The sequence below is a fragment of the Solidesulfovibrio carbinoliphilus subsp. oakridgensis genome (genome assembly GCF_000177215.2).
Lineage (GTDB): Bacteria > Desulfobacterota > Desulfovibrionia > Desulfovibrionales > Desulfovibrionaceae > Solidesulfovibrio > Solidesulfovibrio carbinoliphilus.
This window is the reverse complement of record NZ_CM001368.1, coordinates 3277979-3333449: the sequence shown is the minus strand read 5'-3', so window position 1 is coordinate 3333449 and position 55471 is coordinate 3277979. Positions and strand designations below refer to the sequence as shown.

At 66.7% G+C, this 55471-nt stretch carries 55 protein-coding genes and 1 pseudogene (2 of these 56 cut by a window edge); 23 read left to right on the top strand and 33 right to left on the bottom strand.

The features are described from left to right. Positions 1-910, top strand: the 3' portion of a protein-coding gene (locus DFW101_RS14545; protein WP_009182289.1) for a hypothetical protein. The gene continues 326 nt to the left of window position 1, outside the view; the window shows 910 of its 1236 coding nt (coding positions 327-1236); the start codon falls outside the window, past its left edge; its stop codon occupies positions 908-910. 296 nt (positions 911-1206) lie between these two features. On the opposite strand, the gene DFW101_RS14540 is transcribed toward DFW101_RS14545, so the two are convergent. Beyond that, a complete protein-coding gene (locus DFW101_RS14540) occupies positions 1207-1701 on the bottom strand; it encodes a hypothetical protein (protein ID WP_009182288.1) in 495 nt (164 codons plus the stop codon). 233 nt (positions 1702-1934) lie between these two features. Here DFW101_RS14540 and DFW101_RS14535 point away from each other — a divergent pair, with 233 nt between their 5' ends. The 11 genes from DFW101_RS14535 (at position 1935) to DFW101_RS14485 (ending at position 13416) form a co-directional block, all read left to right on the top strand. Beyond that, positions 1935-3077: an ABC transporter substrate-binding protein gene (locus DFW101_RS14535; RefSeq protein ID WP_009182287.1), complete on the top strand. Its 1143-nt coding sequence runs from the start codon at positions 1935-1937 to the stop codon at positions 3075-3077. Positions 3078-3306: 229 nt separating this feature from the next. Beyond that, positions 3307-4458 (top strand): ABC transporter substrate-binding protein, encoded by a 1152-nt coding sequence (locus tag DFW101_RS14530; RefSeq protein WP_009182286.1) that lies wholly within the window; start codon positions 3307-3309, stop codon positions 4456-4458. Continuing rightward, complete coding sequence (locus DFW101_RS14525) at positions 4458-5333, top strand: branched-chain amino acid ABC transporter permease (protein ID WP_009182285.1); 876 nt, start codon at positions 4458-4460, stop codon at positions 5331-5333. The genes DFW101_RS14530 and DFW101_RS14525 overlap by 1 nt, the downstream gene beginning before the upstream one ends. Further along, complete coding sequence (locus tag DFW101_RS14520) at positions 5330-6301, top strand: branched-chain amino acid ABC transporter permease (RefSeq protein WP_009182284.1); 972 nt, start codon at positions 5330-5332, stop codon at positions 6299-6301. The genes DFW101_RS14525 and DFW101_RS14520 overlap by 4 nt, the downstream gene beginning before the upstream one ends. Then, positions 6291-7067 (top strand): ABC transporter ATP-binding protein, encoded by a 777-nt coding sequence (locus DFW101_RS14515; protein ID WP_009182283.1) that lies wholly within the window; start codon positions 6291-6293, stop codon positions 7065-7067. The genes DFW101_RS14520 and DFW101_RS14515 overlap by 11 nt, the downstream gene beginning before the upstream one ends. Before the next feature lie 17 nt (positions 7068-7084). After that, positions 7085-7804 carry an ABC transporter ATP-binding protein gene (locus tag DFW101_RS14510; RefSeq protein WP_009182282.1) on the top strand — a complete coding sequence of 240 codons (720 nt, stop codon included), beginning with the start codon at positions 7085-7087 and terminating at the stop codon, positions 7802-7804. A 118-nt stretch (positions 7805-7922) separates the two neighbouring features. After that, positions 7923-9230, top strand: a complete 1308-nt coding sequence (locus DFW101_RS14505) for a phenylacetate--CoA ligase family protein (RefSeq protein ID WP_009182281.1) — start codon at positions 7923-7925, stop codon at positions 9228-9230. Positions 9231-9378: 148 nt separating this feature from the next. Next, positions 9379-9822, top strand: a complete 444-nt coding sequence (gene fliJ, locus DFW101_RS14500; protein ID WP_009182280.1) for a flagellar export protein FliJ — start codon at positions 9379-9381, stop codon at positions 9820-9822. Next, positions 9743-10492 (top strand): MotE family protein, encoded by a 750-nt coding sequence (locus tag DFW101_RS14495; protein ID WP_232286063.1) that lies wholly within the window; start codon positions 9743-9745, stop codon positions 10490-10492. Before fliJ ends, DFW101_RS14495 begins: the two co-directional genes overlap by 80 nt. Positions 10493-10559: 67 nt before the next feature. Further along, positions 10560-11372 carry a tRNA pseudouridine(38-40) synthase TruA gene (truA, locus tag DFW101_RS14490; protein ID WP_009182278.1) on the top strand — a complete coding sequence of 271 codons (813 nt, stop codon included), beginning with the start codon at positions 10560-10562 and terminating at the stop codon, positions 11370-11372. Beyond that, positions 11317-13416, top strand: coding sequence for a hypothetical protein (locus DFW101_RS14485; RefSeq protein WP_009182277.1), 2100 nt, complete (start codon positions 11317-11319; stop codon positions 13414-13416). Before truA ends, DFW101_RS14485 begins: the two co-directional genes overlap by 56 nt. Positions 13417-13526: 110 nt before the next feature. Here the strand turns inward: DFW101_RS14485 and DFW101_RS14480 are convergent, their stop codons facing one another. Beyond that, the gene (locus DFW101_RS14480) at positions 13527-14240 is read right to left on the bottom strand and encodes a methyltransferase domain-containing protein (RefSeq protein WP_009182276.1); all 714 of its coding nucleotides are present in this window, start codon (positions 14238-14240) and stop codon (positions 13527-13529) included. A gap of 189 nt (positions 14241-14429) precedes the next feature. On the opposite strand from DFW101_RS14480, the gene DFW101_RS14475 reads away from it, so the two are divergent. Beyond that, a complete protein-coding gene (locus DFW101_RS14475; RefSeq protein WP_043643418.1) occupies positions 14430-15887 on the top strand; it encodes an MBOAT family O-acyltransferase in 1458 nt (485 codons plus the stop codon). 8 nt (positions 15888-15895) lie between these two features. Next, positions 15896-17071, top strand: coding sequence for an alginate O-acetyltransferase AlgX-related protein (locus DFW101_RS14470; RefSeq protein ID WP_009182274.1), 1176 nt, complete (start codon positions 15896-15898; stop codon positions 17069-17071). Positions 17072-17416: 345 nt separating this feature from the next. Here DFW101_RS14470 and DFW101_RS14465 read toward each other — a convergent pair whose 3' ends face one another. The 5 genes from DFW101_RS14465 to DFW101_RS14445 all read right to left on the bottom strand — a co-directional run bounded on the left by DFW101_RS14465 (position 17417) and on the right by DFW101_RS14445 (position 21624). Beyond that, positions 17417-18652: an ISL3 family transposase gene (locus tag DFW101_RS14465; RefSeq protein ID WP_009181338.1), complete on the bottom strand. Its 1236-nt coding sequence runs from the start codon at positions 18650-18652 to the stop codon at positions 17417-17419. 99 nt (positions 18653-18751) lie between these two features. After that, entirely contained in the window at positions 18752-19426 is a 675-nt protein-coding gene (locus tag DFW101_RS14460; protein WP_009182273.1) for a molybdate ABC transporter permease subunit, read from the bottom strand. A gap of 16 nt (positions 19427-19442) precedes the next feature. Beyond that, a complete protein-coding gene (modA, locus tag DFW101_RS14455; protein ID WP_009182272.1) occupies positions 19443-20174 on the bottom strand; it encodes a molybdate ABC transporter substrate-binding protein in 732 nt (243 codons plus the stop codon). Next, the gene (locus DFW101_RS14450; protein WP_009182271.1) at positions 20171-20911 is read right to left on the bottom strand and encodes an ABC transporter ATP-binding protein; all 741 of its coding nucleotides are present in this window, start codon (positions 20909-20911) and stop codon (positions 20171-20173) included. Before DFW101_RS14450 ends, modA begins: the two co-directional genes overlap by 4 nt. Continuing rightward, the gene (locus DFW101_RS14445; protein ID WP_009182270.1) at positions 20908-21624 is read right to left on the bottom strand and encodes an alpha/beta fold hydrolase; all 717 of its coding nucleotides are present in this window, start codon (positions 21622-21624) and stop codon (positions 20908-20910) included. Before DFW101_RS14445 ends, DFW101_RS14450 begins: the two co-directional genes overlap by 4 nt. Positions 21625-22257: 633 nt before the next feature. Between DFW101_RS14445 and DFW101_RS14440 the strand changes: the two genes are divergently transcribed. Both DFW101_RS14440 and DFW101_RS14435 read left to right on the top strand, forming a co-directional pair. After that, on the top strand, positions 22258-23697 hold the full coding sequence (locus tag DFW101_RS14440) for an outer membrane homotrimeric porin (RefSeq protein ID WP_009182269.1): 1440 nt from the start codon (positions 22258-22260) through the stop codon (positions 23695-23697). Between the two features lie 242 nt (positions 23698-23939). Then, positions 23940-24806, top strand: a complete 867-nt coding sequence (locus DFW101_RS14435; protein WP_009182268.1) for an AraC family transcriptional regulator — start codon at positions 23940-23942, stop codon at positions 24804-24806. Positions 24807-25040: 234 nt separating this feature from the next. On the opposite strand, the gene larB is transcribed toward DFW101_RS14435, so the two are convergent. The 19 genes from larB to DFW101_RS14340 all read right to left on the bottom strand — a co-directional run bounded on the left by larB (position 25041) and on the right by DFW101_RS14340 (position 41153). Further along, on the bottom strand, positions 25041-25793 hold the full coding sequence (gene larB, locus DFW101_RS14430; protein WP_009182267.1) for a nickel pincer cofactor biosynthesis protein LarB: 753 nt from the start codon (positions 25791-25793) through the stop codon (positions 25041-25043). A 3-nt stretch (positions 25794-25796) separates the two neighbouring features. After that, positions 25797-26615 (bottom strand): ATP-dependent sacrificial sulfur transferase LarE, encoded by an 819-nt coding sequence (larE, locus tag DFW101_RS14425; protein ID WP_009182266.1) that lies wholly within the window; start codon positions 26613-26615, stop codon positions 25797-25799. Between the two features lie 8 nt (positions 26616-26623). Beyond that, on the bottom strand, positions 26624-28051 hold the full coding sequence (gene larC / locus DFW101_RS14420) for a nickel pincer cofactor biosynthesis protein LarC (protein ID WP_009182265.1): 1428 nt from the start codon (positions 28049-28051) through the stop codon (positions 26624-26626). A 137-nt stretch (positions 28052-28188) separates the two neighbouring features. Further along, entirely contained in the window at positions 28189-28965 is a 777-nt protein-coding gene (locus DFW101_RS14415) for an SDR family oxidoreductase (RefSeq protein ID WP_009182264.1), read from the bottom strand. A 60-nt stretch (positions 28966-29025) separates the two neighbouring features. Further along, positions 29026-30249: an aldo/keto reductase gene (locus tag DFW101_RS14410; RefSeq protein WP_009182263.1), complete on the bottom strand. Its 1224-nt coding sequence runs from the start codon at positions 30247-30249 to the stop codon at positions 29026-29028. Between the two features lie 459 nt (positions 30250-30708). After that, complete coding sequence (locus DFW101_RS14405) at positions 30709-31098, bottom strand: hypothetical protein (protein ID WP_009182262.1); 390 nt, start codon at positions 31096-31098, stop codon at positions 30709-30711. A 114-nt stretch (positions 31099-31212) separates the two neighbouring features. After that, complete coding sequence (locus tag DFW101_RS14400; protein ID WP_009182261.1) at positions 31213-32040, bottom strand: MBL fold metallo-hydrolase; 828 nt, start codon at positions 32038-32040, stop codon at positions 31213-31215. An 11-nt stretch (positions 32041-32051) separates the two neighbouring features. After that, positions 32052-32417 (bottom strand): CGGC domain-containing protein, encoded by a 366-nt coding sequence (locus DFW101_RS14395; RefSeq protein WP_009182260.1) that lies wholly within the window; start codon positions 32415-32417, stop codon positions 32052-32054. Between the two features lie 18 nt (positions 32418-32435). After that, positions 32436-32798, bottom strand: a complete 363-nt coding sequence (locus DFW101_RS14390) for a PleD family two-component system response regulator (RefSeq protein ID WP_009110556.1) — start codon at positions 32796-32798, stop codon at positions 32436-32438. 205 nt (positions 32799-33003) lie between these two features. Then, entirely contained in the window at positions 33004-33384 is a 381-nt protein-coding gene (locus DFW101_RS14385; RefSeq protein ID WP_009110557.1) for a NifB/NifX family molybdenum-iron cluster-binding protein, read from the bottom strand. Positions 33385-33397: 13 nt separating this feature from the next. After that, on the bottom strand, positions 33398-34288 hold the full coding sequence (locus DFW101_RS14380) for an ATP-binding protein (protein WP_009182259.1): 891 nt from the start codon (positions 34286-34288) through the stop codon (positions 33398-33400). Then, positions 34281-35180 carry a nucleotide-binding protein gene (locus DFW101_RS14375; RefSeq protein ID WP_009182258.1) on the bottom strand — a complete coding sequence of 300 codons (900 nt, stop codon included), beginning with the start codon at positions 35178-35180 and terminating at the stop codon, positions 34281-34283. The genes DFW101_RS14380 and DFW101_RS14375 overlap by 8 nt, the downstream gene beginning before the upstream one ends. Positions 35181-35182: 2 nt before the next feature. Further along, positions 35183-35515, bottom strand: coding sequence for a NifB/NifX family molybdenum-iron cluster-binding protein (locus tag DFW101_RS14370; protein WP_009182257.1), 333 nt, complete (start codon positions 35513-35515; stop codon positions 35183-35185). A gap of 67 nt (positions 35516-35582) precedes the next feature. Further along, a complete protein-coding gene (locus DFW101_RS14365; RefSeq protein WP_009182256.1) occupies positions 35583-36074 on the bottom strand; it encodes an iron-sulfur cluster assembly scaffold protein in 492 nt (163 codons plus the stop codon). Positions 36075-36079: 5 nt separating this feature from the next. Next, on the bottom strand, positions 36080-36931 hold the full coding sequence (locus DFW101_RS14360) for an Mrp/NBP35 family ATP-binding protein (RefSeq protein ID WP_009182255.1): 852 nt from the start codon (positions 36929-36931) through the stop codon (positions 36080-36082). Then, complete coding sequence (locus DFW101_RS14355; protein WP_009182254.1) at positions 36928-37362, bottom strand: hypothetical protein; 435 nt, start codon at positions 37360-37362, stop codon at positions 36928-36930. The genes DFW101_RS14360 and DFW101_RS14355 overlap by 4 nt, the downstream gene beginning before the upstream one ends. A 249-nt stretch (positions 37363-37611) precedes the next feature. Then, the gene (locus DFW101_RS14350) at positions 37612-38937 is read right to left on the bottom strand and encodes a sigma-54 interaction domain-containing protein (protein WP_043643416.1); all 1326 of its coding nucleotides are present in this window, start codon (positions 38935-38937) and stop codon (positions 37612-37614) included. A gap of 8 nt (positions 38938-38945) precedes the next feature. Further along, positions 38946-40469: a hypothetical protein gene (locus DFW101_RS14345; protein WP_009182252.1), complete on the bottom strand. Its 1524-nt coding sequence runs from the start codon at positions 40467-40469 to the stop codon at positions 38946-38948. An 84-nt stretch (positions 40470-40553) separates the two neighbouring features. After that, positions 40554-41153: a calcium-binding protein gene (locus tag DFW101_RS14340; RefSeq protein WP_043643413.1), complete on the bottom strand. Its 600-nt coding sequence runs from the start codon at positions 41151-41153 to the stop codon at positions 40554-40556. A 789-nt stretch (positions 41154-41942) separates the two neighbouring features. On the opposite strand from DFW101_RS14340, the gene DFW101_RS14335 reads away from it, so the two are divergent. The 4 genes and pseudogenes from DFW101_RS14335 to DFW101_RS20005 all read left to right on the top strand — a co-directional run bounded on the left by DFW101_RS14335 (position 41943) and on the right by DFW101_RS20005 (position 47487). Then, on the top strand, positions 41943-42389 hold the full coding sequence (locus tag DFW101_RS14335; protein WP_009182250.1) for a hypothetical protein: 447 nt from the start codon (positions 41943-41945) through the stop codon (positions 42387-42389). 84 nt (positions 42390-42473) lie between these two features. Beyond that, the gene (locus tag DFW101_RS20010) at positions 42474-42833 is read left to right on the top strand and encodes a hypothetical protein (protein ID WP_009182249.1); all 360 of its coding nucleotides are present in this window, start codon (positions 42474-42476) and stop codon (positions 42831-42833) included. Positions 42834-42932: 99 nt separating this feature from the next. Beyond that, a pseudogene (locus DFW101_RS14325) lies at positions 42933-46148 on the top strand (chemotaxis protein CheB); the annotation flags it as partial. A gap of 181 nt (positions 46149-46329) precedes the next feature. Further along, on the top strand, positions 46330-47487 hold the full coding sequence (locus DFW101_RS20005; RefSeq protein ID WP_157137654.1) for a response regulator: 1158 nt from the start codon (positions 46330-46332) through the stop codon (positions 47485-47487). 250 nt (positions 47488-47737) lie between these two features. Here the strand turns inward: DFW101_RS20005 and DFW101_RS14320 are convergent, their stop codons facing one another. The 6 genes from DFW101_RS14320 to DFW101_RS14295 form a co-directional block, all read right to left on the bottom strand. Further along, positions 47738-48019, bottom strand: coding sequence for an HdeA/HdeB family chaperone (locus DFW101_RS14320; RefSeq protein ID WP_268743554.1), 282 nt, complete (start codon positions 48017-48019; stop codon positions 47738-47740). Between the two features lie 132 nt (positions 48020-48151). Beyond that, complete coding sequence (locus DFW101_RS14315; protein WP_009182245.1) at positions 48152-48622, bottom strand: hypothetical protein; 471 nt, start codon at positions 48620-48622, stop codon at positions 48152-48154. Between the two features lie 125 nt (positions 48623-48747). Continuing rightward, positions 48748-49125 (bottom strand): hypothetical protein, encoded by a 378-nt coding sequence (locus tag DFW101_RS14310; protein ID WP_009182244.1) that lies wholly within the window; start codon positions 49123-49125, stop codon positions 48748-48750. 93 nt (positions 49126-49218) lie between these two features. Then, positions 49219-49821 carry a hypothetical protein gene (locus tag DFW101_RS14305; RefSeq protein WP_009182243.1) on the bottom strand — a complete coding sequence of 201 codons (603 nt, stop codon included), beginning with the start codon at positions 49819-49821 and terminating at the stop codon, positions 49219-49221. A gap of 134 nt (positions 49822-49955) precedes the next feature. After that, the gene (locus DFW101_RS14300; protein ID WP_009182242.1) at positions 49956-50600 is read right to left on the bottom strand and encodes a response regulator transcription factor; all 645 of its coding nucleotides are present in this window, start codon (positions 50598-50600) and stop codon (positions 49956-49958) included. After that, entirely contained in the window at positions 50597-52507 is a 1911-nt protein-coding gene (locus DFW101_RS14295; protein WP_043642950.1) for a sensor histidine kinase, read from the bottom strand. The genes DFW101_RS14300 and DFW101_RS14295 overlap by 4 nt, the downstream gene beginning before the upstream one ends. A 668-nt stretch (positions 52508-53175) precedes the next feature. Between DFW101_RS14295 and DFW101_RS14290 the strand changes: the two genes are divergently transcribed. The 3 genes from DFW101_RS14290 (at position 53176) to DFW101_RS14275 (ending at position 55302) form a co-directional block, all read left to right on the top strand. Beyond that, on the top strand, positions 53176-53667 hold the full coding sequence (locus tag DFW101_RS14290) for a hypothetical protein (RefSeq protein ID WP_009182240.1): 492 nt from the start codon (positions 53176-53178) through the stop codon (positions 53665-53667). 139 nt (positions 53668-53806) lie between these two features. After that, positions 53807-54211, top strand: a complete 405-nt coding sequence (locus DFW101_RS14285; RefSeq protein ID WP_009182239.1) for a hypothetical protein — start codon at positions 53807-53809, stop codon at positions 54209-54211. Between the two features lie 452 nt (positions 54212-54663). Beyond that, a complete protein-coding gene (locus tag DFW101_RS14275; protein ID WP_083838492.1) occupies positions 54664-55302 on the top strand; it encodes an ATP-binding protein in 639 nt (212 codons plus the stop codon). Positions 55303-55451: 149 nt separating this feature from the next. Here DFW101_RS14275 and DFW101_RS14270 read toward each other — a convergent pair whose 3' ends face one another. Further along, positions 55452-55471: the final stretch of an AI-2E family transporter gene (locus tag DFW101_RS14270; RefSeq protein ID WP_009182237.1), read on the bottom strand. The gene runs 1084 nt beyond the window's last position; the window shows 20 of its 1104 coding nt (coding positions 1085-1104); its start codon lies off the right edge, out of view; it ends in the stop codon at positions 55452-55454.

Below are 55471 nucleotides of genomic sequence, written 5' to 3'. Positions count from 1 at the left end.
TGCCGAAATCGGCAAATCCGTGGCCCTCTCCGGCGTCAACGCCGTCAAAGGCGCCTTCAACTTGGTCGTCCACCCGGCCGACACCTTTTCCAGCGTCGGCAAGTCCTTCTCCCGGGCCCAGGCCGGCATGCAGGACCAGCGGCCCAAGGACGACCAGGGCGCGGTCGGCGAAATGCTCGGCTACAACAAGGCCACGCGCCAATACGCCAAGACCTACGGCGTGGATCCCTACTCCAAGAATCCCATCCTGCAGCAGAGCCTCAAGCGCCTGGCCGGCGCGGGATTTTTCGGCTCCATCACGGCCACGGCCGCCATCCCCGGCGGCGCGGCCCTGGTCGCCTTCTCCAACAGCACCAGCAGCCCCTCGAGCCCGGTGGACGTGTCGACGCCGCCCGAAGACCTCTTCTCCGCCAACCGCGAACGCCTCAAAACCATGGGCGCCACCTCCGACATGGCCGACCTGTTCGTCGAGAACCCCCACTTTTCCCCTATCGAACAGACCCAGCTCGTCCTGGCCCTGGACCGCATGACCAGCGTCAGCGGCCGCCCCATCTGCATCAACCAGTGCATCCTGACCGACGACGACGACCTCGGCCGGTTTCGCACCCGCATGGCCGAACTCTACGCCAACCTCAGCAACACCACCGACAAGATCGACCACTTCGTGAAAGTCGGCAAATACTTCGCCGCCGTCACCGCCCAAAACGGCCTGCTCGTCGCCTTCCCCCTCGATTACCTGGCCTGGACACCCACCGTGGCCGACATCGCGGACGCCTTCGCCACCGCCGCCGTCGCCGACAAGGTCAAAACCAAAAAGCTCGTCGTGTCCGGCGAAGTCAGCCCGCTGGCCGCCAAGATCCTCAAGGCCGGCGGCTGGAACGTCGTCCAGCTCAGGGAAGGGCTGCGGTAGAAGAGGAGAGGAGAGGGGAAGAAAAGATGCCTCCGGCGGCCGGGAGGGAGTCACCCCCTCCCGAACCCACCCGAAAGGGGTGGCCGTAGCCCGGACGGGCCATCAAACTCGCCCCGTCCGCGGGGCGACGGGCCTGTGTGGCCGGAATCGGGTTGGCGTGCTGGCTGGCTTTGCAGCCAGTGTCGCCAACCCGATTCCGGCCACACCGACGCACACCCGCCAACGCCCACCAGCCCACCCGCTTCCCCCACTCCCGCCCCGGCCGCCGGAGGCATCTTCCTCTTTTTTCTCCAGTCCTAAAACAAATACCCGTACGTGCCCGCCAGTTTGTCGGTGCGGCCGAGGATGGTCTCGGCCGCCTGGTCGATGCCGGTGCTGTCCACGATGCCGGCCTCGGAGGCGAGGAAGTAGCGCAGGGCCCCCTCGCGCGAGGAGAAGAGCCAGCTGACGGAATAAATCGAGCTGAGGCCCGGGCGGCCGGGAAATTCCTCCTTGGTCTTGACCACCACCACCAGCTTTTTCTCGTCCTTGTTGGTCGGCTGCATGAGCGAGGAGCGGCCGAGGAGTTCCTTCAGGCGATAGGCCAGGCGCGCCCCCAGGGGATCGGTGTCGTCGTGTTCGACGGACACGGGGATCTTTTTGGCGGCCGCCTTGTCGGCGTCCCGGGCGGCGGCCGGAGCGGAGGCGGCCTGGGGCGGGGCGGGTGGGGCCTTGTCCTGGGCCAGGGCGGGGTGCAAGGCCAGAAGGGTGACGGCCAGGGCGAGGAGGGCGGCGCGGACAGACTGGTGCATGGGAGGCTCCTTGCGGCTTGGGAAGGGTGTCCTTGCCCGCCCAATAAGCCACGGCTCGCGCAGTTGGCAAGCCGGCCGCCCGGCCGGGCGGGCGGCCGACGAACGTTGTGCAGCGGAAAAATTAGTTGAAGAGTTAAATAGTTATCATGCCGTCATTGCTTTGGTGGGCGCGCTGTCGTAAGGAGCCGGGCTATTGTCCGAAGAATCGTTGGAATCCCATGCCCGGAGGTCTCATGCGCCTTGTTTTCTTGATGATCGTACTGACGGCTGTCCTTACTTGCGCCGCTTTCGCCCTGGCCGCCGAACCCATCCGCATCGGGGCCGTGGTCTCGGCCACCGGGCCGGCCTCGTTTCTGGGCGAGCCGGAGAGAAACACGCTCCAGATGCAGGCCGACGCCCTGAACGCCGCCGGCGGGCTGCTCGGCCGGCCGGTGGAAGTGGTCATCCTCGACGATGAGACCGACGTGAACAAGGCCGTGCTGGCCGTGGACCGGCTGCTCAAAAAGGACAACGTGGCGGCCGTGGTCGGACCCACGGTGTCGGGCAACTCCCTGGCCGTGGCCCCCAAGTTCGCGGCCGCCAAGGTGCCGCTGGTCTCCTGCGCCGCGGCCGAGAAGATCGTCAGGCCCGTCAGCCCCTGGGTGTTCAAAACGGCCCAGTCCGACCGGCTGGCCGTGGCCCGCATCCTCTCCCACGCCAGGAAAGCGGGATATAAAAAGCTGGCCATCCTGACCGTGTCCGACGGCTACGGCCAGGCCGGCCGCGAGGTCTTGAAGGAAGCCGTCCCGGCCGGCGGCTTCGAGCTGGTGGCCGACGAGGTCTACGGGCCCAAAGACACGGACATGACCGCCCAGCTGACCAAGATCAAGGGAACCGCCCCGGACGCGGTCATCTGCTGGGGCACCAACCCCGGCCCGGCCGTGGTGGCCAAAAACCGGGTCCAGCTCGGTATGGCCACGTCCCTTTACATGAGCCACGGCGTGGCCAGCAAAAAATTCATCGAACTGGCCGGCGAGTCGGCCGAGGGCCTGCTTTTGCCGGCCGGCAAGCTGACCGTGGCCGACCAGCTTCCGGCGTCGGACCCGCAAAAGGCCCTGCTCCTCGACTACGCCAAGGCCTATGAGGAGCGGTTCAAGGTGCCGGCCTCGGCCTTTGGCGGCTACGCCTACGACGGGCTGGCCCTGGTGGCCAAGGCCATTGCCGACGGAAACGACGCCTCGCCGGCGGCCATCCGGGACAACCTGGAGAAAATAAAGGATTTCCCCGGGATCTCAGGCGTGTTCCGCTTCTCGCCCGAGGACCACAACGGCCTGGACGAGACCGCCTTTGTCATGGTCACGATCACGGGCGGCGATTTCAGGCTGCTGGCTGACTGAGAAGGCCTTGCGCCAGCCGCTGGCCGGTCCGCCGCCCGGCCGCCCCGATGGCGGGCGAGGGGCGGGCCGGCCGGCGGCGCGTCCGCCGGTGGCCCTGGCGGCAATCTCCCCTCCGTTTCCGGTTTCCATTGCGCCCGTTTTCGACTAGGGAAGCGGGACGCAAGATGACGATTCCGACATTTTCGCGTCCCGGCCTGCCCGTTGGCGGGGCGTTTCGAAGGAGCCTGCCATGTCCGTGAAAGCGATCCTCCTGGCCCTGTGCGCCGTGGTTGCCGCGGCCTGCCCGATCCGTCCGGCCGTCGCCGCCGAGCCCATCCGCTTCGGCGCGGTCCTCTCGGTCAGCGGGCCGGCCTCCTTTCTCGGCGAACCCGAGAAGAACACCATCCAGATGGAAGTGGAAAAGCTGAACGCCGCCGGCGGCGTGCTCGGCCGGCCCATCGAGGTCGTGATTCTCGACGACGAGACCGACGTCAACAAGGCCGTGCTGGCCGTGGACCGGCTCATCAAGAAAGAGCAGGTGGCCGCCATCCTCGGCCCCACCACCTCGGGCAACACGCTTGCCGTCATGGGCAAGGCGGCCGCGGCCAAGGTGCCGCTCATCTCCTGCTCGGCCGCGGAAAAGATCACCAAGCCGGTCAACCCCTCTATCTTCAAAGTGGCTCCGTCCGACCGGCTGGCCGTGGCCCGGATCCTCTCCCACGCCAAGAAGCAGGGGTACAGGAAGCTGGCCATCCTGACCGTGTCCGACGGCTTCGGCCAGGCCGGGCGCGAGGTCCTCAAAGAACTCATCCCGGCCCAGGGCTTCGAGCTGACCGCCGACGAGGTCTTCGGGCCGAAAGACACGGACATGACCGCCCAGCTGACCAACATCCAGGGTACGGCGCCCGACGCCGTCATCTGCTGGGGCACCAACCCCGGCCCGGCGGTTGTGGCCAAAAACCGGGTCCAGCTCGGCATGAAGACCCCGCTGTACATGAGCCACGGCGTGGCCAGCAAAAAATTCATCGAACTGGCCGGGGACGCGGCCGAGGGCCTGCTCCTGCCGGCCGGCAAGATCACGGTGGCCGAGAAGCTGCCGGACGCCGACCCCGAAAAAGCCCAGCTCGTGGCCTACGCCAAGGCCTATGAGGAGCGGTTCAAGGCCCCGGTCTCGACGTTTGGCGGCCACGGCTACGACTCGCTCCATCTGGCGGCCAAGGCCGTGGCCGACGCCGGTTCCGACAAGCCGCAAGCCATCCGCGACGCCCTGGAGAAGACCAAGGCTTTCCCCGGCATCGGCGGCATCTTCACCTTCACCCCCGAGGACCACGCCGGCCTCGGCCAGGACGCCTTCATCATGCTCGGCATCGAGAAGGGCGACTGGGTCATTGTCGGGGACTGATGCTTTCCGGCGCGCCGCAGTACCTCGTTTCGGGCCTGACCCAGGGAGCCGCCTACGGCCTGATCGGCCTTGGGTTCACCATGATCTTCAACACCACCGGCATCATCAACTTCGCCCAGGGCGAGTTCGTGATGCTCGGCGGGATGCTGGCGGTCTTTTTCGCCGCCTCGGGCCTGCCCCTGGTCCTGGCGGTCTTGCTCGCCTGCCTGGCCACGGCCGTGGTCGGGGCGATCATGGAGCGGCTCGCCATCCGGCCCCTGGCCGGGGCCCCGGCCATCAACGCCGTCATCATCACCATCGGCGTCTCAATTCTCCTGCGCGGCGGGGCCATGCTGGCCTTTGGCAAGGACACGGTGGCCTTGCCCGCCTTTTCGGGCGTGGCCCCGATCCTGGCCATGGGCGCGGCCATCCAGCCCCAGAGCCTGTGGGTCCTGGCCGTGACGTTGGCCCTGCTCGCCGCGCTCAAGCTCTTTTTTTCCGCCACCATCCAGGGCAAGGCCATGCTGGCCTGCGCCTGCCAGAAAAAGGCGGCCAGTCTGGTCGGCATCTCGGTGGCCCGCATGGCCCTTTTGTCTTTCGGCCTAAGCGGGCTCATCGGCGCGGCCGCCGGGGCCATCCTGGCGCCCATTACCATGACCGCCTATGACGTCGGCATGATGCTCGGCCTCAAGGGCTTCGCCGCCTGCATCCTGGGCGGGCTCGGCAACCCCTTTGGCGCGGCCGCCGGCGGCATCCTCCTCGGCGTGCTCGAAGCCTTTGGCGCGGGCTATGTCGCGTCCGGCTACAAGGACGCCTTCGCCTTCATCGTCCTGCTGCTGCTCCTTTTCGTCAAACCGTCGGGCCTTTTCGGCAAGGCCGGGGTGGAGCGGGTATGACGCGACCGTTTCTGGGCCGCAATTCCATCCAGGCGGCGTTTTTCCTGGCGCTGCTCCTGGGCCTGCCCTATGCCCTGCCCAACGAGTATTATCTCAGCATCTGCATCCTCGGCTGCCTTTCCGCCGTCATCGCCGTGGGCCTCAACCTGCTCATGGGCTACGCCGGCCAGATCTCGCTCGGCCACGCCGCTTTTTACGGCATCGGGGCCTACGTGACGGCCATCGCCACCACGCGCCTTGGGCTGCCCATTCCCGTCGGCATGGGTCTTGGCGTGGGACTGGCCGCCCTGGTCGCCTGGATCGTGGCCGCCCCGACGCTCAAGCTCAAGGGCCACTATCTGGCCATGGCCACCCTCGGTTTCGGCATCATCGTCTCCATCGTCTTCAACGAGGCCGTGGACTGGACCGGCGGCCCTTCGGGCTACGTCGGCATTCCGCGCCTGGCCCTTTTCGGCTATTCCTTCGACTCCGACCACAGCTACTACAACCTCATGGCCGTGGTCCTGGCCCTGGTGGTGCTCGGGGCCCTGAACCTCATGAAGTCCCGCACCGGCCGGGCCCTTCGCGCCCTGCACGTCAGCGAAAAGGCGGCCGCCAGCCTTGGCGTGGACATCAGTGCCCACAAGCGGTTCGTCTTTGTCCTGTCCGCCGCCCTGGCCGGGCTGGCCGGGGTGCTCTACGCCCACTACCTGTCGTTCATTGCCCCGGCCTCCTTTGGTTTCACCTTCTCGGTCCAACTCGTGGTCATGGTGGTGCTCGGCGGCATGGCCAGCGTCTGGGGGTCGGTGGCCGGCGCGTTTTTCCTGACCATCCTGCCGGAAGCCCTGCGCGAGTTCGAGGACATCGACATCCTGGTCTACGGGGCCATCCTGGTCGCCACCATCATGTTCCTGCCCGACGGCCTGGCCGGCGGCGCGGGACGCCTGTTGCGCAAGCTGCGCCGCCCGGGGGGCCGCCATGACGGCTGACACCCCGCTCCTCGACGTCGCGGCCGCCACCGTCCGTTTCGGCGGCATCCACGCCCTGACCGAGGCCGATTTCAGCATCCGGCCTGGGACGGTCACCTCGCTCATCGGCCCAAACGGCGCCGGCAAGACCACTATGCTGAACGCCATCACCGGCATGGTCGCCCTGACCTCCGGCCACATCCGCCTCGCCGGCCAGGACATCGGCACCCTGCCGCCCCACCAGCGGGCCGCCGCCGGGGTGGTCCGGACCTTTCAGAACCTCGAGGTTTTCACCTCCATGACCGTGCTCGAAAACGTCATGGCCGGCCGCCACGCCCTGACCCGCTATTCCACGGCCGCGAGCCTGCTGCGCACCCCGGGCTTTCGCCGGGCCGAGCGGGTCTGCCGCGAGGAGGCCCTGGCCCGGCTCGACTTCGTGGGCCTGGCCGACGAGCGCGACACGCCGGCCGGCGAGCTGCCCTACGGCCGGCAGCGGCTCCTCGAAATGGCCCGGGCCCTGGCCGCCGAACCGAAGCTGCTGCTCCTCGACGAACCGGCCGCCGGCCTCAATTCCAAGGAGACGGCCCGGCTCGGCGACCTCATCGCCGCCGTCCGCGACAGGCTCCACGTCACCGTCGGCCTCGTCGAGCACGACATGGACCTCGTCATGAACGTCAGCGACCACATCACCGTGCTCCACTTCGGCCATCCCCTGGCCTCGGGCACGCCCGAGGAAGTGCAGGCCAACGACGAGGTCGTGAAGGCCTATCTGGGCGAGGACGAGTAGGCGGAGGCACCCGAATTATGCTGACCTTACGCAACGTCGATATCCACTACGGCCGGGTGCACGCGGTGCGGCGGGTGTCCCTGCACGTGGCCCCTGGCGAGATCGTGGCCCTGATCGGGGCCAACGGCGCGGGCAAGACCACGCTCCTGTCCGCCATTTCCGGCGTCCAGCGGGTGTCCGGGGGCGAGGTCGTGTTCGACGGCCGGGCCATTGCCGGGGAAAAGCCCGAGAAGATCGTGCGCCTGGGCCTGTCCCAGGTGCCGGAGCGGCGGCTGGTCTTTGGGCCCCTGTCCGTGGAGGACAACCTGCTCCTGGGCGCGTATACCCGGTTTAGGCGGCGCCAGGTCGCGGCCGACATGGAAGAGGTCTACGCCATGTTCCCGGTGCTCTTTGACCGCCGCCAGCAGCAGGCGGCGGCGCTCTCCGGCGGCGAGCAGCAGATGCTGGCCATCGGCCGGGCCCTCATGGCCCGGCCCCGGTGCCTGCTTCTGGACGAGCCGGGCATGGGGCTGGCCCCCCAGGTCTGCAAGGAGATTTTCCGCCATGTCGTGGCCTTGCGCCGCGAAAAGGGGCTGACCGTCCTTTTGGTCGAGCAGAACGCCAAGAGCGCCCTGGCCGTGGCCGACCGGGGCTACGTGCTGGAGACCGGCCGGGTGCTCCTGTCCGGAACGGCTGAGGAACTGCTCGCCAACCGCGACGTCCGCCGCGCCTACCTCGGCCGCGAGAAGGACGTGTGATCCTTTCCCCCCTTCCAGGGGGTCCGGGGGGGATGATCCCCCCCGGCGGAGAGGTCCAGGAGAGGCAGAGCCTCTCCTGGCCGCCGGAGGCATCTTCTTTCCCCCAAAGGACCTGACCATGCGCGAATGTTTCGAGCCGCAATTCGAGGCCATGGACCGGGGCGATCTGGCCCAGCTGCAGTTGGAGCGGTTGCAGGCCACGCTCAATCGCGTGGCCCGAAACGTGCCTCTCTACCGCCGCCGGTTCGCCGAGCAGGGCATCGACCCGGACACCTTCGCCGATCTGGCCGATGTCCGCCACCTGCCCTTCACCACCAAGGCCGACCTGCGCGAGGCCTACCCGTACGGCCTTTTCGCCGTGCCCCTTCGTGAGGTGGTCAGGCTCCACGCCTCGTCCGGCACCTCGGGCAAGCCGGTGGTGGCCGGCTACACCCGAAACGACATCAAAACCTGGTCGCGGCTGGTGGCCCGGGTCCTGGTCGCGGCCGGAGCCGGCCAGGACGACGTGGTGCAGATCGCGCTCGGCTACGGGCTTTTCACCGGCGGCATGGGCTTCCACTACGGGGCCGAGACCGTGGGCGCGGCCGTCATCCCGGCCAGTAGCGGCGGCACGCGCCGGCAGGTGGCCATCATGCAGGACTACCGGACCTCGGTCTTCGTGGCCACGCCGAGCTACGCCCTGCACCTGGCCGAGACGCTGTGCGCCATGGACGTCAACGTCAATTCGCTTTCCCTGCGCTACGGCCTGTTCGGGGCCGAGACCTGGACCGAGGCCATGCGCGCGGCCATAGAGGACCGCCTGAAGCTCACGGCCACCGACAACTACGGCCTCTCCGAAATCATGGGCCCGGGCGTGGCCGGCGAGTGCCTGGAGCAGGCCGGCATGCATGTGAGCGAGGACCATTTTCTGATCGAGATCGTGGACCCGGCCACGGGCGAGCGCCTTCCCGACGGCGAGGAGGGGGAGCTGGTCGTCACCACGCTGACCAAGGAAGCCTTTCCCATGATCCGCTTCCGCACCGGCGACATCACCCGCATCCTGCCCGGCCCCTGCCCCTGCGGCCGCACCATGCGCCGTATCGGCCGCATCGTCGGCCGCACGGACGACATGCTCATTATACGGGGAGTGAACGTTTTCCCGTCCCGGGTCGAGGCGCTCCTCCTTGAAGTCGAGGGCACCACCCCCAACTACCGCATCGTGCTCCACCGCCGGGGAGCGCTCGACGAGGCCCTGCTCGAAGTCGAGCCTACCGAGGCCCTTCTTTTTGACCGGGTGTCCGAGCATCAGGCGCTTCTGGAAAAGCTCGAACGCCGGCTGGCCTCCGAACTCGGCGTCGGCATCGGCGTGCGCCTGGTCGAGCCCGGCAGCCTCGCCCGGGGCCAGGAAGGCAAGACCATCCGCGTCGTGGACCGCCGGGGACTGTAGCGGGAGGGGAAGAGAGAGGATGCCTCCGGCGGCCGGGGGGAATCATTCCCCCCGGACCCCCCGAAAGGGAGAAAGGTGGCCCGGGTTTTGCTTCGAGGACCACCACCGACGGAAAACTGGCGCGGCGCGCCGCAGGTAGAAGGCACTCATGGCAAAGCCGTTTCGTTTCAATCTCGAGCGCGTCCTGGACATTCGGGCCCAGCTTGAGGAGCGGGCCAGGATGGAGCTCGGCAAGGCCATTGCCGCCCACCAGCTCCAGGCCCGGGAAGTGGCCCGGCTGGAAAACGAGCTGGCCTCCCGCGACGCCTCCATGACCCAGAAAAAGAACCCCGCGCCCCTGGATTTCTACCTCTGGCGGGCCTACCGGGAGCGGCTGGTGTTCGACATCCGGGCCGGCCACGCGAAGCTCGACGAACTGGCCGAGGTTCGCGAACGGTGCCGGGTGCTGGCGGTCTCGCGCTCCAAGGACAGAAAGCTCCTCGACAAACTCAAAACCAACAAGGCCAGACGCCATGCCCTCGAAGAAAACATCGCCGAGCAAAAGGAAAACGACGAAATGGCTTCGGTCCGCTACGTTCCGCCGGTCGTCTGACGCCCCTTCGCGCTGGCTTCTGGCCCTGGAGCGGCTGGGCGCGAAAATCGCCCCGCGCGCCACCAAGGTCCTTGGCGTCTTTGTCATGATCGCGGCCCTGAAGCTCGGCATCCTGGTCTTCATGGGCCTCGACCTGTTGCTGCCCGATCCGCCGGCGCCGAGCGTGGCCCGGTTCGTACCAGCACCCCTCCCCGGCCCGACTCCGGCCCTGGCCCAGCAGGCTCCGGCCGCGCCCCAGCCGGCCGCCCCGGCTCCGGCCGCCAAGACGGCCGCCGCCACGCCCGACGCCCAGGCCCTGCTCAAGCGCCAGGACGAACTGGACCAGCGGGAGCAGGCCTTAAACACCCTGCAAGCCGACCTGAGCGCCCGCGTCGCCAAGCTCAAGGAGATGGAAACCAGTATCAAGGCCATGTTGGAAGAGGCCAAGGGCGTCAAGGACCAGAAGCTCAAGCACCTGATCGACGTCTATTCCAACATGAACGCCAAGCAGGCGGCCAAGGTCCTGGAGACCCTGGACAACAACATCGCAGTCAAAATTCTGGCAGGCATGCGCGGCCGTGGCGCCGGCGAGGTGCTGAACAACATGGAAGCCAAGAAGGCGGCCGGCCTGACCGAGATGCTGACCAAGATGCAGCTGCCGCCCACGGACGGCGCGCCGGAGGAGATGTAGTGGCGGCAAATCGTCGACCGGTCCGCCGCGTCCCGGCCCTGGCCGGCGAACCCGCCGCCTCCCGCCCATGCCGCGCCTGCGCCTGACGCTCGCCTACGACGGCACGGCCTTTGCCGGCTGGCAGCTCCAGGCCCCGGGCCGGGGGCGCACGGTCCAGGGCTGCCTGGAAGAGGCGTTGGCCACCCTGTGCGGGGAGCCGGTCCGGATCTTCGGCGCGGGCCGCACCGACTCCGGGGTCCACGCCATGGCCCAGGTGGCCCATGTCGACGTGCCGGAAGGGCGGGCCGCCATCCCCTGGCAAAAGGCGCTCAACGCCCTGCTTCCGGCCGACATGTCCGTGGCCGGGGCCGAGCTTGTGCCAGACGGGTTCCACGCCCGGTTCTGCGCCACGGGCAAGGTCTACCACTACACGCTGTGGACCGAACCGGGCCATGTCCTGCCCTGGCGGCGGCCCTACGTCTGGGATGTCGGCCGTTACGGCCGGCTCGACGTGGCGGCCATGGACGCCTGCGCCGCCTGTTTCGCCGGCTTCCACGATTTCGCCGCCTTCCAGAACGCCGGCTCGGACGTCAAAACCACGACGCGGCTGGTCCACGGCGTCACGCGCCTTGCGACAGGGGGCCCGGAGATGGTCTGGCGGTTTCACGCCGAGGGATTTCTCAAGCAGATGGTGCGAAACCTGATGGGCGCGCTGGTGGCCGTGGGGCGCGGTAAAGTTTCTCCCGAAGACATCCGATCCGTACTGACGCAGGGGCAGAGAAGGCTTGCGCCGCAGACCGCGCCGGCAAGCGGCCTTTGCCTCGTCGTCGTGGAGTACGGGGAACATGGCCGGGGGCATAAGCGACATCTACTTCACCAGCCTGAGGCTGGCCAAGGGTGAGACGGTCGCCGAGGCCGCGCCCGTTCCGCTGGCCCGGGCCCCGGGCATCACGGTCGGCGGGGGAGACGCCCCGCCGGGAAACCAGGCCGCCGTCGATGGCCTGACCGCCGGCCTGGCCTCGCGGCTTGGCCGCTTCGAAAACGCCCTGTCCCGCTTCGCCTGGCCGGCCGGGAACACTCCCTGGTCCGCGGCCCGGCTGGTGGTCGCCAGTCCCGGGCTCGACGCAAGCGTGTCCGGCGTGGCCCTGCCTTCGGGCCAGGCCGTCAATCCCTTCAAATTCTTCTCCAACGGCAAAAGCGCCCTGGCCGCCTCGGGCATCCCGGCCGGAGACTACGCCTTGCGCCTGGACCAGGGGCCGTCCGCCGGCACATTTTCCGTCACCGTCGGCGCCAGGGACACCTGGGGGCAGGTGCTTGGCAAGGTGGCCGAGGCCGTCAACGATTCCGCCAACCTGAGCGTGCGGGCCGACGTCACGCGCCAGCAAAAGCCTTTCACCCTGGACCCGTCCCTGGCGGCCGTGGGCACGGTCCTGGCCCTGTCCGTCAATCCGCTGCGCCGCGAGCAGGACGTGGCCCTGGCCGACGTCTCCGGCGACCTCGTCTCCCGCCTGGGGATCAAGGCCGTGCCCGACGTCGCCGCCCCGGCTCCGCTCGGCACGGTCCAGGCCGGGGTCGAGCGGCTGGCGGCGCCCGCCTTCCTCCACTCCACGGGCTACGATCCGAACGCTACGACCGGCTTGGCCACGGGCCTGCACACCTTTGCCCTGGCCGTGGGCTCGGGCGCACAGCCCACGTCCTACGTGTCCACGGTTTTCGACCCCGACGCCGCCACCACGCTTGCCCCGAAGACCTACACCTTCGGCCTCGCGCTCGGCGGCAACAGGCGCAGCCTGTCCGTCACGGTCAAGGCCGGCTGGACCTGGGGCGACGTGCAAAACGCCGTGGCCGGCCAGATAAACGCCACCCCGACCTCCACCTGGTCCCCGGACGGCACGTCCACGGTCCTGGTCGCGGCCCCGAGCTTCTCCCTGCCCGGGGTGGCGGCCCGGACCAGCGCGGCCGCCATGCCCGCCGCCACCGGCGCCGCCTCCGTGGCCGGCCGCGTCCTGACCGTCGCCACCCAGGCCGGCGCCGCAGGCGAGGTCCTGGCCCTCACCGACGGCCAGGGCGGCATCCTGGCGGCCCTTGGCCTGACCACCCCCCTTCGCGGCACGGTCCTGTCCGTGGCCGTGGCCGCGGGCGACACCGCAGAGGATGTCCTCGGCAACCTGGCCCGTACGGTCGCCCTGGCCACCGGCCGGGTGGACGCCGCCACCCGCCACGCCGCCATCCCGGCCACCAACGTCCCCGGCCGGCGTCTGTCCCACCGGGGCGTGACCGCCGACCTGCTGCTGCGTAACCGCCGCCTCGGCGAGTCCCTGACCCTGGCTGACGGCGCGACCGGCCTCCTTGCCTCCCTCGGCCTGGACGCCAAGCTGCCCGGCCAGGACGGCCGCCTGACCATCGACAACCAGCCGCTCGCCTCGGAAAATAACGCCTATGCCCTGGCTTCCGGTCGTGTGGTCGTCACGGCCAGGGCCGACACCGGTCAGACCCTGCCCCTGTCCGTCACCCGGGCCATGGACGCCGTGGAGTCGCGCCTGACCGCCGTGGTCGACGCCTACAACGACCTGCGTAAATACTTGGACGCCAACGCCGGCTTTTTCACCGGCGCCCTGGCCGACGGCCTCGAACGGCCCGTCACCGGCAACTGGTCCGGCCTGGCCGCCCTCGGCTTTGCCAGGACCCGCTCCGCCGGCCGGCTCTGGATCGCCACCGACACCCTCTGGCGGTCGCTCTACGCCGACGGCCAGGGCGCCCGCCACACCCTCGTCGGCGCGCCATCCAGCCTTATCCCGGCCTGGAAAGGCGTCGTGGCCACGGCCAAGGCGGCCGGGGCGGGCAGCTTTCTCACGCCCGAAACCACGCACCTTAGCCGCGTCGCCCCGCGCCGGACGGCGTCTGATCTGGAACGGCGCAATTGGCTGGTCGATTTGGAGGGGTAGACGAAGGGCGAAGGGCGAGGGTGGAAGGGTGGAAGGGGGAGATGCCTCCGGCGGCCCGGTTGCACACCCCCCGGACCCCCTGAAAGGGAGAAGGGAAATGTCCCGGGGCCCTAGGCGTCGTTTCGGGTGAACAGCAGGGCGGCCTTGGCGAGCGAGGCGCGGCCGTCGCCGGACAGCCGGCCGGTGGTGAGCTGGCGCATGGACCAGCCGGGCCCGAGCAGGCCGGCCAGGGTGTCGGCCAGATGGAACCGGCCGTCGTGCACGGACCCGGGGTAGAGCCGGTCGAGGACGGCGGGGGCCACGGGCAGGTCGTCCAGGCGGTAGACCGGACGCAGGGTGAAAAAAAGCTCCCGCCGGCCCCAGGCCGCGGCCGCAGCCGCCACGGCGGCCAGCCGGCCCTTGGCGATGCCCTGCCTGCCGATGAAATCGATCAAGAGGGCCATGTCGCAGGGGATGTCGGGTTTCTCGCGCAGGAAATCGACAGCCCGGAATTCCACCCGGCCAAGGCCATGGGCCTTGGCCAGCTCTCCCGCCACCTGGACGATTTCCGGATCGATGTCGCAGCCGACCACCCGGGTCGCGCCCATGCGCCGGGTCATGAAGGAAAAATAGCCCAGGTTGCAGCCGAGATCGGCCACGGATTTTCCGGCCACATCCAGGTCGCCGACATAGCCGGCCAGCATGTCCATATCCGGCCCCTCGCCCGGAGCCAGCAGGCCGCCGTCGGGCCCCGGCACCGGGCGCCAGATCCGTTCCGGCCCGAGTCGGGCCAGCAGGTCGCGAAGGTGTTCCACGGACGGTACGGCGGGTGCGGCATAGAGCATGTTTTTCCTTGTAACCGCATTTCGCGGCAACGCAAGGCCCCGCCCCCGGGAGTTGTCAAACCCGGGCTCCTTGAGTAAGAGCGTTCACCTGCGACCAAAACCCCGGGCGGGGCCGATTGCCGCCCCCCGGCAATGCTGCCCGGCGCCTGGCCGCCAGGCATTGAAAACCCCTACCCGACACACACCATCATGGTATTCAGCTCCGCCTCCTTTCTTTTTTATTTCCTGCCCATCGTCCTGGCGGTCTATTTCGCTTGCATCTCTTTCGGACGGCTGCGCAACTGGATCCTGCTCGCGGCGAGCCTTTTTTTCTACACCTGGGGCGAGGGCGAGTACGTGCTCATCATGCTGCTCTCCACCGTCACCAACTATTTCCTCGGCATCTGGGTCTACAAGGCCCACGAGCGCAGCGACGCCAAGCGGCAGGTGGCCGTGGCCATCGCATTCAACCTGCTCCTGCTCGTCATCTTCAAGTACACCAACTTCCTGGTGGCCAACCTGAACCTGCTCCTTGGCCATTTCGGCCTGCCGCAACTGGTCATCGGCCAGGTGCACCTGCCGATCGGCATCTCCTTTTTCACCTTCCACTGCATCTCCTATATCATGGACATCTACCGCCGCCAGACGCCGCCCCAGATGTCCCTGCCCAACACCGCCCTCTACATTTCGCTCTTTCCCCAGCTCGTGGCCGGCCCCATCGTCCGCTACAAGGACATCGTCGCCCAGATCACCCACCGGACCGTGGGCATCGAGCGGTTCTCCAAGGGCATCAACCGGTTCATCATCGGCCTTGGCAAAAAGGTCCTCATCGCCAACGTGGTGGGCCTGCCGGCGGACAAGATCTTCGCCATCCCGGCCGAGCACCTGACCACGCCCATCGCCTGGTTCGGCATCGTCTGCTACACGCTCCAGATCTATTTCGACTTCTCCGGCTACTCGGACATGGCCATCGGCCTCGGCCACATGTTCGGGTTCAAATTCATGGAGAACTTCAACTATCCCTACGTCTCCCGCTCCATCCAGGAGTTCTGGCGGCGCTGGCACATTTCGCTTTCCACCTGGTTTCGCGACTACCTCTACATTCCGCTCGGCGGCAACCGGGCCGGCACGGCCCGGATGTACTTCAACCTGGTCATGGTCTTTTTCCTGTGCGGCCTGTGGCACGGGGCCAGCTGGAACTTCGTCATCTGGGGCATGTTCCACGGCTTTTTCTCGGTCCTCGAACGCTTTCCCCTGGGCAAGCGCCTGACCCAGGGCTCGCCGCTTCTCGCCCATGCCTACACCATGCTGGTGGTGATGGTGGCCTGGGTCTTTTTCCGGGCCGAGAGCCTGCCGGTGGCCCTTTCCTACCTGAAGGCCATGGCCGGTTTCGCCCACGGCTCCGGCGTGGAGTGGCACATGGGGCTGTTTCTCAACCCCAAGGTCGTGATCGTGCTCGTGGCCGCCGTTCTTGGGGCCACGCCGCTCGTTCCCTGGATCAAGGGCCTGCGGGAGCGCCGCCTGGCGGCCAGGCGGCTCGGGCCGGCGGCCCTGGACGACGGCCTGGAGGCCTTGGTAAGCCTTGTCTTCATGCCCGTGGTCTTCGTCCTTTGCGCCATGTCGCTCGCCAGCGGCACCCACAATCCTTTCATCTACTTCCAGTTCTAGGATAGCGCATGGTCCGTGCCGCGTTTTCCCTCCGCCGGGCCATCGCCCTGGCCGGCACCCTGGTGTTCCTGGCCCTCATCCTTCTGCCCCTGGCCGACCATGCCTTCCGTCTGGCCCCGGAAGTGGACCTCATGGAAAACGAGCCCGCGCCCCTGCCGGAATTTTCCTCGACGGATTTTTTCAAATATTTCAATATAATTCAGCATGGCTACCTGGAAAAGACCTTCGGCTTCCGCAAGAACCTCGTGCGTCTGGAAAACATCCTCGACTACCTCTGGCTCCAGGCCTCCAATGAATACCAGACCGTCATCAAGGGCCGGGGGGACTGGCTCTTTCTGGCCCAGGAAAACAATGAGCTGAACGTGATCGAGGATTACCGGGCCGGCCGGCTCTTCACGCCCGACCAGCTGGCCTGGTGGGTGGACGAATACCGGGGCAGACAGGAATGGCTCGAAAGCCGTGGCATTCGCTACCTCGTCGTGGTCGCGCCCAACAAGCACACGGTCTACCCGGAATCCCTGCCCGAGCGGTACAACAAGATCCATGCCGAAAACCGCACCGATCAGCTCGTCGCCGCCCTCACGAAAGCCGGCGTCGCGATCCTGGACCTGCGCCCGGCCATGGAGCAGGTCAAAAAACACGCCCAGGCCTACTACCGCACCGACACCCACTGGACGACGTTCGGGGCCTTTGCCGGCTATGTCCAGATCATAAACCGGCTGGCCCCCTGGTTCCCCGGCTTCGAGCCGGAAGGCCTCGGCCAGTTCGACATCACCATCACCCCGGGCCTGACCGGCGGCCTGGCCACCATGCTGGCCTTAAGCGACCTCTTTCCGGAAGACCGGGTGACCTTTATCCCGAAATTCGAGCGCAAGGCCGTGGAATTGACCACGCCCTATCCGCGCGAGACCTATTTCCAGCCGGCCGTGGTCATGGAGACCGGCGACGCGGCCAAGCCCACGGCCGTCATCTTCCGCGATTCCTTCGCCCACGAACTCGTCCCCTTCCTGTCCGAGCACTTCCGCCGCGCCGTCTACCTGTGGCCCTACCCGTCCACCTCGCGGGAGATCCGCCAGTTCGACAAGGCGGCCATCGAGCGGGAAAAGCCGGCCCTGGTCCTCGACGAATTCGTGGAGCGCTACTTCACCAAGTGTCCGGCCCGGACCAAGGCCCACACCCCCTGACCGAGGTCCCCGTGCCGCTTCCATGGCTCCTGGCGGCAAGGACGTCTGGCGTGGTCAGGTTCGACTGTCTGGCCAGCCGGGACCGGGAGCTTTTCCAAGCGGCCGGCATTCCCTTGCCTCGGCCGGGACGTGCTCGAAAGACATGACCGGGGACCGCCCATTGCCGGGGCCGGCGCGGCCTTTGCCGCAGCCTGCCACGCCGCCCGGCCGGGCGGACGGGCCTAGCGTCGCGCTCTCGAAATTCGTGCACACGAATTTCGAGAATAACATATTTAAATAATTATTTTTTCTAAAAAAACAGCAGCCTATTTTTGGTCCTTCCGGATTTTCCGTGGGTACCCGGGTTCAGGCCTGTCTAGGATAGAGGTCCAGGCCGCCGCAGAAGAAGTAGATAGCGGTCTTGAAGTGCTCCCGATTGCGGTACCCGCACGCCCTGCGCTTGATGGCCATGATCTTGCTGTTGAGTCCCTCGGCCGCGCCGTTGGTGATCCGATGCCGGCAAAAGGTCAGGATGTTGTCCAGATGCCGAGAGAGCATCTCCCCGACCTTGCGCATCGGGGGCAAGTCTGACTTCCTCACCCAGGTCAGCCAGCGTTTCATGAACCGCTTTGCCCAGCCGACGCTGAGGTAGTTCCACAATCCGGCCAGGCTTTCTTTCATCGCCCAGGCCTTGGCCACCTTCAGGTTCGTGGCCTTCAGGGCTTCCAAGGTCGGTCGGTGCTTGTCCGGCAGATTCTCTTCCCGGTAAAGCCAGATGTACTTGGTGCCCTTGAGGCGTTCGTCTTCCTGGCGGAGCAGTTCGCGATGTTCCTGCCGGCGGACCTTGTCCACGGCCTGGCCCACGTGCTGCATGATGTGAAAGCGGTCATGGACGATCTTGTGCGCCGCATCGGGCACGTGCTTGATCGTGGCCTTGAAGTACGGTTCCCACATGTCCATGGCCACGGCCCGGATGCGCTCGAGTTGCTGCGCCGTGAACTGCCGGTAATAGTCCTCGAGGCTCTCGGTCTTGCGATCCTGGGCCACAAACTCCACTGTTCCGCCAAGCAGGTCGCAGACCACGGTCATGTAGTCGTGACCTTTGCGGAAGGCCTTCTCATCGATACCAAGATAGCGTGCGGCGGTGGTCTTCTTCCTGGTTTGCCCTCGCCGGACGGCTCGATCCATGACGTTCCAGGCCTCATCCCAGCTGATCCGCATGAGCCGGCAGGTGCCGGACACGGTGGCGCACTCGCGCAACACATCGATGATCAAGCGCTCCATGAGCAAGGTAAAACGCCCTTTAGCCTCGGCCCAAGGCACTCTCACCTGAAGCACGCCGTGCTCGGGGCACTCGACGCGCGGAATCCGGGCATGAAGGAAGGTCTTGAACTGGCAGGTGTCGAGGTGACGCCATACCCGAGGCTCGGCATGATCCCGACAAGCCAGTTCGCGACCACAGGTCGGACAGCGCCAGCGGACACCGGCAACATGATCAACATGGACGTCCACCCGGCCTCCCGCCGTGTCCAACTCGACGTCGGCAACAAACCACGGGTCACTCAGCCCCAGAATCCGAGAATACAGGTCCGTGTCCTTCATGGTCACCCTCCCGGGGCGGACCATATCCGGTCACCTACCCACGGAAAAGTCGGAAGGACCCTATTTTTTAGCGGACGCCACACGAGCCGTCCCCGGATCTCAGCCGCGGCCGGTCCGTTTGAGGGCCAGGGTCAGGGCCAGGGAGACCAGGGCGAGGAGGCCCGAAAGCAGGCCGGCCCGGACGAAATCGCCGGTGAAGACCGCGTTGTAGATTTCGAGCGACACGGTGTTGGTGCGGCCGATGATGTCGCCGCCAAGGAGCAGGCTGACTCCGACCTCGCCGAGGGCCCGGCCCGTGGCCAGAAAGAGGCCGGCCGCGATGCTTTTGCGGCAGTGCGGCAGGACCACCCGGACAAACGTCGTCGGCCAGCTCTTGCCGAGCACGGCCGACAACTCGACCAGACGCATGAGGTCCCCCCGGACCGCGGCCTGGATCGGCCGGACCATGAGCGGGATGCCGGCCGTGACCGCCGCCAGGGCCAGGCCCGGATAGCCGAAGACCACCTCCACGCCGAAAACGTGCCGCAACGGTTCGCCGAGAAGGCCCCTGCGCCCAAGGACCAGGAGCAGGAAAAACCCGACGGCCATGGGCGGCAGCACCAGCGGCAGGGAAACCAGGAAATCGAGGGCCGCCACCCACCTTCCCCGCCCCCGGCCGAGCAGATAGCCGAGCGGCACGCCGAGGAGAAAGAAGGCCGGCACCGCGACGGCCATGACCCGGAGCGTCAGCCGGATCGAAAAGACCACGCCGGGGTCCGTGGCCGTCGCGAGCACTGCGGCCCAGTCCACCCTACAGGCCGTGCTTCTTGGCGATGGCCTTGGCCGGGTCCGTGGCCAGGAAGGCGGCAAAGGCCTTGGCCGCCTCGGGATTCTTGGCCTCGGCCAGGGTCTCGGCCACGATGCGGATGGGCGCGTAAAGGGACGGATCCACTTCGAGGTAGCCGCCGATGGCCGGCCCGAGATCCAGGACATCGGTCCGGTTGACGAATCCGGCGTCCACCTCGCCGCTCAAAAGATACGTCGTCACCTGCGGCACGGTCGCAACCACCAAGAGCTTGCCGTCGACCGCCTGGGCCAGCCCGGCCTTGTCCAGATACTCCCTGGCCGCCTTGCCGTAGATCGCCTTTTGCGGATCCGGCATGGCCAGACGGGCCACTTCCGGCCTGGCCACATCGGCCGGCGCGGCGAGCGTCTTGCCCTTGGGCCAGGCCACCACCAGCACGCCCTGGCCGATGGGGGCCACGCCGGAGAAAGCCAGGCCGGCTTTATCCAGAAATGCCTGCTCCCCGACCACCACATCCACGACCCCGCTCGTTTTGGCCTGGGTCGTCACCTGTCCCATGTTGCCGAAGACCAGTTCGGTTTTTGTCCCGGACGCGGCTTCGAAGGCCGCGGCCAGCTCGGTGACCGGCTTTTTGTAGCCCGCGCCGGCCGCGATGGTCAGGGGTTCGGCCAGGGCCTGACCGGCCAGAACCAGGGCCAGGGCCAGGACCGGGAACAGGGTCCACAGGATGCGTTTCATGAGGCCTCCTTCAAGGGGATTTGGGGGTGTGCGGCCGGGCCGTCCAGGCCCCGGGCGACGAACAGGGCCTCGTTTTCCTCCCGGTGGAGCCGCAGCTGCCGGTCGAACCAGCCGGGATCGGGCCGGCCCTGGTTGAGGCACAGGATCCGGTCGCCGAGCAGGGCCGCCTCGGCCAGGTCGTGGGTCACGTGCACGATGGGGATGGGAAAGCGGTCGCGGATGGCCAGGAGCTCCCGGCGAAGGGCCAGCCGCGTGGCCGCGTCCAGGGCGGAAAAGGGCTCATCGAGGAGAAGCGCCTTCGGACGCCGGGCCAGGGCCTGGCACAGGGCCCCGCGCTGCCGCTCGCCCCCGGACATGGCCCGGGGCCGGGAACCGGCCAGGTGGGCGATGCCAAAAAGGGCCAGGAGTTCCCCGGCGTAGGCCCGGTCCCGGGTGGCGTAGGCCACGTTCTCGGCCAGGGTCATGTGGGGAAAGAGCGAATAGTCCTGGAAGACCAGCCCCACACCCCGCTTTTGCGGACGCAGGCGCACGCCTTTCGCCGTGTCGCGCCAGACATCGCCGTCAAGGCCGATCCGGCCGGCGTCCGGGTCGTCCAGGCCGGCGAGCAGGCGCAGGAGCGTGGTCTTGCCCGAGCCCGACGGGCCGGTCAGGACCAGGATGCTCCCGGCCGGACAGGCCAGCTCCACGTCCAGGGTGAAATGCGGGAGCTTTTTGGCCAGCATGGCCGCCAGGGTCATGCCGGACCGGCCGCGTCCTCGGCCAGGGTGGCCAGCAGGCGGGCCAGCTCCACCGGGATGGTCACCTGGGGGCAGTGGCCGCTTTCCAGGCTGTGCATGGAAAACCCCAGGGACTCTGCCCGGCCGGCCATGGCCGCCAGCATGGGGTTGGGATTCTGGGTGCACCGGATGTAGTGGCGCTTTTCCGGCCAGACCGGCTCGGCGGCCAGGGTCTTGTCGGTGAACCCGGCCAGGGGGAACGAGGCCAGCCGGGACATGAACCAGTCCTCTTCCGGGGCCCCGGCCACGCCGAACATGGCCGCCGGCCAGGGCGAGACGAGCCAGCCGTCGACCTGCCGGGCGGCCAGCATGGCCCGGAAGGGCTCCCCGCCGAGGTCTGCGAAGGACTGTCCGGGCTTGGGCAGGATGGCCTCCACGCAGACCAGGGCGGCCAGACGCGGCCTTATGGCGGGCAGGGCCCCGAGACAGACCAGGCCGGCATAGCTGTGGGCCACCAGGATGACGCCCGTCAGGTCTTCCAGCTCGAAAAACTGCACCAGGTCGGCGACATAGGTGGCAAGGCCCATGTCCCGGGCCAGGGCGTGACGGTGGTGGCCGCAGCCGGAAAAAGTGGGGGAATGGACCTGATGGCCCAGGGAAAACAGGGCGGCGGCCGTCTGTTTCCAGACCCAACCGCCTTGGAACGCACCGTGGACGCAGACAAACGTGGCCATGCTTGCTCCCTTCCGAAAGCCCGGCCCTGCCAGCGACCATTGCCGGCATCGGCCGCCCTCGGAAGGCCCATGCTACCGCAGCTGGAAAATAAATCCAGCCTCACGCGAAATACAATCGGCGTGACAGCAGAACCGAAGCGGCATTCACTGTCACGCCGAGCTTATTTCCCGTGATACAAGCCAGACTTCCTCTTTCTCCACCACGATAAGAGTCTTTGATCCAACATCACGCAGATAGTATTATCCGTGACTCCATACACAACTTGTTTACAAGAGAAAAATTATTCCATACTCCATCACACCATACACGTTTTCGACGGGCGGACATCCGATACGACAGTCCGCCGGGTCGCCACGGCCTGGAGCGGCCGGGGCCAGCCATGGACCGCGCGGTCCGGCGGAGTGCCGGCGGCGGCCTGTGTTCCGGGGAATGGCGTGGGGAGGGGGCAGGCGCGGGGAACGGCGGCGCGGCCGGAAGGCCGGGCCAGGGCCGCTTCGCGGGGAAAAACGTACAGGCTGCCCCACTCTCCAACAACCACGGCCCTGTCGTCTTGTCAACGACCGCAACGGATCATTACGCCTGTGTCATGGAGTTGTTTCGGAGAAAACCCACTCAACTTTCGGAGGAAATCGATGCAACGCGCGTTACGACTGCTGGTGCTGTGCCTGCTCGCCCTGGGCGCCACCAGTGCCTTTGCCGCCACGGAAGTGCGAATGGCCGGCGATGCCCGTGTTTACGGCATGTTTTTCGAGAACCGCAACTGGACCTCCTGGAACGCCACCGGCACCCAGACCGAGGATACCCTGGAAATCTGGGAACGGTTCCGCCTACGTTCCGATTTCGTGGCCAGCGAGGCCGTGAAATTCAGGCTCTCCACCATGGTCGGGGACACTCCCTGGGGTAACGGCACCTTCACCGCCGCCAATCCCGAGGTTTCCATCGCGGTCTGGGAAGCCTACCTGCAGTTCAAGTGGCCGGGCTGCGATTTTGAGGTGACGGCGGGCCTGCAGCCCATCTCCCTGCCCCACGCCTCCATCTTCTACGACTCCCCGATCCTGGCCTCCAAGAACAACAACAAGACCTTCGCCGCCCTGACCGTCAAAGCCCCGCTGATCGACAACAGGCTGACCGCCAACGCCGGCTTCGCCCGGCTGATCGACGTCAACCGGACCTATGACACCACCACCACCCAGGTGGCCGACGAATTCGACGTCTACTTCCTGACCCTGCCCATCGCCTTCGACGGCGCCAAAATCGTGCCCTGGGGCATGGCCGGGGTGGTCGGCCGGTCGAGCCTGTCGGTCAACTCCATCAAGTATGGCATGATTTCGGGCGGCAACTACCTCTCCCCCACCGGGTACAACGACAACCAGAGCCTCTACTGGTGGGGCGGGGCCATGTTCGAGGTGACGGCCCTCGATCCGATCAGCTTCTACGCCGACGTCATCTACGGCCAGGGCGCGTTCAATGACCACCAGCGCAACCGCCGGCAGGGCTGGTTCATCGACGGCGGCGTCAAGTACACCGGCTTCGACTGGGCCACGCCCATGGCCGGGGCCTGGTGGAGCTCGGGCGAGGATTCGGGCATCCGAAACGGCTCCGAGCGCATCCCCTCCATCACCGACTACTGGGGCATGGGCGGCTCGTTCCTCTACCAGAGCGGCCAGGAGTTCACCAACGACACCATGCTCGCCAACCCCATCGGCTCCTGGGGTCTGTCCGCCTCCCTGGACAACGTGTCGTTCATGAACAAGCTGAGCCACGTGGTGACCTTTGCCGCGGCCTTCGGCACCAACTCCGCGGCCGGGCTGCGCAAGGCCGTGCTCGCTTCCGGCGGCAACGGCCGGTACCTGACCATGGGCAAGGACCTGGCCATCGGCGAATACCTGCTCGGCGCCAACATCGATTCCAAGTACTGGATCTACGAAAAAAGCCTGGCCCTGGTCATGGAAACCGGCTGGGCCCACTACGGCAACGGCAACGGCAGCATCTGGAACACCGGCACCAAGCGCTTCACCAACAAGGTCGAAGACGCCTGGAAGGTGGCCGTCGGCCTCAAGTACTGGTTCTAGGCCTCCCTCCCTCGCAACGACAAAGCCCCGTGGCGTTCCCGACGCCATGGGGCTTTTGCGTGGGGAGAAGGGCTTGCCCGGGTCTCGCCCTCCGATCTTTGTCCAACCCTGCCCTTTCGCTTCCGTCAGGCTGGAAACGGCCGCCATTTTACAGCACCCTTGCCTGATACTGCTTTTTGAGATAGAAACAAACCTGCTCCGCCCGGCGGCCGCCGCCGGGGGAACGGGAGCGAGGAGGCGCCATGTCGGAAATCGCGGCACTGATGGGCCGGGTGGCCGCCCGGGAGGGGACCACCGAGACCGGGGTGCCGGGAGTGCGGCTCCACCGGCGGTCCGCCGATATCGCCCGCGTGCCGCTGCTCTACCAGCAGGGCGTGGTCATCGTCGGCCAGGGCACGAAAAAGGTCCATCTCGGCGAGACGGTGCACGTGTACGACCCCGACCACTATCTGGTGCTGTCCGTGCCGCTGCCGGCCGAATGCGAGGCCGTGGTCGCGCCCGGGGAGGCGCTTCTCTCCATGGCCGTGGACATCGACCTGCGGGTGCTTGGCGACATCATCGAGCGGATGGACGACCCGGCCGGCAACGCCTGCCTCAAAGCCGGGGCCAGGCACCAGGGTTTGGCCGTGGCCCGGGCGGACGCGGCCTTCAAGGAGACCGTGGTCCGGCTGCTCCGTGCCCTGCTCTCGCCCCGGGAAAGCCGGGTGCTCGGGCCGGGGCTGGTGCGCGAACTTCTCTTTCGCATCATGTGCGGCGAAAACGCCGCCTCGCTCCACGCCCTGGCCGTCAAAAACACCGGCATCTCGCGCGTCGAGAAGGCGCTCAAGCACATCCACTGCAATTTCTACCAGCCGTGCAACGTCGAGCAGCTGGCCGGCTCCGTCAACATGAGCACCTCGGCCTTTCACCGGGCCTTCAAGGACGTGACCTCGCTTTCGCCCATCCAGTACCTGAAAAAGGTCCGGCTCAACAAAGCCAAGAGCCTGCTCGCCGAAGACGGCCTGCGGGCCAGCGACGCCGCCCGGCAGGTGGGCTACGAGAGCGTTTCCCAGTTCACCCGCGAGTTCAAGCGCTACTTCGGGGCCAGCCCGACCAGCTGCCGCCGCTAGGGCGACGGCAGGAAAGGTCGGGAGAGGGGACGGGGGAAATGCCTCCGGCGGCCAAAGGGCTGCCGCCCTTTGGAATCCCGCAAGGATTTGAAGGCATTGGCTCTCCGTCCCCGCGTTCGCTTCGGAGTGGTCCGCAGTGGAGCCGGGAGGCCCGGAAGCGGCCCCCGGCCGGGAGGGCGGGAAAGGCGTCCGCCTGCCGCCCCCCGGCCAGGGCATGGATGGCCCGGGCGGGGCTTACGGGAAGAGGTTGTTGATCTTGCAGGCCGCGCAGGCCGCGCCGAACCCGTTGTCGATGTTGACGACGGTCACGCCACTGGCGCAGGAGGTCAGCATGCCGCAAAGGGCCGTGAACCCGGACAAGGCGGCCCCGTAGCCGACCGAAGTCGGCACGGCCACGATGGGCTGGGGCACGAGCCCGCCGATGACGCTGGCCAGCGCCCCCTCCATGCCGGCCACCACGATGATGACCCGGGCCTGGCGCAGGGTGTGGAGCCTATCAAAAAGGCGGTGGATGCCGGCCACGCCCACGTCGGAAACGACCACCGCCCGGCTGCCGAACATCTCGCAGGTCACCCGCGCCTCCTCGGCCACGGGCAGGTCGGAGGTGCCGGCCGTGACGATGGCGATTTCCCCTTCGCGCCAGGCAATCTCGCCCTTGACGGAGGTGAGGGTCCGGCCGAGGGGATTGTACACCACGCCCGGACAGGCGGCCTGGACATGGCAGGCCATCTCGGCCGACACCCTGGTCGCCAGGACGTGGCTGTGCTCCCCCATGCGGGTGAATATCTCGGCCACCTGCTCCGGGGTCTTGCCCGCGGCGTAGACCACCTCGGGGAAGCCGTTTCGCAGCGACCGGTGCAGATCAATCTTGGTGTGCCCAAGCTCCAGGTACGGCAGGTCGCGCAGCCGGGCCAACCCCGCCTCCACGTCCAGGTCGCCGGCTTTGACCCCGGCCAAAAGCTCTCGCAAGCTATCCAGCATATCCATACGTCACGACTTCACGCCGCCGTTTCCGGCGGTCTCGTTGAGGCTCCCCATGCGGTAGCCGGCCAGATCCACGGCCACATGGCGAAAGCCAAGTTCCTTTAAATGGGCGTCCAGGCCGTGTTCCCGATCGGCGGCGACCAGGGCGGCGATCCTGTCCGGCGCGACCTCGAGGCGGGCCACGTCCCCGTGGCTGCGAAGCCTGGCCCCGGGGAAGCCGATCTCCCGCAAAAAAGCCTCGCCCGCCTCGATGCGCCGCAGTCCGGCCTCGGTGACGCGTTCGCCGTGGGGCAGCCGCGTCAAGAGGCAGGCCCCGGCCGGCGCGTCCCAGGTGGCAAGGCCCCGCTCCCGGGACAGCCGCCGCACGTCGGCCTTGGCCAGGCCGGCCCAAAGAAGCGGGCTTGCGACGCCAAGTTCCCGCACGGCCTTCAAGCCCGGCCGGTGGTCGCCCAGGTCGTCGGCGTTGGTGCCGTCGCAGACGTGGGCCAGCCCCCGGCCCGCGGCCCTGTCCGCAAGAAGGCCGAAGAGCAGGCGCTTGCAGGCGTAGCACCGGTCCGGCGGGTTGTCGCGCACGGCCTCGGGAAAGGGCACGGCCACCACCTCGTGGCGGGCCCCCATGCTTTTGGCCGCCTCGCGGGCCGCCGCCACCTCGAAGGCCGGGGTGTAGGGGGCGGCGAGCGTCACGGCCAGGACGTTTTCCCCGGGCAGGGCGTCCAGGACGGCCCGCAACACAAGCGTGCTGTCCGTGCCCCCGGAAAAGGCGACCAGGACCGAGCCCAGGGGGCGAATGACGCCGAGAAGCGTCTCATAGTTTGGGCTGGACATGGCGGTTCCTATGGCCGGCACCGGCCGATGACGGCGTAGACCTCGGCCAGGGGCAGGTCGTGGCGGCGGGCCAGTTCCCGGCAGTCTTCGAGCTCCGGCTTGGACCGGATGACCACCCCGCCAAGGAGGGCGTTTTTCATGGTCACGGGCCCAAGGGGCGTGTCCAGGCGCTCGAAGGTGATGTCAAGGACGGTCTTTTCGAGCGGGAAGCTTTTGATGCCAAGGGTGGTGGTGTGCCGGAAGACGAGGGCCTTGAACCGCTCCTCGTCTGCAGTGCCGCAAAGCAGGGACAGGCAGGTGGCCGGCCGGTTTTTCTTCATCAGGATGGGCGTGAAGTGCACGTCCATGGCCCCGGCCTCCATGAGCACGTCCATGGCCACGCCGAGCATCTCGGCGGTCATGTCGTCGATGTTGCACTGGAGGAGCCGGGCCGGGCTGACGGTGCCGCCGGCCGTGTCCTCCAGGGTCCGGGCCAGATGGACGCGCAGGAGGTTCGGGATGTCGGTTTCGCGGTGGCCGACGCCGTAGCCGGTCCGCTCCACGGCCATGGCCGGAGTGGCCGTGAACCGGTCGGCCAGGACGGCCAGGATGGCCGCGCCGGTCGGGGTGGTGGTTTCCTTTGCCACGGCTCCCCGGGTGGTGGGCAGGCCGGCGAGGATTTCCACGGTGGCCGGGGCGGGCACGGGGATGCGGCCGTGGGCGCACCGGACGAAACCGCCGCCGAGTTCCACCGGCGAGGACCAGACCGCGTCCACGCCGAGGGCATGGTAGCAAATGGCCGCGCCCACGATGTCCACGAGGGAGTCGGTGGCCCCGACCTCGTGAAAGTGGACCTCGCCCACGGGCTTGCCGTGGACCCGGGCCTCGGCTTCGGCCACCTTGCGGAAGATGGCGAGGCTGGTGCGTTTGACCTCCGCCCCGAGCGCACTGGCCGTGATGAGGGCCTCGATGGCGGCCAGATTGCGCTGGCCGGGGGCGTGGGCATGGCCGGATCCCTGGTCGTGCGCGTGGACATGGGCATGGTCATGACCATGAGGCTCATGGCCGGGTCCCTGTTCGTGATCGTGGTCAGGGGAACCCGGGCTGTGGCTGTGCCCATCTCCATGGGCATGGTCGTGGGGATGGGCATGATGCTCCTGCCTGTGGCCATGGCCGTGTTCGTGGGCATCCTCAGGGCCGTGGTCCTGGCCGCTGGCGTGGGCGTGCCCGCCGGGCGCGTCGGCCGGCGCGTCCTGGTTCTTGAGGACCACGTCCACCCGGATGCCGCAGATGCCGTTTCGGGCGTCGCTTGAGACCTTGAGGTCGAATTCGGCGTCCAGCCCGAGTTTGGACAGCTCGGACCGCAGGTAGGCCGGGTCCACGCCCAGGTCGAGCATGGCGGCCAGGTTCATGTCGCCGCTCAAGCCGGCGGGACAGTCGTAATAGAGAATTTTCATAGGGATGCTGCTCTGCGGCTTGCGTTTTCGGATTCGGATGTCGCGTTCGCGCGAAAAAGGAGATGGGCGGCCGCCGTCCTTCCCGGGAGCGGGACGGCGGCCGCCCCGCTCCCACGGCGGGAATCCCGCCCCGGGCGTCAGGGATAGGGCTGGCCCGTGGGGCGGATCATGATCTCGTTGACGTGGACGTGGGCCGGCAGGGTCAAGAGCCAGCGGATGGGTTCGGCAATGTCTTCCGGTTCGAGGAGCTTGCCGAACTGGTCGACGAACTTGCCGAAGTTCTCCGCGTCGTACCCGGCCACGTCCTGGAAGCCCGAGACCACGATGCCGGGCATGACGGTCGTGACCCGGACACCCGCCCCGCAGACCTCGCGGCGAAGGCCCTCGGCCAGGGCCGAGACCGCGAACTTGCTCGCGCCGTAGAGGCCGCTAAAGGGCGAGATGTTGCGGCCGACCACCGAGCTCAGGGCCACGATGTCCCCGCCCTTTTGCGCCGCCAGGTACTTCCCGGCCCGGCGCATGAGGTGGGCGGCCCCAAGGACGTTGATCCGGTAGAGTTCCTCCCACTGGGCCTCGTCGCTGCCAAGGACCCCGCCGGCCAGGCCGCGCCCGGCGTTGACCACCACGATGGCGTACTTGCCGCCACTGTCCTTCCAGTCCAGGGTCGCGGCCAGAAGCGCGTCCAGGTGGCCGGTGTCGCCGGCGTCGCCCGGGACGACCAGGGCCTTGCCGCCAAAGGCGGCGATCTCGGCCGCGAGGGCCTCCAGCGGCTCCTGGCGCCGGGCCTCGAGGACCACGGCCGCGCCTTCCTTGGCCAGGGCCAGGGCCGTGGCCCGGCCGATGCCGGAGCTGGCCCCGGTGACTACGGCCGTCCTGCCGGCCAGGGATTTCGTCGCGTTGCGCTCATACGTCATGGTTCCACCTCCTGGTGGCGGCCGCCGGGCGGACCCGGCGGCCGGAAATGCGTTCCGGCCTCACGCGCCCTGACGGGCTCCGTCCGGCCGGACCTGGAACATGCGAAGGGCCGCGGCCTGGCGCGCCTCGAGGCCGTCGTCCTCCAGCTCGGCGGCGACCTTCTCCAGCATGTCGGGAATCCCGATATGCTGCGGGCACTTCTCCAGGCACTGGCCGCAGGCCACGCACAGGGAGGCGAAGCCCGGGGCGCTCGCGCCGAGGACGCCGCTGACGCTTACGGCATACATGAATTTCGCGCCTTCGGCATCACCGAACATGTGCAGCTTGTTGTAGACATCGAAGCACTTGGGGATCTGCACCCCGGCCGGACAGGGCATGCAGTAGCCGCAGCCCGTGCAGCCGACCTGCATGAGCTCCTTGTAGGTGCGTCCGGCCCGGTCGACCAGCTCCAGATCCTTTGGTGAAAGCGACCCGGCCGTGGCCACGTCGGCAATGGCCATGTTCTGGGCGATGTGGGCCTCCTCGTTCATGCCGGACAGGACCACCGTGACCTCGGGATGGTTCCAGACCCAGCGCAGGGCCCACTCGACCGGCACACGCGGGGTGTCCGCCTCGGCCCAGAGGGCGGCCACGGCCGGCGGCGCTTCGGGCAGGGCCAGGCTGCCGCCGCGAAGGGGCTCCATGACGACGACGCCAAGGCCCTTCTCCGCCGCGTATTGGAGCCCTTCCGTGCCGGCCTGGAATTCCTGGTCCAGGAAGTTGTACTGGATCTGGCAAAAATCCCAGGCATAGGCGTCCACGATGCGCTTGAAATCCGGCAGCCAGCCGTGGAAGGAGAAGCCGGCGTTGACGATGCGGCCGTCCTGCTTGGCCGTGTCCAGGAACTCCCGGACGCCGTGGGCGGCCACGCTGTCCCACAGCTCGCCGTCCAGGGCGTGGACGAGGTAGTAGTCGATGTGGTCGGTCTTGAGCCGCTCGAGCTGGACGTTCAAATACGTGTCCATGTCCTCCCGGCTTTCGATCATCCAGGAGGGCAGCTTGGTGGCCACCCGGACCCGCTGCCGGTAGCCGTCCTGCAGTGCCCGCCCGAGGAGCGGCTCGCTTTCGCCGGCATGGTAGGGCCAGGCCGTATCCATATAGTTGACGCCCTTGTCGATGGCGTCGCGGATCTGGGCCACGGCCCGGGCCTCGTCGATCTTTCCCTCGGCCATGGGCAGGCGCATGCACCCGAATCCCAGGATGGAGAGCTTGTCCCCGTTTTTCGGCATTGTTCTGTAAAGCATGCTGCTTCTCCTTTGCGTAAGGGGCCGGCCGCCGGCCTTCCGGTCCGCCCGGCCTTCCGGACGGTAGGGCAGCAATACTCGAACAGGCGGCCTGGAAGAATATCCATTTCTGCTGTTTCCTTGCCTGATCCTGCCCGGCCGGCCAGAAACCGGGCCGGCGGGATGCCGGGCACGGACGGAGGCCGAGGCAGCGGCGGGCGGACACGAGCGCCCACCCGGCCTGGGCATCGACGGACAAACCGGCACGTTCCCCTGTTGCAAGGCAGGCCGGCAGCAAAAAACGAAAAAGGCCTGCGCCGTTGGCGCAAGCCTTCTTCCCGGGCGCCGGCAAGGAGGGTTTCCCTTGCCGCCCGGGGCCGTACACCGGGACGAAGCGGCCTGGTGTTGCGTCCATGAAAAAAGTGCATCCTTTTTCATGGATAACCATCTAAGATGGTTATTTTTTAAAGAGTTGCAACCCTAGCGGGCCATGGCCGTGCCGCAGGCCGGGCACTGCAGGCTGACGCAGGCATTGCCCGGGGTCTGGACCATGGTCCGGCCGCACCGGGGACAGAGGCAGGGCTCGGCCGCGTCCGGGCCGGGTGCGGCGGCGCGGACCGCGCCCCTGTCGGCGTTGCCGACCGGCAGTTGGCCGCCCTGCCCCCGGGCCTGGCCCTGGCCACAAGGCCCAAGCCCCCGGCCGCCCTGCGACCGTCCCCGGCCCTGGCCCTGGCCGCAAGGGCCGAGCCCCTGCCCGCCCTGGCCCTGTCCCGGCCCTTGTCCCTGGCCCTGTCTCTGGCCCTGTCCCTGGCCAAACCCCCGACCCTGGCCGCCGCCCTGTCCGTTTTGTGCGATGCCGCGTTGCCGCATGGTGTAAGACCTCCGTGTTACAGGGTGTCCGGAAAGCCGTCCCCCGGTGCGCCGGCAGGCGGCCGGGATACGGCGTCGTCCGGCGCAAAACGCTCCGCCCGGGAGGGGCCACGGCTACGTCTCGATCAAAAGGCCGCTCCCCGTGGCGATGGTTTCCCCGGCAAAATTCCGACGCAAGGCGCTGAGGGCCGCGTCTCCGGTGCAGTGGCCGGCGAAAAGCCGCCGGACGCCGCTTTCGTGGAGGGCGGACACGGCCTCCTCCAAGGCGTCGTCCGGCGCACCGGCCAGATGCAGCCCGCCGACGACGGTATCGACGGAGGCCAGTCCCAGGCGCCGGCGCACATGGCAAAGCGTATTGCCGAGGCCCGCATGGCAGCAGCCGAGCAGGACCAGCGGCCCCCGGGCCGTGGCCGCGACCAGGCAGGCGTCGTCCGGCACCGTGTCCGCCACCAGTCCGGCCGTGTCGCAAAAAAGGTTGGCCGTGGCGGTGAAGGCTCCCGGCCGCCGGTCGATGCCGGCGACGAAGGCCAGCCCCGGCGCGAGCTCCCGGACGTCGGGGGTTGGCGCGAAATCGAACGGGCAGTCCTTCAAGCGGCCGTCGCCCATGCCGATGGAACGGAAGGAGGACGGGCCGCGCCGGCTGTAGCGGACGGCCAGCAGGCCCGGATGCCCGACGACCGGGCCGGCGAACCCACGCTCCAAGAGCGCGGGCAGGCCGCCGGCATGGTCATGGTGGCCGTGGCTTAAGGCCACGCCCGTGGCGGCCAGGGGATCGATGCCCATGGCCTCGGCGTTTTCCAGGAAAAGCCCGGTCTGGCCGGTGTCCCACAGCCAGGCGCCGTCCGGGCCGAGGTCCAGCCAAGCCGACCAGCCGTGTTCGAAGGCCAGGGCGGCGGCGTCGGCCCGGTTGTCCATGAGGATGCGGATGGCGCGCAGGGACATGGCGTTGCCTTCTATTTGAAGATGTCGGACGGGAGGTAGGCGTGCCCGCCTTCGACGACCTCGACCCCGGCCTTGGCCCTGATCCTGGCCGCGAGCGTTTCCTTTTCCGGACAGTAGTTGACCAGGCAGGTCCCCAGGTGGACCTTGGTGGGCTTTTCCCCAAGCGGGGCGTTCCAGAGCTTGAGCTGGGCCATGCGGTTGACCACGCCGACGCCGGGACAGTCGCCGCAGTGGAGAAAGCCGATGATCTCGGCCTCCTGGTCCTTGTAGCGGGCAAAGGCCCCGTCCCGGCGGTTGAAGGCCACCTGGCACCGGGAGCAGGCGATGCAGACGTCGTCCATGAGCTTTTTGCAGCCGATCATGAGAATCTTTTCCATGGGGTCTCCAGGGGAAGGTCAGCAGCCCAGAAGGCGAAGCGTCCCCAGGAGGGCGCGCGCATCCGTGGCCGAAGGGTGCGGCGGGATGGCCGCCAGGATGCCGAGGCCTTCGCCGGCTTCGTGGAAATCCTCGGGCGAAAGGTCGCTCACCACCGCCGTGTGGACGGCGGCGTTGGTCCGCATGAGCCGGGCCACGAGGCCGAAGGCCTCGGCGTCGGCCAGGCCCTGGTCCACCAGGACCAGGGTCGGGGGCTCGTTTTTCACACGGTCCAGGGCGGCCCCGGCCGTTTGGGCCAGCGCGGTTTCCACCCCGTCCTCGGCCAGGGCGGCCAGAAATTCCGTGAACGCCGCGGGACGGCTGGTGACGGTCAAAATATGCATGGAAGCTCCTTTTTTGCCTCCGGCGGCCGGGGCTCCGCCCCGGACCCCGCCGGGGGGAATCATTCCCCCCGGACCCCCCGACCGGGAATCGCGGGCCGCTCGCCGCCGCACACCCGTTCCCCCTTTGGGGAGGGTCCGGGAGGGGGTCACCCCCTCCCGGCCGCCGGAGGCATCTTCTCTTCCTCTCTTCCTCGCCTCTCCCCGCCTACGCCTGGCCGCCGCCGCAGGTCTGGTTCAGGGAGAAGGGAACCAGGCCGCCGGCCAGGAAGGCGTCCACGGCGTCCTTGACCACGGCGGCGTCGCCGCCGTGGTAGACCTTGATGCCGACCTGCTGGAATCCCATGAGCGGGCGCATGCCCATGCCGCCGGCCAAAAGCACGTTGACGCCGTTTCCGGCCAGATGGTTGACCGGGGCCATGCAGCCGCCCTGGACATGGGGGACGTTCGGCAGGGTGCCGACCTGGGTGATCCGGCCCTCGGCCACGTCCACGACGGTGTAGCAGTCGCAGTGGCCAAAGTGGGCGCCAAGGGCGCTTTCCATGCCGCCGGGCAGGGTCGAGGGGATGGCGATGCGGTAGGTTTCCATGAGCGTGTTCCTTTTATTTGAGCGGCCGGGGGCATGCCTCGGCCAGGTTGCGGATGGCCTGCCACAGGTCGGCGACAGTGTCGGCCAGCGGGCCTCCGTATTCGGGCAGGGTCAGTTTTCGCACCATGGCCCGGGTCACGTCCGGGTGGTGGGGCAGCCGGCCGAGCAAGACGTAGCGCTTTGCGACGCAGTGGGCTTCGATGCGGGCCGCTTCCCCGGGATTGAGGTCGGCCTTGTTGATGATGACGCCGACCGGCAGGCGGAAGTGGTCGCACAGGCCGGCCACGCGCAGGAGATCGTGGGTCCCGGACGGCGTGGGCTCGGTCACGAGCACGACGAGGGTCGCGCCGGACAGCGAGCTTATGACCGGACAGGCGATGCCCGGGGCCCCATCGCACAGGATCAGGTCGCAGCCGTCCTTTTGGGCCAGCTCCCGGGCCTTGCGCTTTAAAAGCGACACCAGCCGCCCGGAATTCTCGGCCCCGGGGTCCAGCCGGGCGTGGACCAGCCGGCCAAAGCGCGTGTCGGACACGGCGTGGTAGCCGCAGACCCGGGGCAGGAAGGCGATGGCCTGGCGGGGACACAGCGCCACGCAGGTGTTGCACCCTTCGCAGCGGTGCGGATCGATGGCGCATTGCCCGTCCGGGGTGGTGGCGACGGCATCAAATCGGCACAGGTCCCGGCACAGGCCGCAGCCGTCGCACAGGTCGGGATCGACGGCGGCCAGGTGGCCGGAAATGAATTCCTCGGCCACGGTATTGGTCGGATCAAGCAGGATGTGCAGGTCCGGGGCGTCCACGTCGAGGTCGCAAACGATTTTCTTTTCGGCCAGGGCGGCGAAGGCGGCGGTCAGGGACGTTTTGCCGGCCCCGCCCTTGCCGCTTAAGACAACGATTTCACGCATGGCGGGACCCTCCGGACCGGCCGGCCAGCCCGGCCACGGCGGAGACGAGAGTGAGGCACAGGGACCGGTAGTCCGGGCCCACGTCGGCCAGGAGCCCTCCCCGGGCGTAGGTCTCGGCCACCAGCCGGTCGTCCGGGATCTCGGCCAGGACGGGCAGGCCGGCCACGGCGCAAAAGGCGCGCAGTTCGCCGCTGCCCTCGCCGCCGCGGTTGATCACCACGGCCATCGGTTTGGCCAGGGGCGTGAAGGCCTCCACGGCCAGCCGGAAGTCGTGCAGGCCAAAAGGCGTGGGTTCGGCCACCAGCACGATGCAGTCGGCCGTGGCCACGGCGGCCGTGGCCGGACAGCTCACCCCGGGCGGGGCGTCGAGGAGGACGTCCGGCCTGTCCGCTATGTCGCGGCCGGCCGACAGCTCGCCCAGACGGCGCAGGACGGCCCGGATGAGCGGCGGGCTCATGGCCTCGCCCACCCGCAGCCGGCCGGCCAGAAAGCCGATGGGGCCGGCCGCGCCTTCCTCGATGCGGCCAAGCTCCCGCGCGCCCGGGGTGATGGCCCCGGCCGGGCACACGGCCAGACAGCCGCCGCAGCCGTGGCACATGTCGACGAAGACGAGCGGCGTGTCGCCCATGACGGTGATGGCCCCGAACTGGCAGAGTTCGCGGCAGGCGCCGCACCGCGTGCAGACGGCCGCGTCCACGACCGGAACCTCCAGGGTGGCGGCCCGGGAGCTGGCGATGGTCGGCCGCAAAAACAGGTGCAGGTTCGGCTCCTCCACGTCCAGGTCCACGGCCAGGACCGGACGTCCGCAGGCCTCGGTCCAGACCGAGGCCAGGGACGCGGACACGGTGGTCTTGCCCGTGCCGCCCTTGCCGCTGGCGATGGCCGCGATCATGCCTAGGCTCCCTGCCCGGCCCGGTACCGGGCCACGGCCTCCCCCACGGTCAGGCCTTCCATGCCCTCGACCACGGCCACGCCGGCGGCGGCCAGGGCGCTGGCCGCCTTGGGGCCGACCACGCCGGACAGGAGCACCTTGGCTCCGGCCTCGGCGATGCGCCGGGCGGACTCGATGCCGGCTCCGTGGGCCATGGCCTGGGAACCGCCGTTGTCCAGATAGCGGGTCCCCCCCGCTCCATCGACCACCACGAAACCGGCGGCCCGGCCGAACCGGGGATCGACGGCGTCGTCCAGGCCCGGCCCTTCGCTGCTGACGGCAATAATCGTATTCATAGCAAGCATATCCTTTCCCTTTTTTGCTCTCGGGTCCTGATTTCCCATCGGGGGGGTCCGAGGGGAATCATTCCCCCCGGCCGCCGGAGGCATCTTCTCTTCCTCCCCCTCCCCCTTCGCCTCCGATCATCCACCGGTGCACGGCCTCGCGCACGGCGGCGGCGGCCAGGTAGGCGCAGTGGCGGTCGTCGTCCGGGAAGCGGCCGACGGCGGTGACAATGGCCTGCTCGTCGATGTCCACGGCCTCGTCCAGGCTCTTGCCCCGGGCCAGGGCGGCGGCGGTGGCCGCGGCGATGCAGCTCGAAGCGCAGCCGTCGGTCATGAAATCGCTCCTGACGATCCGCTCGCCCTCAATGCCGAGGGCAATGGCGATGGTGTCGCCGCAGGAGCCCTTGACCGTGCCGACGCTGGTCGGGTTCTCGAGGCGGGGCCGGGCCGGCGCGTCGCGCCAGATGGCGTAGCCGCGCTCGCCGAACCGCTTGACGAGTTCCGCCTGCTCTTCCTGCTCGAAGATCTCGAGGACGGCGTCGAGGGGGTCTTTGGGGGTGGCGTCCGACATGGGCGTCATCCTTTTTCGGCCGGGACCGCCGGCAGGCCGAGGGCTTTTTCGACCGAGGCGATGACGGCCTTGAAGGCCACGGCGGAGGGACTCTGGCCGGCCACGGCCAGGAACACGTCGCCGTCGTCGCCCGAGCGGGCCACTTCCGGGTCCACGGGAATGCGGCCGAGAAAGGGCACCCCGGCCTCGGCGGCCAGCTTTTCCCCGCCGCCGGCGCTGAAGATGTCGTGGACCGCGCCGCAGGACGGGCAGGCGAAGCCGCTCAGGTTCTCGATGATGCCGATGATGGGCGTCGCAAGCTGGCGGCAGAAGGTGATGGAGCGGCGGACGTCGTCCACGGCCACGTCCTGGGGCGAGGTGACGATGACGGCCCGGGCCTTGTCGCCGAAAATCTGGAGCACGGACAGCGGCTCGTCGCCGGTGCCGGGCGGGCAGTCGACCACCAACACGTCGCGTTCGCCCCAGGCCACCTTTTCGGCCATCTGCTGGATGACCCCGGCCTTGGCCGGGCCGCGCCAGATGACGGCGTCGTCCGGACCGGGCAGGAGAAAGCCGATGGACATGACGCCGAGGTTCCAGTGCCAGTCCACCGGGACCATGAAGGTCTCTTCCATGCCGGGCCGGCTGCCGGTGAGTTTGAGCAGCCTCGGGATGCTCGGCCCGTGAACATCCACGTCCAGGAGGCCCGTGCGCCGGCCGGCCATGGCCAGGCCGGCGGCCAGGTTGGCGGCCACCGTGGACTTGCCCACCCCGCCCTTGCCCGAAAGCACGACCACCACGGCCTTGACGGCATCGAGCCCGCTGGCGGGCTTGGGCCGGATTTCCTCGTTCAAATCGCGCAGTCCGTTTTCGTTCATGATTCCTTGATCTCCAGACAGTGTTTGCCAAACCCGGGTCCACGGGCCAGGCCGCGTCCGGGACGCGCGCCCGGGGCGAGCAGGGTTTCCAGGCGGTTTTCGCGCAAGGCGACAAGGACGGCCGGCACGTCTCCGGCGATCCACGGAGCCACGGCCAGGCCGTGGCGGGTGAAGTGCTTGAGACAACAGCAGGTGGCCCCGCCGCAGACGAGAAGGACCACCCCGGCCCGAAGCAAAAGCGGAGCCAGGGCGGGGAGCCCCTCCGCCGGCATGGCCCAGCTCCCCTCGGCCACCGGGCCCTCGGCCTCGAAGCGGTAGAGGCAGAAGGCGGAGGCGGTTTCGAGGAGCGTGGCCAGCCGCTGCCCGTGGCAGGCCAGGCAGACGCGGGGCCGGCGGATGGTGTGGTCGGCGGATGGTCGGTGACGGGGCATGGCGAAACCTCGCCAAGCTCTAAGCACATCCGGGGCCAAGAGCTGGATCGTGTGGCGTGGCAGGCGATTAGCCAGGCAATGAGGCCCGAGGCGAACGGGAAGAGGCGAATTTTTCGCCCATTCGCCAGCAGATGGGATTTTTTCTATCCCAACGGAAACGTGTCCGTGGCCGGAAAGCGGGAAGGCATACGGGAGCGGGCGGACGGCGGTAAGGCGAGGTGGGCGAAAAATACGCCCACAGCGGCCGGGTCAGGCGCCCGGCCCCGCCTCCAGGATGCGGCGCAGGGTGTCCTTGGTGATGCCGAGCTCGCGGCAGGCCTCCATGCGCCGGCCGCCGTTGCGGGCCAGGAGGGCGGTTATGGCCTGGAACTTGATGGCCCGCATGGTGCCGGACGCGGCCGGCGAGGCCGCCTCGCCCGGCTCGGGGCGCAGGTAGTCGGGCAGGTCTTCGAGGCCGATGCGGCCCTGGCCGCGCAGGATGAAGGCGTATTCGAGGATGTTTTGCAGCTCCCGGACGTTGCCCGGGTAGTCGTGGCGCATGAGCCTTTTCAGGGCCGCGTCGGCCAGGCCGGCCACGGCCTTGGCCTGCAGCAGGTTCAGGCGTTCGATGAAGGTGGCGGCCAAAAGCGGAATGTCCTCGGGCCGGTCCCGCAGGGGCGGCAGGACCAGCCGGGCCACGCCCAGGCGGTAGAAGAGGTCGCGCCGGAACTCCCCGGACGCGGCCATGGCGGCCAGGTCCCGGTTGGTGGCGGCCACCACCCGGACGTCGGTGGAGAGGCTCTTTTCCGAGCCGAGCGGTTCGACCACCTTTTCCTGGAGCACGCGCAACAGCTTCACCTGCAAGGCCAGCGGCATGTCCCCGACCTCGTCCAGAAAGAGCGTGCCGCCCCGGGCCAGCTCGAAACGGCCCTTGCGGTCGGCCTTGGCGTCGGTGAACGCCCCCCGGACGTGGCCGAAGAGCTCGGATTCGAGCAGCTCCGCCGGGATGGCCCCGCAGTTGACGGCCACGAACGGCCCGGCCCGGCGGGGACTCAAGGAGTGCAGGGCCCGGGCGAAAAGCTCCTTGCCCGTGCCGGATTCGCCAAGGAGCAGGACCGAGGAGCCGCTGGCCGCGATCTTGGGCAAAAGCTCCAGGGTGCGGGCCAGGCCCTTGTTCTTGGTGATGATGTCCTCGAGGGTGCAGACCCCTTCCAGTTCCTTGCGCAGCCTGGCCAGGTCGGAAATGTCGCGGAAGGTCTCCACCCCGCCGACGATGCGGCCCGATCCGTCGCGCAAGGGGGCCGCGCTGATGCTGACCGGCACCTTGGTCCCGTCCGGCCGCACGATGAAGATCGACTGGTTGGACAGGGTCCGCTCCCCCTCGATGCAGGCCCGAAGGGCGCAGGCCCCGTCGCACAGACTCGAATGGAGGACCTCCCAGCACTTGCGGCCCAAGGCCTCGGCCGGAGGGATGCCGGCCACGACCCCGGCCGCCCGGTTGAAAAACGTGATGTTCCAGTCCGTGTCCACGGTGAAGACCCCGTCGGCCAGGGACTCCATGATGGCTTCGCAGGGGATGTCCCGGGGCAGGGCCATGGAAAAATTCATCCCGTCGCGGCCTGGCCGGGGGCGATTCCCGGGGCAAGGCCGTCGTAGAAGGCCAGCAAGGACGGATTGGCGCCAAAGGCGTCGGCCACGACTTCCCGGGGCAGCACCGTGTTGCCGGCAAAATCGAATCCCTGTTCCTGCAATTGGCGCAGCAAGGCCCGGCACACTCCGTACTTGCCGAGCCGGGCCTGGACGATGGCCTGGCAGAACAGGGCGCTCTGATGGCCGGACACGCCAAGGCTTGCGGCCAGCACGGCATCGTCGAGGTTGAAGACGATCTGCAGGTACTGCAACGACTCCTCGTATTTTTCCAGCTCGTAGCAGCAGGCCGAGGCCAGCATGGAAAAGAAGTACGCGTCCACAAGGCTCATGTCGGCCAGGTGCGTCATGGATTTGAGCAGCGGATAACAGGCGTCCTGCCGCTTGAGGAAATAGAGGATTTTCGCTTTCGTGAAGCGCAGGGCCCCGGAGCCGGGATAGGCGGCGAGCCCGGCCTCCACGGCCTCCAGGGCTTTCTCCCCGTGTCCCGCGGCAAAGAGCCGGTTGGCCCTGTCCAGATTGCCGAACAAGGCCTTCCGGAAGGCGGCGGCGGTCGGGAGGCTCGTGCCGCAGGCGGCGTTGAGGGACGCCACCAGCTGGTCATACAGGGCGCCATGCTGCAGCAGGGCCTTTTGGTATTCGCTCATAAAATCGCGCAGCCACCCGCGCAACGACTGCAAATGGCGGTCCTGCGAAAAAACGATGCCGTCCGGAAACGCGGCCGCGAGGTCCGGGCCGGTCCCCTCCCCGGCCGCGGGGCGCGAGGCCTGGCCGTCCGGGGCGGCGCAAAGGTTTTCATATTTGCGGATGATTCCCTGGAGGACCGTTGCCTGGCCTTGGAAATAGGCCTGGCTGCAGGCCAGCAATCCGGGCAGGACGTGCCCTTCGAAAAAATACTCCCCGAGCAGGCGTTCCACCCGTTCCCGGAACAGGCCCAGGGTCTCGGTCGGATCCACCGTGGCCAGGAAGGCGGCGAAGCCTTCCCGGAAAGCCGCGACATCGGCAGTCTCCAGGTCGCAATGCAGCGGCGGCGCGGCAGCCTGGCACCGCTGGAGCGCCAGGTACAGATCGCCGTTGAAGTTGCACCAGCCGGTGTCCGCACGGCTCTCCCCGGCCGGCGAGGCCCCGGCCCCGGCGGCGGTGGCCGTGGCGGCCCGGGAGCAGGCCGGTCGGGGCGCCTCCCCGGACAGGCCGTCCGCGGCGGGGTCGTCGCGGCGGGCAACCGGTTCCCGGCCCCCGGCGTCGGCCACGGCGGCCGCCTTGTGGCACACCAGCCCGCAGCGGGCAAAATGCCGGATCAGGGCTTCGGCGGCGGCCTCTTCCTTGTTCTTGGCGAGAAGCGTCTTTTTCCCGCTGAAAAAAAGCCCCTCCAGGGCGGAGGCGCTTTTCCCGAAGGTGCCTGCCAGCCGGTCCAGGGCCTGGCTGCGGCTGCATCCGGGGGCCAGCTCGCCGTAAAAACAGACCGAGTAGGTTGTATTCATAGGAGAACGTCGAAAGGAGCGCCAAGGGCAACGGCCTCGAGGCCCCCCCGGAGGCCGTTGCCCGCGTTTGCGACAGGAGACCGGCTACAGGGTCAGCGTCGAACCGGAAGGCAGGTACGTGATCGTCTCCACGGACTTGTCGACAAATCCGTAATTCACGTTGTTGAAGGTGTCGAGCACCATGTTGCCGGTATAGGAGGCGACCGTCGACGTGGTCGGATTATACAGATCGATGGTCGTTTTCGAAAGCTGCAGGTAGCCGGGGGCGCTGGCCACGGCCAGGGTGTCGGTGCCGCTGCCGCCGATGTAGACGCTCGGTGTCAGTCCCGCAAAAAGCGTGTCGTTGCCGCTGCCGCCGTCGATCCAATTGGTGCCGAACATGGCGCCAAGGGTGTCGTTGCCGTCATTGCCGACGATCGCGTCGTTGCCGTAGCCGCCGTAGAAGGCATCGTTGCCGCTGCCGCCGACCATCATCCAGGGCGAAGCGACCGAATTCTGCAACGTGGCATAGTTCGAATAGGCCATGTCCAGAACATTGATGCTGGCCGGCGCGGCGGTGGAAGAAGAACCGGCCAGGAAACTCGGCGCGGAACCGGTTTCGACAATGGGACCGATGACAACGCCTTCGCCGGGGGCGGCATTGGCCACCACCTGAAACGTCTCGGCATTAAGCCAACTGATCATGTACATTCCCTCCATGTCTATGTTTTTGGCCCAAAACACCTGGTATCGCCAGCTCCCGCCGTTGGCCGTCCCGACCACGGCAACGGGCCTTAGGGACACACCCATGGGCCCGCCGATCCGAAAAACGCGGAGCGCTACACCCTTATCGACGAACAGCGACGCAATGTTAAGTCTTTCTTCGCCCGCCGCTCAAAAAAACCGGAATGTGCCTTCCTGCACCCGAATACACCTACAGAAACCATACCGGATTGATCTTCATTGCTTCGGACCTGGAGACAGGCTCCATCCGTTGCCGTCCCTGTCGTGCACGCCAGACGCCTGTTCCGGCGATTCTCTCGACGATATAGAAAACCAGACGGCATTTGTCAAACAGCATGGAAGACCGCTTCCTCGCCGTCTCGCCTTGAAATTGTCCCCATGGACGCCGGGCACCTGGGCCGATCGTCGGCTGAATTGTCGTTCCAGAGTAGCCAACCTGTGTTTTCGCTGCTGGTGCGCCGGCCAGGTCCGTATGCGACGTCGAAACGCTCCCTGTTTTGCGGCCGCCGGCCGGCCCGCCTCGTGGAGCGGAATCCGGATCCGCCGCACCATGTGCCGTTGCGCCTGCCTGCGGCCGGCCTGAAATAAGGATACCGCGCCCACGCGCCCGGGGCTCGAAAAAAACGAGGCGGTTTGCCCAAAGCCGCCGGAATCGTGGTACGGAGGCCATGGCCCGGGAATGTTCCACGCGGCCCGGACGGGCCGGAGTGGCCCGGAAAACCTCGCGGCACACGACAAGGAGGTGCGGACATGCGCGATTTTCTCTTGCGGGTGGGAGCATGCTTCTCCGCCGGCGTCTTCGGGGGCCTGTGCAATGCCGTGATCGTCTGGCTGGCCGGGGCCAGCGGACTGACGGCGGCCATGGGCGTGGCCATCGCTCCGGCCATGACCACGGGCTATCTCTATCCCAAACTGGTGTGGGGGGGCCTCTGGGGCCTGCTGTTCGTGCCCCGGCTCCTGACCGGTTCCATTTTCTGGCGGGGACTCCTCTACAGCCTGGGCCCGACGCTGGTGCAATCGCTCGTCGTGTTCCCGGTCCAGGCCCAGAAGGGCCTCTTCGGCCTGGACCTCGGCCCGATGACGCCGCTTTTGGTTGTCCTGGCCAACGCGGTCTGGGGTTTTGCCGCGGCGGCGTGGTTGCGCGGCGGGGCTGACGCCGACGCGGGCCGCCGTACCCGCCAGCGCGGCGCCCCCTGAAACGGTGGCCGGTTTCGTCGGCCCAAGCGCATCGATCCAGCGGGTTGGCAGCGCGGTCGCCAACCCGGCGCCTACGGGGGGCAAATGGACGACCTGCTCATCATTGGCGGCAGCGACGCAGGCATCAGTGCGGCCCTGCGGGCCCGGGAACTGGTCCCAGCCTGCACGGTCACCGTTGTCTTGGCGGACGATTACCCCAACTACAGCATCTGCGGCCTGCCCTTTTTTCTGAGCGGGGAAGTTCCCGACTGGCGCGCCCTCGCCCACCGAACCAGGGAAGACCTGCCGACGGCTTTGCCCTGGCCCGATACCTGGCGCACAGGCATCCCGTCTCTGCCCTCATCGGGGGCGCATCGGCTTCGCATCCGCGTGACTGGCGACAGGGCCACGGGTTCCCTGATCGAGAAGGGGGCCAGGCTTCCCATAAGCCTCGCCATAAGATAACCGCTTCCCGAGGACTTGTTTCCTGTTGTCCCGCCCGCCTTCCCACGGGAGAGACCCTCAAGGCGCAGCAGCAAGTTTCCACCGAGGAAGGAGGTCGCCATGGCGAAAAGGACAAAATCCAGCCCATCGCCGGACACAGGGATGCCCGAGAAAGGACCCGGCGAAGCCTTGCCAGCGCCAAGTCCGCCCGCCGCGGAGCCGCCACAACCGCAGCCGCTCCCCATCGTGGCCATCGGCGCCTCCGCCGGAGGGCTCGAGGCCATCCGGACTTTCTTCCAGCATATGCCTTCGGACAGTGGTGCCGCCTTCATCATTATCCAGCACCTGGCTCCGGACTTCAAAAGCATGATGGCCGAGATCCTCCAGCACTCGACGTCCATGGCGACCCGCCAGGCGGAAGACGGACTGCCGGTGGAACCGGACAAGATCTATACCAACGTCCCGGGCAAGGACATGCTCTTCGAAGACGGGACGCTCAGGCTGGCGGACCCGGAAAAAAGCCGGGGCACAAGGCTCCCCATCGACCGTTTTTTCCGGTCGCTGGCCGAGGACAGGCAAACGCGTGTCATCTGCATTCTCATGTCGGGCACGGGTTCCGACGGCACGCTTTCCCTCAAAGACGTGAAAGGCCACGGCGGCATCGCCATGGCCCAGGAAGGCGACGCCCGCTACAAGGATATGCCCCAGAACGCCATCAGCACCGGCATGGTCGATTACGTTCTCGCGGCCGAGGATATGCCGAAAAAAATTGTGGAACTCCTCAAGAACTGGCCGAGCCTGTCCGACCAAATGGAAGAGACGTCCAGGAAACGGAACAGGGATGTGATACTGCCAAAGATCCTGCGCCGCCTGGGAACCGAGACGGGCCATGACTTCTCCACCTACAAGAAAAACACCATCGTTCGCCGGATAGAACGGCGGATGGCCTTGCTGGAAATACAGGACCCGGGCGAGTACGACAAATATATACGGCACAACAAAGGCGAAATGAAGATCCTGTTCAAGGGTCTGCTTATCGGGGTCACACACTTTTTCAGGGATCCGGCAGCCTTCGAGGTTCTTGTCCAGACGGTCATTCCCCAACTGTTTGCCGAAAAAGACGACAGCAAGCCCATCCGCGTCTGGATCGCCGGCTGCTCGACCGGTGAGGAAGCCTATTCCATCGCCATGGTGCTTGATGAGTACATGAACCTGTCCTCCAGGCTGAACAAGGTCATGGTCTTTGCCACGGACATCGACGAGGAGGGCCTGGAATTCGCCAGGAGTGGCCTGTACCCCCAGGCTATCGAGGCCTCCGTGACGCCGGAGCGGCTGAACCGTTACTTTCGCAAGGAAGGCAACGGGTACAAGATCATCAAGAACATCCGGGAAATGATCATTTTCGCCTCCCACAGCCTGATCAAAGATCCGCCCTATTCGCATATGCATCTCATCAGTTGCCGAAACCTGCTCATCTACCTGGATGCGGACCTGCAAAAAAAGGTGATCCCGCTCCTCCACTACGCGCTTGATCCCGGCGGCTTCCTTTTCCTCGGCCCGTCCGAATCCGTGACCGATTTCTCCAACCTGTTCGTGCCCGTGAACAGAAAATGGAAGCTCTTTCAAAGAAAAGGAACGGCACCCGGCCGTCTGGTCGACATTCCCATGCCGCGTGTGGAAGAGAACCCGCTGGTCAAAGAAGGGCTGAAGTCCGAGCGCCAGGAAACCTTCACCAGGCAGGCGGAGCAGATCATTCTCCATGAGTTCGCCCCGGCCGGCGTGGTTGTCAACGACACCTACGAGCCGTTCCAGTTCTTTGGGCCGGTGGACCGTTATTTCCAGGTACGGGCCGGCGACTCGACAAGAAACGTGCTTCTTCTGGCCCGGGACGATCTCCGCCTGCACCTGCGGACCTCCATTCGGAAAGCGGCCAAGGAGGAACGCCGGGTACGGCAGGCCGACCTGTCGCTTCGCACGGAGGGCAAGGTCTGGAAATTCAATCTCGTGGTCACGCCGCTCAAGGAGGACCCAAAGTTTGGCCGCCTGTTCCTGGTGGTTTTCGAGCCTTTGGCGGGGGATGCAGTCCAAGCGGAAGACCGGGCGTCCGGTCTTCCGCCGGACGGCACGGCCCTGGCCGCAAGCCTGGAGGAAGAGCTCAAAACGACCAAGACCGAATTGCAGGCCACCGTGGAAGAACTGGAGACCTCCAATGAGGAACTCAAGTCCTCCAATGAAGAGCTCATGAGCATGAACGAAGAGCTCCAGTCGTCCAACGAGGAGCTTGAAACCTCCCGGGAGGAACTGCACTCCATCAATGAAGAACTGACCACGGTCAACGCCGAGATGCAGCAAAAAGTCGATGAGTTGGCAGAGGCCAACAGCGACCTGCAAAATCTCATGGACTCGACCCGGATCGCCACCCTCTTCCTCGACAAGGACCTGATCATCCGGCGCTTTACGAAACAGGTGCCGGAGTATTTCAACATCATGGACATGGATATCGGCCGACCGTTTGGCCACATCCGCCCAAAGGTCGAATACGACGATATTTTGCAGGACATCCAGCATGTCCTTCGTGATCTCGTCCCTGTGGAGAAGCAGATCCGCGCCGTCGACGGCCGATGGATCATGGCCCGGATCATGCCGTACCGTTCGACCCGGGATCGGATCGAAGGCGTGGTGCTGACCATGCTCGATGTCAACCCCCTGAAGGTCGCGCAGCAGAAACTGACCGCGCGCACGGCGGAGGTTGAATCCATTTACAAGGCCATTCCAGGGAGTTACCTCCGAATCGACGCCGGCGACAGGATCCTCGCCTGCCGTTCGCGGGAGGAACCGGATATTCTTCCAAATCCCCAAGCCCTCCTCGGCTCCCGGCTTCAAAACCTTTTTACCGGCAAGGCCGGCGAGGATCTCGAAAAAGCCGTCCAAGACTCCAGAGGCACGAACACGGAACGGATCGTGGATCTGCGTGTGGCGGCGGGCGACACCCTGCGGCATCTGGAAGCCCGCATTTTTCCCTCGCAAGAGGAAGTTTTCATCGTCCTGCGTGACATCACCGAGCTCCGGATCGCGGAGGAGCGGCTCCGATTCCTGTCCGACGCCCTCACCCAGGTCACGGACGGGTTGATCGCCGTGGACAATGGGGGCTCGGTCATCCTGTGGAACGCGGGTGCGGAAAACATCCTGGGCATCGAGGCCCAGCTGGCCGTCGGCGGGAATCTGGCCACCCTGCTCGGGCCGCAGTGGCTCCAAACGGACGACACCGCCTCCGGGGCCGGAACGGACGGGGAGAAGTGGTACTGGGTCAAGGCGTTGGAGCATGTCCGACCGGACGGCTCGAAGATCCTGGTGGAATTCTCCACCACCGCCATCCGGGACAACGGGGGGAAAGAAAATCGGCCTGCTTTCGGTGCTGCGGGACATTTCCGAACGCCAGCGGATAGAAGACGAACTCCTGGACGCCAAGCAGGCGGCCGAAGCCGCAAATCGAGCCAAGAGCGAGTTCCTGGCCAACATGAGCCACGAAATCCGGACCCCTCTCTCTGGCATCAGCGGCATGACGGATCTTCTCTTCGGCACGGACCCAAACGAGCGGCAGCGCCTCTACCTGGAAAGCATCCGGGAATCCGCCGACAGCCTTATTGCGATCATAAACGACATCCTCGACTTCTCCAAAATCGAGGCCCGGAGACTCGAACTCCAGGAACAGCCCTTTGACCTGACCCAGATCATGGACGCGATGCGCAAGGCGTTCAAACCCCTGGTCGAGGAAAAGGGGCTCACGCTCACCACGTTCGTCCACTCCGGCGTGCCCACGGACCTGATCGGCGATCCGGTCCGGCTCAAGCAGATCCTGGTCAATCTGGTCGGAAACGCCCTCAAGTTCACGAGCAAGGGCAGTATCGACATTCAAGTCGGCACCCTCCATCTGCCGGAGGAACGGAGCATCCCCCCGCATCGGCCGGCCGGGGACAAGCAACCGACGGACTTCGCGCGCCAGCGCCACGTCAGGCTCCTTTTCTCGGTGCGTGACACCGGCATCGGGATTCCCCTCCAGTATCAGCAGTCCATCTTTGAAATCTTTTCCCAAGGGGATAGCGGCACCCAAAAGCAGTATGCCGGCACCGGCCTTGGGCTTAGCATCACCAAATCCCTGATCGCGATGATGGACGGCAATATCTGGGTGGTCAGCCAGGAAGGCAAAGGAAGCACGTTTTATTGCAGCGTGTTGTTGAAGATCCAGAATCCGCACGAAGCGAAACCGACAACGGAAGCGGCTGCGTCTTCTCCGGGCAAGCCGCTCAAAATTCTCTTGGCTGAAGACAATCCCATAAACCGGCTCTTCCTGCAGGAGCTTCTCCGCAACGAAGGGCACTCGATCACATACGCGGCGGATGGCCAGGAGGCCCTGGAGGCCCTGCGAACCGAGGCTTTCGACATCGTGCTCATGGATATCTCCATGCCCAGGATGGACGGCATCGAGGCGACGCGACGTATTCGAGAATCGGTTTCGGGCAAAATCAACGCAAAAATCCCTATTGTCGCCCTGACAGCCCACGCCTTCAGGGTAGATGCGGAGCGCTTCCTCAAGGCGGGGATGGACGGGTACCTGAGCAAACCGATTGATCCGGCCAAATTAAAGGAAATCCTGGGAAAGTATGCCAAGCCCTAGTAGTCCTGTGTCAGAAGGCTTTACCCTTTTCCGACCACAGCCAGGAGGCATCCACAACAGGAGTGGCCACTGCCCCACCCTTGTCCAGCACAAGATCATCCCAGAACTTTCGTCTCTTGTCGCAGGCTCCTCTGCATCGTGTTATTGACGATTGAACCGAAATCACTTGATGCCGACAGCCTTGGCGACATCGAGAACCTTGCTTTTTGGCTTCTTGGCACATCCGTTCATCAGCTTAATTGAACCGAAATCACTTGATGCCGACAGCCTTGGCGACATCGAGAACCTTGCTTTTTGGCTTCTTGGCACATCCGTTCATCGGCTTAGTGGAGAAGCCTTCAAGATTGTCCCCATTCAATCTGGTGTCGCCGGATACGCCGCTCAGATAGCTATCGAGCCACAGGAAGATGACGGCGATGGAGTCTTCGTCGGAAGTGGCAACGTCCTGGATAAATTCCTCGCAGGTCATGGCACCGAACTCGCTGTTTTGGGTCTGCTGTTTTTTCGCCAAAGCCGGGAGGGCGAAGAACAGGACCAGGAGGCTCCTTGCCAGGAGCTAACGAATGATGGATTGCATGGGACATCCTCAAGGCGGTTGACGGTTGGGGGATAAACGCCCCGCTTTGCGGCCTCGCGCCGGAACCCGGCAATAGGCTGGCCGGGGTCACTCCTCCCGGATGACTCCGATGCGCAGAACCTTGCCGTCGGGCAAGGCCCAGACCTTGCCGTCGGAACCGACCATCACGCCCTGCTTGTTGACAAAGATGTCGTCCAGGCGCTGGGCCAGGATGTTCTGCTTGAGAGCCTGGGTGATGATCCGGTCGTACTGGCGCACGAAGGCGGCCTTGTCCTCGACTTCCAGATCCTGGCCGCCGACCGAGACCATGAGGGGATAAGCAACAAGCCCGGCCACGGCGTGCTTGTCATCGGCCGCCAACGCCTTTTGCAGGCTGGCGACGAATTGCGGCACCTGGGCGGCATCCTTGATGCCGATAAACGAATAGTCTTCCTTGGCCTGACAGTCCGTGGGCCCGGCCGTCAGGCCGGCCGCCAGCAGCAGGCCCAGGGCCAGACAGCGCAGCCAGACCGCCCGCAACGTTGGCCCCTGGCCCCTCTGCATGCTTCGGTTCGCCATTTTTCTTCCCCTCCTGTGGATTTCTTGCCGCCGGCCCGGCCTGGCTTCGGGAGCGCGGCCGCACCGGCACTCTCCGGCCCTTGCGCGCCGGCCCGGACCAAAGCGTCGGGCCGGCGCGCAACGGGCTACCGCACGTCCTGGCACATGGCCTTGATGAGTTCCACGCGCATCTCCTTGGACTGGGGATGCCCATTGAACTCCAGGGCGTTCATGTCGAATTTCCCCCGCTTCGGGTCGATGGTGAACTGCAAGAGGGCTTTGACATTCTGTCCCTTAAAGGACATCCCGCCGCGGATGTTGACGATGTAGTCGCCCTCGTCGGACCAGCCGGAATCCCACCGGGCGTCGGGGAAATAGTTGTCGATCAGTCTCCAGACGTAATAATTCTGGCATGCCTTGAAACTTTGATTGCGAAGCCATTCTATCTCATCGGAATAGGCAAAACAGGTGGTTGCGCTGGCGACAAACAGGAGGACGGCGGCAACGAACGATCGAAACATCATGAGGCTCTCCTTTGCAGTGCGGTTGCAGGTGGTCCTTTCAATGACACGGGGAGAATGTCCCGGCCCGGGGCGCCGGCGAGGCCGACGGACGGGCTAGGGGGCTTCCTTCACGGCGTATTGGAGCAGGTTCCAATGGGCCCGGGGGGCAGCCGTTCGCCTGAGGACGCCGGAGAAGGTGCCCCAGACACGGACATCGGCGCCTGAACGTTTCCACTGCGCCCGGGTGGCGTGGGGATCGATGGTTTCTCCGGCACCGGTATAGTAAATGGTCCCGGCGGCCAGAAACGTGTCGCCCTCGCCCGGGCGCAGGCTGTCCACCTGGGCGAACACGAAGGCCTCGCCGCTGGCCAGGGATGCGACGTATTGGGCTTTGCGGTGTTTTTGGATGGTTCGACCGAAAACGGCGTTGGTGCTGTTGTCGATGACCTTGGACGGAATGACGATGTCGTTGCCGCCGTTGATCCGTTTGAGGCCGGGCAGAGGGCGCAGGACGCACCGCCAGAGGGCGAAGTGCAGCAGGTTCTCGTCGGTGAGCGTGGACTGGTCGAAGGCCGGCATGTTGGCTGCGGCAAAGGGGCTGAAGAAGTCGCTCAGTTCCTTGCGGGTTTCCGGCTTCAGCGCCGGAGCCGACTGGGACCGGGCCAGGCCCGGCAGCAGCGCGGCGCAAAGCGCCAGCAGCACGAGCAGTCGTTTCATGGGCACACTCTCCGTCGTATTGCCCAGGCCCTTGCTCCATGGTGGGCAGGAGCGGCCTGGACGACGGCCATGTACGAAGGCTCGGCTGTTTTGTCTGTCCGGGATTTCCCGGACAGGGGTGCGGCAGGGCGGGATCAGTCCGGCTTGCAGTGGCGGATGGCGTACTTGCGAAGGTCCCTCATGCCGTCAAAGCCCAGCTTGACCAGGATTCTGGCGTAGTAGCTTTCCACGGTGCGCACGCTGACGCCCAGGGCCGAGGCGATCTCGATGTTGCCTTCGCCCCGGGACAGCCGTTCGAGGGTCTGTCGCTCGCGTTCACTGAGCGCCCCGGTTTGGCCGGCGGCCGGCGCCTGGGGCGGGGACGCTTCCAGGGCGGCGGCGACGCGGGGGCTCAGGTAGCGCTGCCCGGCCAGGACGAAGCGCACGCCCTCCACCAGCACGGCCGAGGTCTCGCGCTTGGCGACATACCCGCAGGCTCCCCGGGCCAAGGCCAGGCGCACGGTCTCGGCGTCTTCGTGCATGGAATAGACGAGCACGGGAATGCTCCGGGTGCGCAGGTCGGCGATGAGGTCCAGGCCGTTTTCCTCGCACAAGGTCAGGTCCACCAGGGCGATGTCGGCCCGGCTGGCATCGATGCCGGCCAGCAGCGAGGCCCGGTTTTCAGCCTCGCCGCAAACCACGAACCCTTCCTGGAGCAGGCGCAGGGTGAGCCCTTCGCGCACGGCCGGATGGTCGTCGGCCAAAAAAATCCGCCCGCCCCTTTCCGGATGCGTGGTCATGTGGGCCTCCGGGATTCGGGAGCGCCGCCATTGCCCGGGCCGCCGGCGCCGCCTGGGCAGGGGGCCGTGCAGACCACTTCCGTGCCGCCGCCCGGGGCGTCCAGAATGCGCAGTTCCCCGCCGATGAGGCGCGCCCGGTGGGCCATGATGCCAAGGCCAAGACCGCCGGCCGGGGCCTTGTCCCCGCAGCGGCCGCAGCCGTCGTCGCGCACGGCCAAAACCGTTCCCTGGCCGGCGGGACAGGCCAGGGACACGACGATGCGCCCGGGGCGGGCGTGCTTGAGGGCATTGGCCACGGCTTCCTGGGCGATGCGGTACAGTTGGGCCAGATGCGGACGGGGGCAGGCTTGGCAAGGCATGTCCCGGTGAAACTCGATGGGGACGGCGCTTGCTTCGGCCTGTCTGCGGAGCATTTCCCGAAAGGACGGTCCGACGCCGTCGTGTTCCAGGGGCCACAGCCCCCGGGAGAGATCATAGGCCTGTCCGACCAGGGTATCGAGCAGGCCGGACAGACGGGCCAGGGCCTCGCCATCCGCGCCGGTCGCGCTGCCCCCCGGCGACAAGGCGTCGCAGCGCAGCCGGGCGGCGGTCAGGCCCTGGCACAGGCCGTCATGGAGTTCCAGGCTGATGCGCCGGCGTTCCTCTTCGCTGACGGTCACGATCTGTTGCTCCAGGCGATTGCGTTCGGCCATCTCCGTTTCCAGGCGCAGGTTTTTGTCCACGAGGGCACCCGCCAGACGTTCTTCCGAGGCAAAGGCCTGGGAGAAACGGTGGGACAGGGCAAAGGCCTGGCTCAGGCTGAAGGCCAGCATGCCCACCGGCAGCAACGGGATGGACGGCAGGCAGTGCATGTCGACCAGCATGTCGTTGAGTCCAACAAGGCCCAGCACGCAAAATCCGGCCAGGAGAAAGCCCGCTTCGCCCCGTTCCCGACGCCAGGCCTGGTACAGACAGCGTAAACAAGAGACGATAAGCAGGCTGGAGGCGAGATAGTGCCAGGGGAGAACGGCGTTGAGCGTCAGGCCGGAGGCGAAAAGGGCCACGAGGAGGAACACGACGCACAACATGTTGCAAAACCATTGCAGATGTCTCGAAAATTCCAATGGATACAGGGCCCTGAAAAAAGCGTAGCCGACCGGAATCGTTGTAAAGAAGCAGGACAAGGCCAGCGGGTCCAGAAATCGCGCGGTAAGGTCGGGGAAAAAAAGACGCAGCGCCCAGCCGCTGCTGTCCGAGGCGGCGTAGTTGCCCATCCAGCCAAAGCAGTACAGGGAGAAATACAGGGGGGCGATAGTGGCCGGACGCACCCAGTACAAGGCGGCATGATACAGGCCCAGGAGGCAAAACGCGCCGATAAAGAACATGGCCGTGGCGTTGTCCCTGTCGCGCCAGGCCGCCAGCGTCGACTGGGAGCCGAGCCAGACCCGGGCCAGGAGCCCTCCGTCGCGGGCGTGGTGGTTGGAGAGCTGCAGGACGATGTCCACGGGACGCCCGGTGTTGGCAAAGGGAACAATCTGTTTTGCCGGCGCGGGAATTTCCGTTGCGGCGTCCGTCCCGACGACGCCGCTGCCGGCCGCCGGCACGCCATCAATCCACAGGCGATAGGCGCAATTGAGGCCACAAAGGCTCAGGGCCGGCCGGGGCACGCCCGGGGCCGGTTCCAGGCGCAGGCGCAGGGTGGCGAACCCGGTGTCGGCCCCCATGGCCAGATTGTCGGACCGGGCACGGTTCCAGGGCTGCGGCACGACGTAGAGGCCGGCCGCATGGCGGGGGGCACCGGCCTGGAAGTCTTTCGGGGTGAGCAATTGGCGCGGGTAATATTCCCATTCGCCGTCCAGGCGCAACGGGCCGTGGGCCGCCATGTCCCAGCCGGCGAGGTTGACGATCCCTTTTTGGGCCCGGGGCATGGGCGGCGGGGTTCCGGCCTGGCCCGGGCTGCCTGCGGCCAGCAGCAGGGCGAGCGCCAGCAGCAGCCGCGCCGCCGCCGTCCTGGCCTGTCTTCCCGGGCGGGAGCCGGGGGAGGCAGCCGGAGCGGGCAGCGGTTCCTGCCTCCGGGGCCGGCCCTGGCTGGAGCGGGGCCCGGACAGCGCTGCCGGGTATGTCCTTGGCGCGCAAGGCCGGTCGGCCCAGATGACAGGCGTGGCCCGGCCGGACGACAGGACACGGCGCGGCCGGGCACTGGGGAGCGCCCGGCCACGTCGGAACATCGTATCACCGCGTTCGGGAAAGAAAAAAACGAGAACCATTTTGTGAAAAAATATCTTCGCGCAGGGGCCAAGGCAATCGTTTTCTTGGCGATAACGGCCGTGGCCGTGTGGTATGGGCTGGTCCTTCTGCTGGTTTACCGGGCGGATTGACCGGCCCGGGCGGCGCGGCGGCAGATCCGGCCTGTCCGGGAATACCCTTACAGACGCGGGGCGTCCCCTGCCGTACCCTCCGCAACAAGGTATCGACGGCGTCCGTTCGGGCGTCATGGGCAACCCTGGCGGTCCGCGTCCAGGGTGTTCCATGTTCCGGGCACGCGCCGGCTGCGCTCCGCTCGGGGCAAAACCTGCAGCCGGAAAGGGACAGGTCCATGCGTACCAGCATCATGCTTCCCGGGGTGTTCCTGCTCCTTTTGGCCCTCGCAACCGCGGCGGTTGGCGGCGAGTCCGGCTTTCCCTTGTCGGTTGGCGGCCAGAGCCTGACCCTGGCCCGGGATTCGCGGCGTGGCGACGTCGCGGCGGCCCTGGCCAGGGCTTTGCCGCAGGAACAGCCGTCGGTGCTGTCGCCGGAACGAATCCAATACGATGTCATTGCCGCGCCGGGCCAGGGGCCGGTGAGCCTGGCCTTCGATTTTGACGCCCAGGGCCGGTTCACGGGCGCGATCATCGATGCCATGCTCAAGGAACAAAATCCCGTGGCCGCGCAACTCGCCGCCTGGCTGAGAGCCAAGGCGGGCAACGGCGTGCGGCGCACGGGCGACAGGGTCTGGACGCATGGCGGATTTCGCTTTCGGCTGACCGAAGTGCACATGGCCGGGGAAGAGTCCGCCTACCGTATGCGCATCGACCGCCAGCCCCGGTAGGAGCGACCCAGGGATGCGGCGTCGCCGGCCGCGTCGCGGGGCGCGGCGGGGATGTTGGCAACAATGGCGTTTTCAGCCTGGGAGCGACAACGCTGTCCGGGCTGGGGAGCGCGCAAACGAACGCAAGGGGAGTAAGCACATGGGCAAAGGATATCTGGCGGCCGGTCTGGCTGCGGTCGCGATCAGTCTGGCTCTGGCCGGAGCCTGTGAGGCCAAGGGCGTGACGGGTCGGTACACCTACGTCGAACCGGGCTACGAAGGCACCATGACCATTTCGCAGATGGGACCGGGCTTTGTTTTCAGGTTCAAGACCAAGAGCAAGAGCAACGGGCAGATGTGCGATTTCGAAACCTCCGAGACCCCCCTGGACCAGGGCGGCGGCCGCGTGGACGACGATCTGCCGGCCAAGGGCGGCACCGAGGATGACGGCATCAGGTTCGCCATTTCCTTTCAAGGCGACACCGCCGTCGTGGACATGGAATCCAAGGGCGGCGAATGCGGCATGTCGGGCTATTTCGGCGGCAGCTACCGCAAGGCGAAATAAACGGCGGCACGCAGGTCCAGGAGGTGTCGGCCTGGCGTGCCCAGGTGCAGCGACTCAAGAAGGTCCTTCATGGCGGGGTGGGAGCACAGGCCCATCGCCTCCGATTTCGTCTTCGTGAACCTGAGGAGCACGCGTTCTGCAAGGAATACCCGGGACAGCCCTGCACCAATCGGCAGCATCTCATGGAACGCCTGTGCAAGAAAGCAGAGGTGGGGGAGCTCGGTTTTAACTCCATCTGACACCTCACTGCGAGCATTCTTTATCAAGAAGGAAAGTCAGTGGTAGTGGCCCCAACTGTTCTTAGGCATAAGTCGCCGCAGACTACAACAAGGTATCTGCAAACCATTGGATCCAAGCAGACTGACGAGAAAATGAAAATTGTGAAGGGATAGCTTGACCCAAGAAAGTGGTCAGCATCCAGAAAGCTGCTCAAGAATTGAGTGGTCCGAAGAATGCCAGCAAGTCAGCTCGCCTGGTGGTTTATCGAGATAGCGCCAAGCATGCTCATGGCCGACGGGGTGGAAAAGATGGGGGCGCATTTGCGCGCGGTCATGGAGAAAGCGCGCGACCTGGAAGAGGCTGTCAGTTTCATCGATGAGTTCGAGGAGCTTGCCGGCAGCCGGGACACGGCGAACCGGGTCGACCGGTCCATCACCAACGAGTTTCTCAAGCAGGTGCCGCTCATCAAAAGTCAGACCACCGAGGTGCTGCTCGTGTGCGCCACCAATTACATTCGTCAATTGGACGCCGCCCTGCTGCGGCCCGGACGTTTTGACTGCATCATCCCGGTGGGAACCCTGGACGGCGTCGGAAGAAAGACCATCCTGGAATACTATCTGGCGAAGATGAACACCGGGGCTATCGACCTGGACCGCATCGTCTCCCTGACGGGAAAGTTCACCCCGGCCGATATCGAATACCTCTTCCAGATCGTTGCCCAGGGGGCCTTTGAACAAGAGTGCGAGAGCAAGCGCAATGTCCCGGTGACCACGGACATCATCGTCCAGACGATTGCCACCTTCAAACCCTCGTTGACGGAGAAGATGGTCACTGAATTCAAGGAAGATATCGTCACGTATTCACGAGTCTGAGCCCTCTTCCGACTGAAGCCGGACAGGGCGTTCCGGGCCCGGGAAAGACCTCCTTCGTCCGGGAACCCATCCGCTTGCCGCCGGCGATCCTCCCTGCCCGGCCGTCTCCGACGAACCAAGGGAGCGGCGCGCCTTTTCGGCGCCTGCGCTCAACCCTCCCCTTCGGGCG

What these genes read in the sequence shown, in the direction of transcription:
- DFW101_RS14540 (WP_009182288.1), bottom strand. Translation starts at nt 1,701, where the DNA reads ATGCACCAGTCTGTCCGCGCCGCCCTCCTCGCCCTGGCCGTCACCCTT.
- DFW101_RS14535 (WP_009182287.1), top strand. Translation starts at nt 1,935, where the DNA reads ATGCGCCTTGTTTTCTTGATGATCGTACTGACGGCTGTCCTTACTTGC.
- DFW101_RS14530 (WP_009182286.1), top strand. Translation starts at nt 3,307, where the DNA reads ATGTCCGTGAAAGCGATCCTCCTGGCCCTGTGCGCCGTGGTTGCCGCG.
- DFW101_RS14525 (WP_009182285.1), top strand. Translation starts at nt 4,458, where the DNA reads ATGCTTTCCGGCGCGCCGCAGTACCTCGTTTCGGGCCTGACCCAGGGA.
- DFW101_RS14520 (WP_009182284.1), top strand. Translation starts at nt 5,330, where the DNA reads ATGACGCGACCGTTTCTGGGCCGCAATTCCATCCAGGCGGCGTTTTTC.
- DFW101_RS14515 (WP_009182283.1), top strand. Translation starts at nt 6,291, where the DNA reads ATGACGGCTGACACCCCGCTCCTCGACGTCGCGGCCGCCACCGTCCGT.
- DFW101_RS14510 (WP_009182282.1), top strand. Translation starts at nt 7,085, where the DNA reads ATGCTGACCTTACGCAACGTCGATATCCACTACGGCCGGGTGCACGCG.
- DFW101_RS14505 (WP_009182281.1), top strand. Translation starts at nt 7,923, where the DNA reads ATGCGCGAATGTTTCGAGCCGCAATTCGAGGCCATGGACCGGGGCGAT.
- fliJ (WP_009182280.1), top strand. Translation starts at nt 9,379, where the DNA reads ATGGCAAAGCCGTTTCGTTTCAATCTCGAGCGCGTCCTGGACATTCGG.
- DFW101_RS14495 (WP_232286063.1), top strand. Translation starts at nt 9,743, where the DNA reads ATGCCCTCGAAGAAAACATCGCCGAGCAAAAGGAAAACGACGAAATGG.
- truA (WP_009182278.1), top strand. Translation starts at nt 10,560, where the DNA reads ATGCCGCGCCTGCGCCTGACGCTCGCCTACGACGGCACGGCCTTTGCC.
- DFW101_RS14485 (WP_009182277.1), top strand. Translation starts at nt 11,317, where the DNA reads ATGGCCGGGGGCATAAGCGACATCTACTTCACCAGCCTGAGGCTGGCC.
- DFW101_RS14480 (WP_009182276.1), bottom strand. Translation starts at nt 14,240, where the DNA reads ATGCTCTATGCCGCACCCGCCGTACCGTCCGTGGAACACCTTCGCGAC.
- DFW101_RS14475 (WP_043643418.1), top strand. Translation starts at nt 14,430, where the DNA reads ATGGTATTCAGCTCCGCCTCCTTTCTTTTTTATTTCCTGCCCATCGTC.
- DFW101_RS14470 (WP_009182274.1), top strand. Translation starts at nt 15,896, where the DNA reads ATGGTCCGTGCCGCGTTTTCCCTCCGCCGGGCCATCGCCCTGGCCGGC.
- DFW101_RS14465 (WP_009181338.1), bottom strand. Translation starts at nt 18,652, where the DNA reads ATGAAGGACACGGACCTGTATTCTCGGATTCTGGGGCTGAGTGACCCG.
- modA (WP_009182272.1), bottom strand. Translation starts at nt 20,174, where the DNA reads ATGAAACGCATCCTGTGGACCCTGTTCCCGGTCCTGGCCCTGGCCCTG.
- DFW101_RS14450 (WP_009182271.1), bottom strand. Translation starts at nt 20,911, where the DNA reads ATGACCCTGGCGGCCATGCTGGCCAAAAAGCTCCCGCATTTCACCCTG.
- DFW101_RS14445 (WP_009182270.1), bottom strand. Translation starts at nt 21,624, where the DNA reads ATGGCCACGTTTGTCTGCGTCCACGGTGCGTTCCAAGGCGGTTGGGTC.
- DFW101_RS14440 (WP_009182269.1), top strand. Translation starts at nt 22,258, where the DNA reads ATGCAACGCGCGTTACGACTGCTGGTGCTGTGCCTGCTCGCCCTGGGC.
- DFW101_RS14435 (WP_009182268.1), top strand. Translation starts at nt 23,940, where the DNA reads ATGTCGGAAATCGCGGCACTGATGGGCCGGGTGGCCGCCCGGGAGGGG.
- larB (WP_009182267.1), bottom strand. Translation starts at nt 25,793, where the DNA reads ATGGATATGCTGGATAGCTTGCGAGAGCTTTTGGCCGGGGTCAAAGCC.
- larE (WP_009182266.1), bottom strand. Translation starts at nt 26,615, where the DNA reads ATGTCCAGCCCAAACTATGAGACGCTTCTCGGCGTCATTCGCCCCCTG.
- larC (WP_009182265.1), bottom strand. Translation starts at nt 28,051, where the DNA reads ATGAAAATTCTCTATTACGACTGTCCCGCCGGCTTGAGCGGCGACATG.
- DFW101_RS14415 (WP_009182264.1), bottom strand. Translation starts at nt 28,965, where the DNA reads ATGACGTATGAGCGCAACGCGACGAAATCCCTGGCCGGCAGGACGGCC.
- DFW101_RS14410 (WP_009182263.1), bottom strand. Translation starts at nt 30,249, where the DNA reads ATGCTTTACAGAACAATGCCGAAAAACGGGGACAAGCTCTCCATCCTG.
- DFW101_RS14405 (WP_009182262.1), bottom strand. Translation starts at nt 31,098, where the DNA reads ATGCGGCAACGCGGCATCGCACAAAACGGACAGGGCGGCGGCCAGGGT.
- DFW101_RS14400 (WP_009182261.1), bottom strand. Translation starts at nt 32,040, where the DNA reads ATGTCCCTGCGCGCCATCCGCATCCTCATGGACAACCGGGCCGACGCC.
- DFW101_RS14395 (WP_009182260.1), bottom strand. Translation starts at nt 32,417, where the DNA reads ATGGAAAAGATTCTCATGATCGGCTGCAAAAAGCTCATGGACGACGTC.
- DFW101_RS14390 (WP_009110556.1), bottom strand. Translation starts at nt 32,798, where the DNA reads ATGCATATTTTGACCGTCACCAGCCGTCCCGCGGCGTTCACGGAATTT.
- DFW101_RS14385 (WP_009110557.1), bottom strand. Translation starts at nt 33,384, where the DNA reads ATGGAAACCTACCGCATCGCCATCCCCTCGACCCTGCCCGGCGGCATG.
- DFW101_RS14380 (WP_009182259.1), bottom strand. Translation starts at nt 34,288, where the DNA reads ATGCGTGAAATCGTTGTCTTAAGCGGCAAGGGCGGGGCCGGCAAAACG.
- DFW101_RS14375 (WP_009182258.1), bottom strand. Translation starts at nt 35,180, where the DNA reads ATGATCGCGGCCATCGCCAGCGGCAAGGGCGGCACGGGCAAGACCACC.
- DFW101_RS14370 (WP_009182257.1), bottom strand. Translation starts at nt 35,515, where the DNA reads ATGAATACGATTATTGCCGTCAGCAGCGAAGGGCCGGGCCTGGACGAC.
- DFW101_RS14365 (WP_009182256.1), bottom strand. Translation starts at nt 36,074, where the DNA reads ATGTCGGACGCCACCCCCAAAGACCCCCTCGACGCCGTCCTCGAGATC.
- DFW101_RS14360 (WP_009182255.1), bottom strand. Translation starts at nt 36,931, where the DNA reads ATGAACGAAAACGGACTGCGCGATTTGAACGAGGAAATCCGGCCCAAG.
- DFW101_RS14355 (WP_009182254.1), bottom strand. Translation starts at nt 37,362, where the DNA reads ATGCCCCGTCACCGACCATCCGCCGACCACACCATCCGCCGGCCCCGC.
- DFW101_RS14350 (WP_043643416.1), bottom strand. Translation starts at nt 38,937, where the DNA reads ATGGCCCTGCCCCGGGACATCCCCTGCGAAGCCATCATGGAGTCCCTG.
- DFW101_RS14345 (WP_009182252.1), bottom strand. Translation starts at nt 40,469, where the DNA reads ATGAATACAACCTACTCGGTCTGTTTTTACGGCGAGCTGGCCCCCGGA.
- DFW101_RS14340 (WP_043643413.1), bottom strand. Translation starts at nt 41,153, where the DNA reads ATGATCAGTTGGCTTAATGCCGAGACGTTTCAGGTGGTGGCCAATGCC.
- DFW101_RS14335 (WP_009182250.1), top strand. Translation starts at nt 41,943, where the DNA reads ATGCGCGATTTTCTCTTGCGGGTGGGAGCATGCTTCTCCGCCGGCGTC.
- DFW101_RS20010 (WP_009182249.1), top strand. Translation starts at nt 42,474, where the DNA reads ATGGACGACCTGCTCATCATTGGCGGCAGCGACGCAGGCATCAGTGCG.
- DFW101_RS20005 (WP_157137654.1), top strand. Translation starts at nt 46,330, where the DNA reads ATGAGCCACGAAATCCGGACCCCTCTCTCTGGCATCAGCGGCATGACG.
- DFW101_RS14315 (WP_009182245.1), bottom strand. Translation starts at nt 48,622, where the DNA reads ATGGCGAACCGAAGCATGCAGAGGGGCCAGGGGCCAACGTTGCGGGCG.
- DFW101_RS14310 (WP_009182244.1), bottom strand. Translation starts at nt 49,125, where the DNA reads ATGATGTTTCGATCGTTCGTTGCCGCCGTCCTCCTGTTTGTCGCCAGC.
- DFW101_RS14305 (WP_009182243.1), bottom strand. Translation starts at nt 49,821, where the DNA reads ATGAAACGACTGCTCGTGCTGCTGGCGCTTTGCGCCGCGCTGCTGCCG.
- DFW101_RS14300 (WP_009182242.1), bottom strand. Translation starts at nt 50,600, where the DNA reads ATGACCACGCATCCGGAAAGGGGCGGGCGGATTTTTTTGGCCGACGAC.
- DFW101_RS14295 (WP_043642950.1), bottom strand. Translation starts at nt 52,507, where the DNA reads ATGCCCCGGGCCCAAAAAGGGATCGTCAACCTCGCCGGCTGGGACATG.
- DFW101_RS14290 (WP_009182240.1), top strand. Translation starts at nt 53,176, where the DNA reads ATGCGTACCAGCATCATGCTTCCCGGGGTGTTCCTGCTCCTTTTGGCC.
- DFW101_RS14285 (WP_009182239.1), top strand. Translation starts at nt 53,807, where the DNA reads ATGGGCAAAGGATATCTGGCGGCCGGTCTGGCTGCGGTCGCGATCAGT.
- DFW101_RS14275 (WP_083838492.1), top strand. Translation starts at nt 54,664, where the DNA reads ATGCCAGCAAGTCAGCTCGCCTGGTGGTTTATCGAGATAGCGCCAAGC.